The sequence below is a fragment of the uncultured Dysosmobacter sp. genome (genome assembly GCF_947631635.1).
Taxonomy (GTDB): domain Bacteria; phylum Bacillota; class Clostridia; order Oscillospirales; family Oscillospiraceae; genus Oscillibacter.
Genome location: NZ_CANRMB010000009.1, coordinates 1 through 55,382, shown reverse-complemented (window position 1 = coordinate 55,382; position 55,382 = coordinate 1). Strand labels below are relative to the sequence as shown.

Genomic DNA, 55,382 nt, shown 5'->3' with positions numbered 1-55,382 from the left:
GAACATGCTGATGGCGGCCAGGGATACATTATTGATAAAGTTCACCGAGGGCCCCAGGGCCGCGCTGGCCCGGTCCGCCTGATAGTACGCCTCAGAGGCCTCCCGGTTGTAGGTCTCAAACTGCCGGAGGTCCGCCTCCTCCACGCCATAGGTGCGGATGGCCCGCTGGCGGTCGATCCGCTCCTCCGCGAAGCCATTCAGCGCCCCCAGCTTTTTGGAGCGCCGGCGGAACAGCGGATGGACCCGCTTCATTTGAAAGCGGGTCAGCACGGCGGACAGCGGCACGGTCACGAAAAACACCAGCGTCAGCCGCGGTGAGATCAGCAGCAGCATCATAAAGGAGCCGGCCACGGTCAGCACGCTGGTTCCGATCTGCAGCAGGTCCGTGGAAATGGTAGCGTTCACGGTATCCACGTCATAGCAGATGCGGCTGATCAGGTCCCCTGCCGGATGGGTGTCGAAATACTCCACCGGCAGCTCGCTCATGCGGTCAAAGGCCGCCTTCCGCAAATCGTGGGACACCCCCTGTCCCACCCGGAGCAAGCGGGTGGCCACGATATAGTTCAGCAGGGCGGACAGGCCGTAGCACGCCAGCATCCCGCCGCAGTTGCGGAACACGCCGGGAAAGTCCACCTTCCCCGCCTCGACGCCCACCGCGTCCACCGCCCATCCGGACAGCAGCGGCGCCGCCAGAGCCAGCAGGTTGGTGACCACCAGCAGCACCGGCAGGACCGCCAGCTGTACCGCGTATGGCCGCAGGAACCGGGCCAGCCGCCGGAAAAGCTCTGTCCTCATGTGGCGGCACCTCCCATCTGCAGCTCCGCCATGCGGCGGTACCGTCCGCAGGACTCCATCAAATAGGCGTGGGTCCCCTGGGCGGTAATCACGCCGTCCTCCAGCACCAAAATTCGGTCCGCCTCCCACAGAGAGGCGATGCGCTCCGAGATCACCACCAGGGTCACACCGGGATGGTCCCTGCGGATAGCCTCGTGCAGGGCCGCGGCGGTGCGGTAATCCAGCGCGCTGTCCGCGCTGTCCAGCACCAGGATCTCCGGCTTTGCCGCCAGGGCCCGGGCGATCAGCAGGCGCTGCCGCTGGCCGCCGGAGAGGTTCGCGCCCCGGATGTCCAGCTGCGTGTCCAGGCCGTCGGGCAGCTCTTGGATAAAGTCCCACGCCTGGGCGGTCTTGGCCGCGGCGGTCACCTCCTCCCGGGACAGGCCCCGGAGGAAGGAGATATTTTCATAAACGCTGTCGTGCAGGAGCGCCTCGTTCTGGAACACCACGCCAAAGCGGCCCCGCAGGTCCTCCCGGGAGAGAGACGCCGCGTCTCTGCCGCCCACCCAGACCACGCCCTCACCGGCGTCATACAGCCGCAGGAGCAGGGAGACCAGCGTGGTCTTGCCGCTGCCGGTGGTGCCCAGGATCCCCAGCATCTCCCCTTTTTGCAGGGTAAAATCCGCGCCGGTCAGCTCCTTCTCCACCCCCAAATAGGAAAAAGACACCTGCTCCATCCCCAGCTCCGCCTCGGACACGGCGTCGGAGGGCCGCACGGTCTGGTCCGCGGGGGCCTGCAGGATCTCCTCGATCCGGCGGGCCGAGGCAATTCCCTTGCTGATCTTCACAAAGATCTTCGCCATGCCCAGGGTGGCATTCTGGATCAGGGTGAAATAGGAGAGGAACGCCACGATCTGCCCCGCGGCCATCTGCCCCTCCTGCACCCGCACCGCGCCGACGGCCACCACCAGCACCAGGCCGGTGTTCAGGAAAAAGCCTGTCAGGGGATTGGCCGCCGCCATGGTGCAGCCTGCGTCCTCCTCCGCACGGCGGGCGGAGGCGTTGGCCGTTTCAAACCGCGCCCGCTCCTGCTCCTGGCAGGCCAGCGCCTTAATGACCCGGACGCCTGAGGCGTTCTCCCGGATGATGCGCACCACGGCGTCCACCGCCGTTTGGGCCTTCGCGTAGCGGGGAATGCCCCGCCGGGTCACAGCCCAGATGGTGAAAAAGGTCAATACGCACACGGCCAGCTGGACCAGCGCTAGGACCGGCTCCTGCAGGAAGGTCAGCACCATGCCCCCCAGCACCAGCATGGGTGCCCGGATGCCGCCCCGCTGGATCTTGTCGAACATCTGGTGGACGTGATAGGTGTCGTTGGTCAGCCGGGACACCAGGGAGGACACGGAAAACCGGTCCATCTGGGCGCAGGACAGCCGTTCCACCCGGCTGTACAGGTCGTGCCGCAGCTCCCGGGTGATCTCCATGGAGGCCCAGGCAGCCATCCGGTTGGCCGTGATATTGCAGAAGGCGGCGGAGAACGCCAGCAGGGTCATCATGCCGCCGGTCCGCCAGATCGCGTCCATATCCCCCGCCGGAACATGGACGTCGATGATCCGGGCCAGCAGCAGCGGAAGGGCCAATTCCAAGATCGCAGCTGTGAACTTGATGGCAACGCCAGCCGTCACCCGGCGCACGAAGGGACGCAGATAGCCCAGTACGGTCCGCATGTTCCCCCCTCCTTTGCTCAAACGTTTGCATTGTTATATTTTATATAAAGAATACCAATCCCGCGGCCGCAAGTCAATCCGCAATTTGTTGTGGCCGGCAACGATAGTAAACTTCAGAAATAATGGCAGCAGAGGAGGCGCGTAGAGGCGGCGCAGGACAAGGATGACGACGCAGGCGGGCTGCCGCCTGTCAAGGTGAAAGACGCAGTCATGCACTGTCGAACTGTCGTCGGTATTTCTGAAGTTTGCTATCGTTTCCCGCTGTGTTACCACGCTGTTTTTCCTGGAAAAACACCTGTCACTTTCCGGAAAACAGCCGTGTTTTGTTTGTTTCTCATAGATTTTGTTTTTTGTTGTCTGCATTTATGTTGATTTTGACGTTACAAGGGTGGTTGACATTCTTCCTCTCAGCCGTTAAAATGAGAACAACTTTTAGCAAGACCCACTTTTGGAAAGGAGCTGGACACAATGACAGGTACCCGCATGAACGCCTATATGATGATGTCTCATTGTGCGTCCGCTTATGCAGACGCTTCCAGCTCCTGCGCTTCTTCTGCCTCTATGATGCAGTCTGCCTCCAACAATTCTATCATGATGATTCTGGGCGCCATCGTGATGGCGTCCATTATTATTTGCGGCCTGATTTCCCTGGCCATTCTGGGCATTTCCCTGGTATTGCTGGTTCTGGTACTGCTGGTATGCGGACGTTTTGATGCGCCAAAGGCGAGAAGGTTTGCTTAACTGTTTTGATACAGCAAAGCGGCTTCGCTGATGGCGGAGCCGCTTTTTTGTATAATATTTTAATCGCAAAAGGAGAAAACAAAGATGAAAAAGAAGTTTGTCAGTTTCATGATGGCCATGGTCATGGTCCTCAGCCTGGCCGCCTGCGGCGGCAAGGACAGCGACGCCCCCGCCCCCGAAAACAATGACGCCCCCCCCGCCACCGAAACCAACGACAGCGCCTCCGGCGCCGCCTTCAAGCTGGGCGGCACCGGCCCCCTGACCGGCGGCGCCGCCATCTACGGCAACGCGGCCAAGAACGGCGCCCAGATCGCTGTTGACGAGATCAACGCCATGGGCGGCATCCAGTTCGAACTGAAGTACGAGGACGACACCCACGACGCCGAGAAGGCCGTCAACGCCTACAACGCTCTGAAGGACTGGGGCATGCAGCTGTCTCTGGGCTCCGTCACCTCCAAGCCCTGCGAGGCCACTTCCGTGATGAACTTTGAGGACCGGATCTTCGCCCTGACTCCTTCCGCCTCCTCCACCGGCACCATCGAAGGCAAGGACAACATGTTCCAGATGTGCTTCATGGACCCCAACCAGGGCTCCGCTTCCGCCCAGTACATCGCCGATAAGGGCCTGGGCACCAAGATCGCCGTGATCTGGATGAGCGACGACCCCTACTCCAAGGGCATCCGCGACACCTTCACTGAGAAGGCCGCCGAGCTGGGCCTGGAGATCGTCTCCGACACCACCTTCGCCACCGGCAACGACACCGACTTCTCCGTCCAGCTGGCCGACGCCCAGAAGAACGGCGCTGACCTGGTGTTCCTGCCCATGTATTATCAGCCCGCTTCCCTGATCCTGGCCCAGGCCAACGCCGCCGGTTACGCCCCCAAGTGGTTCGGCGTGGACGGCATGGACGGCATCCTGACCATGGAGGGCTTTGATGCCTCCCTGGCCGAGGGCGTCATGCTGCTGACTCCCTTCAACGCCGACTCCACCGATGAAAAGACCGCCGCCTTTGTCGCCGAGTATCAGAAGCGTTTCAACGAGATCCCCAACCAGTTCGCCGCCGACGCCTATGACTGCGTCTACGCCTACAAGCAGGCTCTGGAAGCCGCCGGTGCCACCCCCGACATGAGCGCCGAGGAGCTGTGCGCCGCCATGATCGAGCAGTTCACCTCCATGACCTTCGACGGCCTGACCGGCGAGAGCATGACCTGGGACGCCACCGGCGCTGTCAGCAAGAGCCCCAAGGGCATGGTCATTGAGAACGGCGCTTACGTCGGTCTTGACTGATCCCCGTATCACACAAGCGATATAAGAGCTATCTGAAGTCATTCCGGCAGCGGACCGGAGAGGCCATTCCCGCCTCTCCGGCCCGCTCCGGATTACAGCGCGTATCTGAAAAGCACTGGCACAGGCCGGTATTTTTCAGATACGCACTGGACGTATCATCTCCTCAAAAGAAATATACAAGGGGTGTATCCATAATGACCTTTCTGAATTTCCTCATCAGCGGGATCAGTCTGGGCAGTATCTACGCCATCATCGCCCTGGGCTACACCATGGTGTACGGCATCGCCAAGATGCTGAACTTCGCCCATGGCGACGTCATCATGGTGGGTGCGTATATCTGCTTCTACGCAGTCTCCCGCTTCAGCCTGCCTCCCGTGGTGGGCGTGATCCTGGCCATGCTGGTCTGCACGGTGCTGGGTATCGTGGTGGAGCGTCTGGCCTACAAGCCCCTGCGGCAGGCTCCCTCCCTGGCGGTACTGATCACCGCCATCGGCGTCAGCTACTTCCTCCAGAACAGCGCCCTGCTGCTGTGGTCCTCCAACCCCAAGGTGTTCCCCGCTTTCTTCACCACCGAGAGCGTGGACGCGGCGGGAAAAACCGTGACCAAGAACGGCATCCAGCTGTTTGACGGCCGCCTGAACATCTCCTACGTGACCATCGTCACCATCGTGGTCTGCATCATCATCATGGTGGGCCTGACCCTGTTCACCGCCCACACCAAGATGGGCAAGGCCATGCGGGCCTGCTCCGAGGACAAGGGCGCCGCCCAGCTGATGGGCATCAATGTCAACGGCACCATCTCCATGACCTTCGCCATCGGCTCCGGCCTGGCGGCCATCGCGGGCGTGCTGCTTTGCTCCGCCTATCCCACCCTGGTGCCCACCACCGGCTCCATGCCCGGCATCAAGGCCTTTACCGCCGCTGTGTTCGGCGGCATCGGCTCCATTCCCGGCGCTCTGCTGGGCGGACTGATGCTGGGCGTGATCGAGATCTTCGCCAAGGCCTACATCTCCACACAGCTCAGCGATGCCGTGGTGTTCGCCGTGCTGATCGTGGTGCTGCTGGTGAAGCCCGCCGGACTGCTGGGCAAGCAGGTCCGTGAGAAAGTGTGAGGTGGTTTCTGTGAAAAAATTGAAGTTGAATCAGACCACCCGCCGGAATTATCTGACCTACGGGCTGGTCATCCTGGCCTATGCCATCCTCCAGATCATGAACGGCTCCCTCAGCTCCTCTTTAAAAGGTATGCTGGTCCCCATCTGCGCCTATGTGGTCATGGCCGTCTCCCTAAACCTGACAGTGGGCGTGCTGGGCGAACTGTCTCTGGGACACGCCGGCTTCATGAGCATGGGCGCCTTTACCGGCGTCACCGCCGCCGTCGCCCTTCAGGACCTCATTCCCGCCGCGCCGCTGCGCATGATCGTGGCCCTGATCGTGGGCGCCGCTTTCGCCGCCCTGGCGGGCTTCCTCATCGGCATCCCCGTCCTGCGGCTGAACGGCGACTATCTGGCCATCGTCACCCTGGCCTTCGGTGAGATCATCAAGAGCATCTTCAACAACCTCTATGTGGGCGTGGACTCCAGCGGCCTGCACATGAGCCTTCTCAGCGACAATACAAATTTGGAAGAGGGCGGCAAGCTGATCATCGGCGGCCCCATGGGCATCGGCGGCATCCAGAAGATCTCCACCTTCACCGCCGGCTTCCTGCTGGTGATGGTCACGCTGGTCGTCGTGTTCCATCTGGTGAACAGCCGGGCCGGACGGGCCATCATGGCCATCCGGGACAACCGCATCGCCGCGGAGAGCGTGGGCGTCAATATCACCAAGTATAAGATGATGGCCTTCGTCACCTCCTCCGCCCTGGCCGGCGCCGCAGGCGTGCTCTTCGCCATGAACTACTCCACCATCGTGGCCAACAAATTCGATTTCAACACCTCCATCCTGGTGCTGGTGTTCGTGGTGCTGGGCGGCCTGGGCAATATGCTGGGCTCCATCATCGCCGCCGCGGCCCTCACCATCCTGCCGGAGGCCCTGCGCCAGTTCTCCGACTACCGGATGCTGGTCTACGCCATCGTGCTGATCCTGGTGATGCTGGCCACCAACAATCCCACCCTCAAGGCATTCTTCGGCCGGTTCAAGCCCGGCAAACGCTCCGGAAAGGAGGCGGCCTGATATGTTTTCCAAGCTTGTTCCCGTTCCCTCCAGCGGCATGATCCCCGACCGTGACATCGGCAAACGCCCCATTCTGGAGTGCATCAACCTGGGCATCACCTTCGGCGGCCTGAAGGCGGTGGAGGACTTCAACCTCACCATCGGCCGCACGGAGATCGCCGGTCTGATCGGCCCCAACGGCGCCGGTAAGACCACAGTGTTCAACCTGCTGACCAAGGTCTATCAGCCCACCAAGGGCACCATCCTGCTGGACGGCCGCGATACACACGGCATGAACACCATGCAGGTGAACCGGGCCGGTATCGCCCGCACCTTCCAGAACATCCGCCTGTTCTCCAACCTGTCTGTGGAGGACAATGTCAAGATCGGCATGGACGCCCACATGCATTACAACATGTGGAGCGGCATCTTCCGTCTGCCCAAGTACTGGAAAGAGGAAAAGGTCGCCCACGAGCGTGCGCTGGAGCTGCTGAGCATCTTCAACATGGCCGATCTGGCCAATGTCAAGGCCGGTTCCCTGCCCTACGGCGCCCAGCGCCGCCTGGAGATCGTCCGCGCCCTGGCGACGAACCCCGCCCTCCTGCTGCTGGACGAACCCGCGGCCGGTATGAACCCCTCCGAGACCGCGGAGCTGATGGAGAACATCCGCAAGATCCGGGACACCTTCCAGATCGCCGTCCTGCTGATCGAGCATGACATGAATCTGGTCATGAATATCTGCGAAGGCATCTGCGTGCTGAACTTCGGCCGCGTCATCGCCAAGGGCAGCCCCGCCGACATCCAGTCCAACCCGGCGGTCATCGAGGCGTACCTCGGCAAACAGAAGGAGGCGTGAGTATGGAACCGATCTTAAAAGTTGACGATATCAACGTCTATTACGGCAGCATCCACGCCATCAAGGGCATCTCCTTCGAGGTCAACCAGGGGGAGATCGTCACCCTGATCGGCGCCAACGGCGCCGGTAAATCCACCACCCTGAACACCATCTCCGGCCTGCTGCACAGCAAGACCGGCTCCATCTCCTTCATGGGCGAGCCTCTCTCCAAGGTCCCCTGCCACAAGGTCGTCTCCAAGGGCCTGGCCCTGGTGCCGGAGGGCCGCCGTGTCTTTCTGCAGATGACCGTCCAGGAGAATCTGGAGATGGGCGCCTATACCCGCAGCGGCAAGGGCGTGGACGAGGATCTGGAAAAGGTCTACGCCCGGTTCCCCCGCCTGAAGGAGCGCTTCAAGCAGGTGGCCGGTACGCTGTCCGGCGGCGAGCAGCAGATGCTTGCCATGGGCCGTGCCCTCATGAGCCAGCCTAAGCTGCTGATGCTGGATGAGCCCTCCATGGGCCTGGCGCCCATTTTGGTGGAGCAGATCTTTGAGATCATCCAGAACCTGCACAAGGCCGGGACCACCATCCTGCTGGTGGAGCAGAATGCCCAGGCCGCCCTCTCCGTGGCGGACCGCGGCTATGTGCTGGAGACCGGCAAGATCGTCACCAGCGGCACCGGCAAGGAATTGCTGGCAAGCCCCGCTATCAAAAAGGCCTATCTGGGCGGTTGACATGATACTGTGAAAAAACGAGGAGAGCATCGCTCTCCTCGTTTTTTAATAGGCGCTGATCTCCATATTCTCGTCGTCCCTGCCCTTTTCAATGGCCCGGACCTCTACAAAGTATTTCAGCTGCGGATTGACCTCTACCTGTACCCGGTCCCCCACCTTGCGGCCCATCAGAGACTTGCCCACCGGGGACTCCTTGCTGATAAGTCCTTTCAGCGCGTCCTGCCGGAGCGTGGTAACGATCTGGATGGTCATTTCCTTTTTCACCATCTCATTGAAGATCGTCACCTTATCAAACAGGCCCACCACATCCTCCTGGGGCTTGACCTCGATGACCTTGGCGGTCCGGATCATCCGCTCCAGATACCGGATACGGCTCTCATTGCGGTTTTTGGCCTGTTTGGCACACTTATATTCAAAGTTTTCGCTGAGATCGCCGAATGCCCGGGCGGTCTGAACTTCCTCGATCAGCTGGGGCCGGAGCACCCGCACCCGGTGGTCGATCTCCTCCTGCATCTTCTTGATATCAACTTCTGTCAATTCATCATACATGGAAAACACCTCGCGTGTCTGAGTTGCTTCTATCATATCACAATTCGAGCGCCGGATACAATCTTTTTGCCCCATACTCCCTTTTATCTTAAGTGTTGCTAGGATATAACTTCGGCGATCTTACCAACCACAGATTGAAATTTAAAATTTGCCGTGCTATACTCCAGAGCAGCAAATCGGTATTCAAGGAGTTGTTGTAATGGAGATCAGATACATCACTAAAGATGATGATCCTCTTGAAATAAGCAAAATATATGAAAGTAGTTGGAAATACGCATATAAGGGCATGATTCCTCAAGATTACCTAGACAGTATTCCAACGGGACAATGGGCTAACAGTATCAATAAAGTCGGTCTGAACAGCCTTGTTCTAATAGAATGTGGGAGAATTATAGGTACCGTCAGTTTTTGTAAATCAAGATGGGAAAAGTATAGCGATTACGGAGAAGTTGTTTCCATATATTTTCTGCCCGACTACATTGGAAAAGGATATGGTAGGTTATTGCTTAACAAATGTATGGAGGAATTAAAGCAATGTGGATTTAATAAAGTGCTTTTATGGGTTTTGGCGGATAATCATAGGGCAAGAAAATTTTATGAAAAAAACGGATTTATTGATTCGGAAGTATTTATGGATGATAACATCGGCGGAAAAGAGATAAGAGAGGTTTTGTATTTTCTTGCTTAGACAACTTTTCATTTATAGGGGCCGTTATCCACGATGGTTAGCGGCTCCTTTAGGCATTTTGACAGGAAATTTGGAGAATAGAGCAGCCGCAACACCAAAGGTAAAAGGGAGACCTCATGACATCCATCCGGCAGCCCCTTTCCAGGTATTGCATTTGCAAAATAGTTACAAATCGGTTACAATCGTATCATCCTTGCAAGGGAAACACATAAAGGAGGCTATATTCATGTTCTGTTTCAGCAATTTGGATTGCAGCGCCTTGCTGCAGATGCTCTGCCAGACCTTCGGCCTGGGCTGCTGATTTTTACTTCGGAGAGCCCCGCGGAAGCGGGGCTCTCTATTTCTTCCGTTCCCGAATAAAAGGAGGTATATCATGAAACCATTCCGTGTATTTCTTCTGACAGCGGCCCTGACCGGGGCCCTTTTGACCCCTGCCGCTCAGGCCGCAGGTCTTACCCACACCGTCGCTCAGGGCGATACCATGTGGAAGCTGGCTGTCAAGTACCAGGTGGGCACCAGCGAAATCATCCACGCCAATCCGCAGATCAGCAATCCGGACCTGATTTATCCCGGTCAAGTCCTGAACATTCCCCAAACCGACAGCAAGGCCGCCAGCTTTGAAGCCGAGGTCGTCCGCTTGGTAAACGAAATCCGGCGGCAAAACGGTCTGAAGCCTCTGGCTGAAAACTGGGAGCTCTCCAGGGTTGCCCGGTATAAGTCCCAGGACATGCTGGATAAGCGCTATTTTTCCCACACCAGCCCCACATACGGCACCCCCTTCCAGATGATTAAGGCCTTCGGCCTGTCCTACCGCACCGCTGGTGAAAATATTGCCATGGGGTATTCCACTCCGCAGGCGGTCGTCAACGGATGGATGAATTCCAGCGGACACCGCGCCAATATCCTGAACGCCTCATATACGCAGATCGGCGTGGGCTATGTCGCCCAAGGCAATTACTGGACACAGATGTTCATCGGCTGATCCCCTGGAAAATCCGTCATCGTCTGTCTGCCCGGGTCATAAAAAAGCCAGTCCTGCCGCAGGGTTCTTTGCAGTGAAAGCGCATTTTCTCATTGGAGTCCTCATAGCTCCTACCCATTCCCGCAGCTGTTAAGGAAATTACAGGTCACACGATCCTTTTCCAAAGTTGGAACACCTCACGGCAGCACCGCGATGGAGTCTCTTTGCTGCGTTCAAAACAGTCATAAAACTGTTTCAAAAACCGCCCCTGTCCGCCTAAACCCAACCATGAGACCAGCGAAGCGGGTCGCAGTAGAAGCGAAGGAAAAGCACATCCGGCGTATGAAAAGGCCCTAAGGCCTTTTCAGCGCCTTAGAGCTTTTCTGAACTGCAATAAGCGGCCAAAATCAATTTCTCAATCAAATAGGCCGCATCCCCCTCCCCCCGACCGCGAGCCCAGCGGAGCGGGTCGCGGCCGGAAGCGAAGAAAAAGCACGTCCGGCGTATGAGAAAAGCCCTAAGGCTTTTTCCATCGCCTTAGGGCTTTTTCTGAGCTGGTGACCCGGCGGGGATTCGAACCCCGGACCCACTGCTTAAAAGGCACAGTAAAGCCCTTTGAAATCAATGTTCTTCGCCGTTTTTGACGTGCATCTGACTTGCACCTGTGAAAATTAGAGCCGCACCGGCGAGGCATGATCCTGCGCCATCTTACGCACGATATCCGGAGTACAATCCATCTTCTGAGCCTGGCGCATGATGCCCTCCTCGTCCAGTGCTGCAAGCTCGTCATAAAATGCCCGCAGACTTTGACTGAGGGGGTCTATATACTCCGGCGCATAGATGGCCTTCTGCTGTTCTATCCGCTCTTTCAAGGCTTCAATTCGATTGGTAAAGCTACTCATCATAAGTATTTATTCCTCTCAGTTCATAGGCAAGAAGTTCATCCAGGTCATCAAGATCACTTCCGCTGACAACATGGATAAAGGCGCTGCCGGTCTCCATGCACTCCTGCACACTCATTTCCCGTTCCTGACCGTCCAGAGTCTGGCACAAGAGCACCAGGGGGGCGGGTCCGCAGTTGGTTGATCCTGCGCTCTAGTTCTTTCAGTGTCATGTACCCTCCTCATCGGTCAGCAGCGCATTTGCAAGGCCGCACACGCCTTCCTGCGATGGGTCCTCCGGCTCTACTTGCAGCAGTTTCACCCCGTCCCGCTCACCCTTGATCGCCGCGATCAACGCATTATGCCCGGTCATGGTTATGACTGTGCCATCTGCATAATGACACCTGAACAGAGGATTTTCCTCTTTCAGCAGATTTACCCGGCGTTCCAAGTCCTGTATGTTCATCGTCTATGTTCCTCCAAATCCTTGATGACCTTCTCCAGCTCGTCCAGCTTGGCCTGTTGATCGTCAACACGAATAGCGCCCAGGCAGACGTTACATCCGTACAGAATAGCGTTGGCGGTCTTTGCGTCAATCTCTCCATTCAATAACATATTGGTGATCCGGTTGACTGCCCGCCGTACCTCGCGGCTGGTGGTCATTTTTAATCGTTTCTTCTGCATATCATCACCTAAACAGACGGGGCGTATGAGCTATTGCCCACACGCCCCTTGTGCCCTATCATCACGCGCCAGCGTTGACAGGCTGATAGTAGATTGCCTTTGCCTTGTTGTCCAGAACAAAAGCATCATAGCAGATACGGCCCTCTACCAGGCTGCCGGAAATGCCGGGCGGGTCCTGGTGTGCCCGGTAATCCTCCAGCTTCACAGGGGCCACAGTTGCGGAAGGATGGGCCAGCATGAAGCCGAAACCGGCAGGCAGACGCACAGCGGGAACCTTCACCACCTGAGCGCCGTCCAGATTGGCAATGACGCCCTTGAGCCGCATCTCCTGGCCCACATCGGAATCAAGGGTGATATCCGGGGACTTCTTCATCAGGGCATAGGTAGCGGGGGTCACCAGCAGCACGCGGCCAGTCTCGGGGACCTCCGCATCGTCCAGAGCACCGGAGGCTTTCAGAATCTCGTCATAGATGTTCTCCGCAGTCAGAGCCACGGCAGCGGCCTTTGTACCTGCCTTCGCCGCCATCACGCCGTAAACGTAGCTGTCCACTTCGGGGATGACAACCTCCCGATCCTGGCGGGCCAGAGCAGAAGCGGCGGCCACCTGCTGGGCGGTCTCGTCGTTGTCCAGCTTGTCAATGGCGAAGGTGAAAGAACGGTCCCTTGTCAGGGTCAACTCCTCCGTAACGGCGTCCAAGTCCTTGATAGGGCCGAAACGACTGCATTCGTCGGGGCGGGCGGTGCCGTTGCGGTCATAGTCGTTCATGGCGCTGGTGCTGACCTTGTAAACCTTGATCGTGTGTGCGCCGGTCCAGTCAAAGTCATTGTTGGTCAGGATGGACAGCTTAGATTCATTCTTGAACTGCTCGTCAACATGGGGCAGAAATTTGGTTACCAGATTGATAGCCATAAAATAAAATCACTCCTAAAATATTAAATCTTAGGCTTGAAGGCGCGGGCAATCTCTTCATCTCCGCTTTTATAGAAAGTGGGAGGATTTGCCGGGGGCGGTGCGCCATGCTCTGTGGTTCGTACAACAAAGTACTTGCCCAGCTTACCCATGACCGCCTTGAATTTATCAAAATCAGCGGTATCCAGAGCCTCCATCAGATCGTCTGCACATTCCGCTGCAACGTTGATCTCTTTCAGATAATCAGCGCATTTGTATTTTGATTCGCGGGCCTCCAAAGCCTTCTCGCGCTCTCTGAGCGCCGTTTCTCGTTCGTCCTCTTTCGGCTCTGCCTTTGCTCTCTCACGGGCCAACCGTTCAGAGACGATACGGTTTACTTCATCTTGTGTAAACATTTTTTCGCCCTGTCCCCCTTTGTCCTCCGGGGTGGGAGTGGTGGGCTGTTCGGTAGTTGTGGTCTTGGTTTCTTCGCTCATAGTGTACCTCCGTTTAACGCCGTGAGTTCGGCTTGATAGACTCCCTGATGACGGAGGCGGAAAGGAGAAAGGGCATGGCCGCAAGCCCGGAAAGACCTCCGCCGTCAGGGATAAGAAAAAGGCATGAGAACGATGTTGAAATCGTTTCCCATGCCTCAATCATTTGACGGCTAACCCCTGCGGGCGGTACTCATGCCTATTTCACTAGAACAATTGTACCATAGCTATCGGGGGTATGTCAAGCGGATTCGTTGGAATTACAACATTTTTTCGGCTTCCTAGTGGTCAAATACAGGTGCCTAAATGGGGGATGCCGCTCACTTTTGCGGGCTGTAATGCCGGGATTTATGGAGCGGATAGCCGCCGCGACAGCGGCAGCCTCCGGCTCTTCTTCGGGGATGTATGCTACGGTGATCTTCAAAAGGCACCTCCTCAATACTGGTACCGCCCCCGCTTCGTCCTACTGGGGGCGTAAGTGGGTAACTGTGAGTCCAAAAGAGCTCGGATCAGATCGTCTACCTTGCGCTTGTTCTTCTCTGTGAGTTGGTTGTAAGCCTTTATTATGTAGTAATCTTCATATCTTTCCATTCTTTGTCAAACTCCTCCTCGCATTGTTCAAGGACTCTGCCGAGTTGTTCATCGGTCAGCAGCAAGATACACTGTAGCGCCTCTTGCAGTAGCTCCTCCCTGGTCATTCCTTCAAAATTCATACTTGACGAACCTCCCCCGTTGTTGGTATGATGGAGGCGGAATTTAGGCCCGTCAGAACCTGTTCCGCCTTGCCGTCCTGGGTGTTGGTAGCGCCCTGGGCGGCTTTTTCTACACACTCTTGATTGGACAATTCAGGGTGTGCCCTGTGCAGCTTCCATGCTTGTAGCAACATAGCACACTCTTCCTCCGTCAGGCTCAAAACCTCCTCTTTGAGCCGATCCCTTAAATTCTTCTGGCAATCGCAGACTTCGCCGGGGTCCAGGTGCGCCCCACAGCGGGGACAGATCTTGTAGTAGCTCATGCTTCCGCCTCCTCCTGGCGCTTCTGGAAATCGCTAACGCACTCCAGCGCGGATTCCATGATGCTCTGATAAATCAGATACTTCATCAGGTTAGAGCACGCTTTGTGCTGCTCCTCACTTCCAGGGGCATACCGTTCAAACTGCTTGATAGCGGTGCTGTTGATCGACTTCAATTCATCCAGGCCCACCACCAGGGCCAGACTGATTGCGTCCACCTCCATCGGGGTCATGGTGAGGACCATGCTGCACTCCGCCTTGATGCCGGTGATATTGTTGGTGTTTTCCATGATTTTTCTCCTTTCAAATTCAAGAGGGACGTTACCCTCGTACAAAAAACGGTGTACACTTCGTCCCTTATCGTCCCTGCTATCAGTGACACATAGGGCTATATAGGACGTTAAGGGTCAGTAAGGGACGAAATATATATATTATTTTGTATAAGAGAAAGCGTCCCTACGCTGTGCCCAGGCTCGTTTGATAGCCTTGTGGATGCTGGTATTGCTCAATGCGGATTCCTCTCGCTCCATTCGACTTATGCCCACATGTCACAATCAGGCCGTCCTTCTCCTGTAGTTCTCGGATGAACGGGCCAGACAGCTTTTGCTTCAGATCAGCGGTTGAATAGAACGGCGGGAAGCCCAGGATTTTTGCCCCGACGCTCTTCACGTCCTCATAGCTCCAGAATCCGCCGCCGGGCCGATCTGTCACAAGCTGATTGAATACCTGCACAAGCGGCTCCTTCTCGTAAGGGATGCCTTTCTCCTTGCGCCTGACAATGGTGGTCAGGTCCTCGGCGGTCATGTCCTTGAAGCCGGTCCAATGGACGCCGCCCCGGTCGCCGATGGTGTAGCCGAGGCTTGGCCCCTTCGGTGCGTTGGAGCATTTTACATGGACCATGACACACTCGTCCTCGTTCTCAGGATTGCGGACAAGCTGCAAAATACTCCGCATGGAAGCCGGGATGTCCACGCTGCCCAGTGACCTGTTAACTGGGGACTTATCGCCGCTCTTACTCATGTGAGCGATGATGGCGCAGGAGCAGTTGTTGCGCTCACACATCTCAAACAATCTCGCCAGTTCTGGGCGGGTCTCGTTGCTACGGAACATATCGACCTTCGCTCCTAGAAACGCCTGGAAGGGGTCAAAAATGACCATTTTGGCGTTGATCTGCTTGATAGCCGCCTCTACCTCTGGGCTGTTGAAGGTCAGCCCGGCGGCATTGGTCAGGAAATGGCACTTGTCCAGGTCCCCGCCGTTGGCCTCGACGCGGCCACGGAGGACAGGCAGGTCATCCTCCACAGACAGTATCAGCACATCCCCAGGCGTGGCGATCTTGATTCCCAACAGCGGCTCTCCGGTGGTGATATGGGCGGCGATAGCGCACATGAAAGCAGTCTTGCCGCTGCCGTTGTCTCCCTGAATCAGCGTTCCCTTGCCCATCTGGAAGTAAGGTGCTATGGTCCATCGGGGCGGCTCATAGGGAACCTCTGACGCCTTTACCAGTGCGGCGGGTGCCGTCTTTGTCTTGCTCTCTCCCCGCTCATACCGTCCGACGCTGTTACAGATTGTCTTGATCTCGCTGTCAGAGAGCGGGGGACTGCACCTGGCCTTGTTGGCCTCCATGATGGCGGCTGTGGTCTCCTCCACCGTCAGTCCCTTCGCCCGCAGGGATGCCGCCAGCTTGAACATCTCCGTGTTGCGGTTCCCCTCTGCGACCTTATCCGGGGCCTCTGTGGCGGTCTTTGCGGTGCTGGGCTTGTCCTTCTGCTTGCCTTGCAGCATGAGCCTGTGAAGCCATTCAGGAAGCGGTGCAAGGGCTGTATTGCTAGGGGTGTGCTCTGCCTCCCATTCATATGTATGCCCGTTCTGGTGAACGCTGGGAGGCGCTATGACATAGCCGCCGTTCCCCCGATAGTCCAGACTTGGAGCAAAGCTGGTCCCCACGGTTAGGGCTGGGTCATCACACTTGAAGTAGTAGTGAACGCCACCGCCGCCGGTAAGACACATCCAGGTATCAGGCAGAGATCCATATCGCTGCTCCAGCTCTGCAAGTGTCTCGTCCCCATATTTCCCGGCGTCGTGGTCGATGTCCACATCCAGCACCACAAGACCACTGCCGGTGGCGATGCCGATATTGTAGAGGTAGGAGCCTGTCCACCATTTTGTGATCTGTTCCAGGTCCGCTGTTGCATCCTTGCAGCCGTGGACTGTAGCCGGGGATTTCTCCATCGGCCAGCAGGGAAATACGCGCAGCCCCATCGGGGAGGCATAGTATTTTGCGTGTTTCAAAAGCTTGTCGCCGGTCACCTTATCACGCTCCTGTCCCGAACAATTTGTTCATGTACTCCACCAGATCATCCCGACGGAAATACCAGCTCTGCCCCTGCTTGGCCCCTTTGAGGATGCCGTCCTTTGCCATTTTCGCTATGGTCTCTGGATTCCGCCTCAAAAGTAATCCGGCGTCGCAGACATCACACAGCACCGGAAGCTCGTCGATACTGTGAATCACTCTCCGGGGCTTGTTGATTCGTTGCGGCCTATACATGGTCTAGTCTCCTTTCTCGATGATGTCCTGTCCTAAGACTGCGGCCAGCTTGTCCGCCGTCTCCCTGCTGCAACTCTTGCCGGTCCGAACTGCCGTTACAGTCCCACGGGACACGCCCGCCTTTTCCGCCAGCTTGTTGCCGTTCAGATCGAGCCGGACCAGAGCCGCCGCAAAACGCTCTCGGTTGATTCTCATATGTTCACCTCGCTTTTACTTTTGACTGCATTTATCGTATCACAGTCAAAAGTAAAAGTCAATTCTAATTTACAGTCTTTTGCAAAAATTTTTTCTTGCGTTTTTGTTAATGTATGCTATACTCATAATGAGGTGATGCACATGACCACCGGACAACGCATAAAAGCAGCTAGGAAAAAGGCTGGTCTAACTCAACGAGAATTAGGGGCAAAATTAGGAGTTACTTACCAAACGCTTGCTCAATGGGAAAACGATTTACGAAATCCGAAGCAAGAGACTGTCCAACGCATTGCTGATGCTCTTAAATGTGACTTTTATTGGTTACTTTGGGGAGAAGAACTTTCAATAGAAGAGCGACATGCATACAACGTAATGCGCGTATTTGCTACGGAAGACTATCACATAGAAAAGGCGGCGAAATTAGCTGTATATTACGCAGAGCGTGAACACAAAAGTAAAGGATACTCTTTTTCTGCTCCTGAAGAGACACTGGTCACTCTTTTTAACAAGCTCAACGATGACGGCCAGCAGAAAGCCGTGGAGCGCGTCGAGGAGCTGACCGAGATACCCAAATACCAGCGCCAGGACCCGCCCACAGAGGCCCCGCCAGAGGGTACGGATACCGCCTCACCAGAAAGCCCGTCAGAGGGCACAGGAGAGCCGCCAGAGAGGGCAGAAGCACCGCTAAAGAGCGAAGAAATCGACTGGGGACCACCTAGAGGCGAAGAAGTATGGTAAAAAATTAAGCCCCAGGCCGAAGCCCAGGGCATTGACAATTCATCATGTGACGGTTATACTAAATATAGAAAGGGCGCTGCGGCAAGCGGTTAGCCCGGACTTGGATTTAGTAGTCTAATGCAAAGCACTAGAAACCGTCACCGGCCAGGGTGGCGGTTTCTGCCTTTTATACGAATCGTCACTGTATATCCGAAGATATGTAGTGTTATCGTAATTGGCATGGCCTCACCTCCTTTCGGAGGATGTGGCTAACCGCCCGCCGTCTTGTGCAGCGCTGAAAGATGATTCTTTCCTGCGCTCAATATATCATAGCTTTCGACAAAAAGCAAGGGAGGCGAATCCATTTGGCTAGGGCTAAGAAGCGGGCAGACGGGCGCTATTGCGCTCAAATCTATCTGGGCCGGGACGAGAACGGCAAGCGGCAGTATAAGAGCGTCTACGCCAAGTCCCCGGCAGAACTGAAGGAGAAGGAAACCGCCGTCCGGCTCCAGCTTGGCCGCGGCCTGGATGTGCTTTCCCAGCGGGACAGCTTCGACACCTGGGCGGATGACTGGCTCCGCTTGAAAGAGAAAGAGAACATCACCTGCCGCCAGATGGACAACTACCGCCGCGCCGTGAAGCTCTGGAAAGAGGAATTACAGGGCTTTGAGATCGGCCAGGTGCGGGCGGATGATATCGAACGGGTGCTGATTGCCCTGACAGATCAGGGGCTTTCACAGCGCACAATCAATCTGTACCGCTCTGCCATTCGCCAGATCATGCGGCGGGCCGTGGGCCGGGTCATCCCTGTCAATCCAGAGTCGCAAGTGGAGCTTTCCGCCGTTGGCCGCAAGGAGGAACAGCGCCGCGCCCTGACGGAAGAAGAACAGCAATGGATTTGGAACACACCACACCGGGCACAGCCTGTGGCGGTCATTATGATGCTGTCCGGCCTCCGCCGTGGAGAACTGGCCGCCCTGACCTGGAACGACGTGGACCTAAAGGAGCGGACCATCTCTGTCAACAAGGTCATTGAGTACGATTCCAACGGCGTTCCCAGCCTCCGGCACGTCACCAAATCCGACGCCGGTATGCGGACCGTGGATATCCCGCAGCGGCTTGTCGACTACATGGCGGCTCTGCCAAGAGACAACCTGCTTGTGATCCACAGCGCCAAAGGCGGCGTTATGACAGAATCCGCCTGGGCAAAGCTGTGGCGGTCCTATATGCGGGAACTGAACATCAAGTACGGCACCAGGACCCCCGCCGACCTGGAACGCATGAAGTCCAGCAAACCGGGGCCAAAGGTCTTTGATATGACCATCCCCAACATCACCATGCATTGGCTGCGGCATACCTTCTGCACGCTGATGTATCTAGCCGGGGTGGACGTGGTGCAAGCCTGTGCCCAAATGGGACACGCCGATGTCTCCACAACGCTGCGGATATACACCCACCTGGACGCCATCCACAAAAGAAAGTCCGTGGATAAGCTGGACGCCTATTTGGAAAAGAAAGCTTGACTTGCATTTTGACTTGCACACTTTGAAAAAGCCAGTACTTTTGAGGCCATATTCGGAGAACATATCTCAGGTTCCAGAAAAAGAAAAATCCTCACAGCCCTGTATTTTCAAGGCTTTGAGGATTTTTTCTCTGGTGACCCGGCGGGGATTCGAACCCCGGACCCACTGCTTAAAAGGCAGTTGCTCTGCCGGCTGAGCTACCGGATCATATATATACACCATCAATATGGTGAGATCAACTGGCTGGGACGGCTGGACTCGAACCAGCGGATGAGGGAGTCAAAGTCCCTTGCCTTACCACTTGGCGACGCCCCAATGTGGAAGGAAAATAGGGGATCGGGGTAACCCCGATCCCCTACTTTTGTCTGGGGTGGGAGATGGGACTCGAACCCACGACACCCGGAACCACAATCCGGTGCTCTAACCAACTGAGCTACACCCACCACATATAGAAAACAATACTGACGCTCGCTCCAAAAGGAGAGCTGGTACGCCAGAAGGGACTCGAACCCCTGGCCCACTGCTTAGAAGGCAGTTGCTCTATCCAGCTGAGCTACTGGCGCGAATTTCATTGGAGCAGGTGACGAGAATCGAACTCGCATCCCCAGCTTGGAAGGCTGGTGCCCTGACCATTGTGCTACACCTGCATTTGCCCTCCATGGAAAATGTCAGCTTGGATATATTACCATACTCCGGCATCTCTGTCAAGCTGTTTTCACGCAAATTTTTGCATTTTTATCGCCGGCACTGGGCCAAAAACCAGGCAAACAGCAGATCTCCATCTGCTGCGCCGCATTTTGCAAACCGTCCGCGCAGGCGCTCTGGATGCCACTGGACAGCCCAGACCGGCAGCGTCTGGTGGCAAAGCGCCTCAACCACGCCATCCCCAGTCCACTGGACTGCCCGCAGACCGCTTCCAAGCCGGTCCACCGCCTGGTGGTGGGCGCTGTTCACAACATTCTCTTCGCCATACAACACGGAAAACGGCGACGGCAGTGTGCGGACGCTGTGGAGCCGGTCCGTCCCCTCCACTGCACAGTGTCCCGGCAGGTCCTGGAAAAGGGTTCCTCCAAAGAATACGTTGATGGTCTGAAGCCCTCGGCAGATACCCAATACAGGCCTCCCCGCCGCTGTGAACCTGTCCAGCAAGTCCCACTCCGCCCGGTCCCTAACCGGGTCCAGGTCTCTGGACCCGCGATTTTCCTGTCCATACCGCCAAGGTTCCAGATCTCCCCCACCGGGCAGCAGCAGCCCATCACAGTCCTTCGGATCTCCGCCAAAGCACGCTGTCCCTCCTGCTGCTGCTATGGCTTCAGCATAATTCTCATATTGATTTTCACTGCCCCAGATGTAGATTTGTCCCTTCACAAGCCATTCCTCCTATCCCAACCATATTCTATGCAAAAATCTTATCCCGGTTCCATCCAGTTTTGCTCTTGCATCGGCCATGAAAGTATGGCATAATAGCTTCTGGTGACTGGATTGGGGACTCCGCATATCTTTGGAGCGGTATCGAAGTGGTCGTAACGAGCTTGACTCGAAATCAAGTTGTCCGCAAGGGCACGTGGGTTCGAATCCCACCCGCTCCGCCAGCTCAGAAAAAGCCCTAAGGCGATGAAAAGGCCTTAGGGCCTTTTCATACGCCGGACGTGCTTTTTCTTCGCTTCCGACCGCGATTCGCTCCGCTGGATTCGCGGTCGGGATGGACAGGGTTGCGTAAGAAAGCATTTTTCTTGCCTTGGTACACGTCGGAGCAAGCGTCATATCACTTGCTCCGACTTTTTTGCAAAAGTCCGAGCGCGCTCATTCCGCTGCTCCTCCTCTCCAAACCGAACCCGCTTACGCTGGGCTTCAGTTTGGTTTTTGACAAACCCTTTGGCTGAAAAAAATACTTTTCTCCCCTTGATACAGCTCAGGAAATCCCGATTTGGCACGAATCCTCTCTTTGCGGTGAGGATTCGTAACTGGACAGGGATTTTCTTTGTTTTCACCCATACCCCGCCTTGTCTGGCTCACGGGTGGAATCAGGGCGTAAACTTGCAGGTTTTGTCTCAACTGAGTTGTGCCTTTCGTCTTATGGGACGATTTCCAAAATTCCCATCCAGCCAAAGCTCCCCATCGGCCGGTGGGGAGCTTTCTCTCTAAAGCGGACGTTTTGCTTTGCGCCAGGCGGGGCATTCCGCCGCCGTGCACCGCATCCGCCAGCCCAGCATAATTCCAAGGCTGGCGCTGCCCAGCAGTACGGCCAGCAGGACCAGTACGGCGGAATAACTGCCCGTCGCATCGTAAATAAAGCCATAGGCCGGGACCAGCAGGATGGAGGCCAGCGGAGCACCCATGGAAACTTTTGCATAGATCTTTTCATAATCCATTTTCCCATAAAAGGTCAGCGTCAAAATCGGTGCGAGGACTGCGATGCTGGAGCTGGCGACGCCGTGCAGAAACGCGGATGCTGCGAAGACGGCAAAGCCTGTTCTGCTGAATAGAAATCCCGCGACGGCCAAAAGCCAGAGTGCAATGATCCCATAGCAAGTCTTGAGTCCGCCGATCCGGTCGCATACCAGGCCAATGGCAATGGAGCCTATGGCGCTGCCCAGCGAGGCGAGAGACATGGCGAGGCCCGCCTGCCCCAAAGAGTAGCCCAGCAGTCCGCCGTAAGTCGGGATGTGCTGGGTGAACACCGCCGCGCCGGTCATAGCGACCATAAAAAGCAGCAGCAGGACAAACGAGGCGGAATGCGTCGCGGTCTTTTCCGGGATCTCAACACCGCCTGTACCTCCCGCGGCAGAGGCCGTCTGCCCCACTCCCGGCTCAGCGGGGTCCTCTGCGGCGGGCCTGTCCCGCAGCAGCAGGAGCGCAGCGGCGGCCACAGCGAAAAACGCGGCCAGACCGGCGAAGAAATAGGCCCCGCGCCAGCCGCCGGTCTCAATCATTTTTGATATGACCGGCTGCAGTACGGCGGCAAACAGCCATACAAAGGCCATTTGGATTCCCAGGATCAGGCCGGTATTTTGAGGAAACCAGCGGTTGATCAAAATCGGTCCCAAGAGGCTCACCAGGATCGCCGCGCCCATGGCCTGTGGAATGGCGAGCAGATACCACCCGGACACATGGTCTAAAAGGCCGAAGCCCGCAAAGGACAAGCCTTGCAGGGCGGCGGCCGCCAGCGCCAGGAGCCGGACAGGACAGCGGTCGATCAGCCTTCCGGCCCAGGGCAGCCACAGAACCGTGACCACCGACATGATGCTGAAGTAAAGTGACAGCGTTCCCACACCCACGCCGAGTTCCTGGGAGACCGGTGCGATAAACAGGCTGGCTGTCATGTTGATGCCGCCGGCGGCAAAGCCGCGGATCAAAATGACGCCTGTCAGCACCCACAGGGCTTGTCGTCTCTTCATCACTGCGCGCTCTCTATGACATCCAGGATCTGCGCCATGCTCTGGGGTCCAAAATGGATGCTTTTCCCCTGGACGATCAGCGCCGGCACGCTCATAAGGCGGTACTTGCGCTGAAACTCATGGAAAAGTCCCACATCCACCATCTCCGCCTCGATCTGGGGATTCAGCATGGCAATGCGCTGGGCGGCGATCACCACCTCCGGGCAGAAGTGGCAGGAGAGGGAGACCGCAATCTGCACCTGAACCGGCTTTTGAATGGATGCGATCCGTGCCCTTAACGCGGCGTCCATCTCCTGGCCCGGGCCCCCATAGTGATAGATGGCAAAAATCAGGGAGTTGAACTCATGTCCGCCTGGGATGCCGCTGAATTTCACGCCGCTGTACTGTCCATCTCCGCCGCACAGCGCAAAGGCCGGCCATCGCTCAAAAGCCACTGGACAGGCCCGGTCATGCTTAGGGTAAGCCCGCAGGGACAGGTGCGGACTCTCTTCACACAGCTGGCCCAGCAGGTCCTTGAGTTCTTGTGTTTTGACATCGTCAGGTTCTCCGGCCATCACCAGCACGACGTCCCGTTCCAGCTTGCGGAAGACCGGGCGGATCTGGCTCCGCAGGGCTTCCGTTAAGACGCCCTGGGACGCGGCGGACGTCTCTTCCCGGAGATCCTTCCGGGCCTGCGCAGGGGCGATGCCCAGCTTTTCTTTTTTCCGGAGAATATACGTCCCCGCCTGTGTGGCCGCGATGGCGCCGTCGGCAGTAGCTGTCACCAGCTGGCGCAGCTCCTTGGGCCGGACATCTCCCGCGGCGTATACGCCGGGCAGGTTCGTTTCCAGCCGATCGTCTGTCTGGATATATCCGTCCCCGTCCAGCTCCACCTGCCCCTGGAACAGTTCGGAGGCGGGCTGGTAGCCCACGAATACGAAAATGCCGAACATCCCGTCCTCTTCAGGGACAGTGTAAGTGGTGATCTCCCCGGTCCTGTTGTTCCGCATCTCCGCGCCCTTCAGCGTCTCATCTCCATAGGCCCGGATCAGCTCGGTGTTGAACTTCACTTCGATCTTGGGGTGGGAAAGCACCTTTTGGGCAACGGCCTTTTCACAGCGGAAGGCGTCCTTTCTCACCAAAACCGTCACCTTTTTGGCAAAGCGGGTCAGGTAGAGGGCCTCCTCCGCCGCGCTGTTGCCGCCGCCGATGACAAAAACATCCTTGTCCTGGAAGAAGAAGCCGTCGCAGGTGGCGCAGTAGCCGACGCCTCGGCCCCGGAATTCCGCCTCTCCCTCAAATCCCAGTTTTCGCGGGGTCGCGCCAGTTGCTAAAATAATCGCATAGGCTTCAAATATGCCGGCGCTGGTCTCCACACGCTTTCGCTCCCCCGCCAATTGAACGCTGTGGACCGTGCAGCTCTGGAACTCTGCCCCAAAGGACCGGGCCTGTTCCAGCATCCGCTGCATCAGCTCCGGCCCGGACGCGTCCGGCACGCCTGGATAGTTGCCGATCTCGTTGGTGGTGGCCGCCTGCCCGCCCAGCGCGCCGTTCTCCAGGATCAGGGTGCGGAGCTGTGCCCGCCCCGCATAGATCCCTGCGGTCAGTCCCGCGCAGCCGCTGCCCAGAATGATCAGATCATAGATCTGCTGTTCCATATTCCTCTCTCCTTGTAGAAAAATTACCGCAAACCAGCGGAGTCCCGGCTGGTTTGCGGCAAATCGCCTGTTTTCAGATCTTGCCGATCAGATCCAGGCTGGGAGTCAGGGTTTCCGCGCCGGGTCTCCACTTGGCGGGGCACACCTGGTCGCCGTGTTCGGCCACAAACTGTGCCGCCTGCACCTTGCGCAGCAGCTCCTCCGCATCACGGCCGATGCTGTTGTCGTTGATCTCGCAGGCTTTGATCCGGCCCTCGGGATCGATGATGAAGGTCCCTCGCAGGGCCATGCCGTCCTCCTCGATCAACACCTCGAACATACTGGACAGCTTTCCGGTGGGGTCGGCCAGCATGGGGTATTGAATCTTGCGAATGGTATCCGACGCATCCGCCCAGGCCTTGTGGACGAAGTGCGTGTCGGTGGAGACGGAATACACTTCACAGCCGATCTCCTGAAAGGCCCCGTAGTGCTCCGCCAGGTCCCCCAGCTCCGTGGGACAGACAAAGGTGAAGTCCGCGGGATAAAACACGAATACCGACCAGTGGCCCTTGACGCTCTCCAGGGTGACCTCCCGGAACGCGCCGTTCTGATAGGCCTGAACCTTGAAATCCTCCAGCTTTTTTCCAACCAGCGGCATAAATACCCTCCTATAAATCGTTTTTGGTCATTTACGCTGGCCCTATTTTGCGTCTCAAATATGTTTTTATACAAAGCGTGAAGGCTGCACATACTTGCAGATGGAGCCAAACGAAATCAACAACAGGAGGCTGTTATGAACGATCTAAAGGGCAAAACCGCGCTGGTCACATCCGCCACAAAGGGCATTGGCCTGGCCTGTGCCCTGAAGCTGGCGGAACAGGGCGCGCAGGTCTTTATGGCGGTGCGCCGGGTTGCGGACACACAGTCCATCTGCAGCGCCCACCGGGCGGAGGGCTTGCGGATGATCCCCATCTATTTTGACGCGACTGAGACAGACAGCTATGCCGCCATGGTGGAGGCTGTTATCCAACAGGCCGGAAAAATCGATATCCTGGTGAACAATTTCGGGATCGGACAGCCCGGCGAGGACCTGGACCTGGTGAACGGCAGCGAAGCCGCTTTTTTCAGGATCCTGGAGCTGAATCTGGGCAGCGTCTACCGCATCTCCAAGCTGGTGGTCCCCCATATGTGCGCCGGCGGCGGCGGGAGCATCGTCAACATCTCCTCCATCGGCGGCCTGATCCCGGATGTCACCCGCATCGGCTACGGCGTCTCCAAGGCCGCCGTCAACAGCATCACCCAGCAGATCGCCTTGCAGTATGCCCGGAACAACATCCGCTGCAACGCCGTTCTGCCGGGTCTCACCGCCACGGACGCGGCGATTCAAAATATGCCGGAGGCGTTCGTGCGCTCCTTCCTCTCCCACGTCCCGCTGAACCGCATCGGAAGGCCGGAGGACATCGCGGACGCCGTGCTCTTCCTGGCCGGGGACGCCTCCTCCTATATCACGGGACACATTCTGGATGTGGCCGGAGGCTATGGGCTGGGTACGCCCCAGTACGCGGAATACACCGGACGGCAGGCGTCCGGCCCAGCAGCCCCATGAGTTCTCTCCCCTGCCGGTTCTGCGAAAACCGGCAACGCGCCGGGCCGCCGGTCCTCACATGGAGAAAAGCCGCCTGAAAACGTGTTTTCAGGCGGCTCTTCATATTTACATATGGGTTTTCAGCGTCTCCAGATTCTCCCGCATCAGCGACACATAGGTGGCGCCGTTATCCAGCTCCTCCCGGGAGACGTTATGGCAGGTGTGGAACCGGGCCGTCTCCACGCGGGCAGCCTCGGCGATACTGTCCGCCACCAAGTGATTGGAGAATTCGATATACCAGACTGTGGGAATATGGTCCCGCTCCACTTTGTCGGTCAAAAATGCGATGGTCGCCGCAGAGGGCTCCGTCTGGGTGCTGCACCCCGGAAAGGCCGCGTAGTAATCCAGATCATATGCCTCCGCAAAATACCGCAGGGGAAAGCGGTCTCCAAACACAATGGTCCTGTCGGGACGGCTCTGGAAAAAGGAGGTGAAATCCCGGTCCAGTCCGTCGATCTCCCCGGCATAGCGGCCGGCGTTCGCGCGGTATATCTCTGCATTCTCCGCGTCCAGCGCCGCCAGCGCCGCTCCAATGTCCTGTGTGATCTTGGCGGCATTTCGGGGGGAAGTCCACACATGCTCGTCCATGCCCACCACTTCACCAAGGCCGTGGTCATGGTCCTCATGGCCGTCGTGGTCATGTCCCAGCTCCGCCTGCATCCCCTCCACGGTCTCCTCCTCCAGCAGGTCCACACAGTCCACCATCCGCATCACGGTGCCGTGCGTTTCGATGTTCTCCAGGATCATATCCACCCACGTGTCCGACTCTCCGCCCAGGTACAGGAACAGGTCGCAGTTCTGGACCTTCAGGATGTCCGCCGGGGTGGGCTCGTAGGAGTGGCTCTCCGTGCCGGGAGGCAGCAGCAATTCCACCTCCGCCAAATCCCCAGCCGCGGCCCGGGCGAAGTCATAGGCCGGGAATACCGTGGCCACGATCCGCAGCTTTCCGTCCGCAGGCGCTTCCGCAGCCTCCTGCCCCCCGCATCCGGCCAGCAGCAGGGCACACAATAAAAACAGTGACAGCAACCTTTTCACAGGGCGATCCTCCAAATTGAGAATGATTTTCAGATGTACAATATAGCACGTCCCGGGCAAAAAAGCAATGCCCGTTTCATATCTCCCCCACAGGCGTTCTGAAAAAGAGACGTTTCCTTGATTTATGGAAAATCCTTTTGTAAAGTTACCTTGACAATCCCATTGGAATTTGCTATCTTATTCGTAAAGGAACCTTTACAAGTGGAGGGCAGTATTTTGAGAAACCGCGTCGAGCAGCTGCGCCGGGAGATGGGGTTGAACCAGGAGGCCTTCGCCAGAGCCATCCGGGTCTCCCGGCAGACGGTCAGTTCCATTGAAACCGGCAAATACAACCCCTCGCTGGAGCTGGCCTTTACCATCTCGGACTTCTTTGGCCTGCCCATTGAGGAAATTTTTATCCATGAAAGGAGCTCTTCTGATGAAAAAGCGTAATCTGTGGTGGGCGCTGGGCCTGATGGCTGCGGGCCTTGTGTGTTTTGTCGCCGCTCTGCTGTGGGAGACGCGGCTGTCCAGCCTGTTCTGCGGCTTTGGCGGCGGCCTGGTTTTCAATTCGCTGATCCAGCTGTGGCGGTATGCCAAATGGACACGCCCTGAAAACGCGCCGCTCTACCAGGAGAGGCTGGAACAGGAGCAGATCGACCTGCGGGACGAGCGCAAGGTCATGCTTCGGGACCGCTCCGGCCGCTATGCCTATCTGTTGGGACTGGTTCTCTGCTGTTTTTCGATCCTGGCATTTTCTGTCCTGAACATTTTGGAGATCCAAGTGAGCGGCCTTGCCATCGTCCTGTTTTTGACTGCTTACCTGATCGTGCAATATGCCGCTGGTATTTGGTTCTACCGCCGGCTGAGCAGGCGGTATTGAGGTGCAGAGGAAGGAAACCGCCTTTTGCGCGAGCCCCTCAGCCCCCCGGCGGTTGTCCGGGGAACTCGTTTTTCCGGGATGTGGTGCGCCCCTTCTGGAAACGATACAGAAAAGAGCGGTACCCGATCTCGGGTACCGCTCTTTTTTATGATGCTGTGCTGCACAGATAAGCGTCAGGCAGGGGCTCAGCCCTCGGCCAGCTTCTTGTATCTGGCGTAACGATCAGCGCAGAACGCCTGGGCCGCCTCGAACAGCTCCTTGGCAGTCTCGGGGAAGGTTCTGGTCAGAGAGGCGAACCGGGTCTCGCCCATCATGAAGTCCAGCAGCTGGCCGTTGGGCTCCTTGCTGGTCAGGATGAAGGGATTCTTACCCTCGTCCTTCAACTCGGGCACATAGCGCCACAGGGGCCAATAGCCGCACTCGCTGGCCTGCTTCTCCTCCAGCTGGACCTGGCCCATGCCCTTGGAGATACCGTGGTTGATGCAGGGTGCGTAAGCGATGATGAGGGAGGGACCATGATGCGCCTCGGCTTCCTTCAAAGCCGTGATGAGGTGCTGCTCGTTGGCGCCCATGGCAACCTGGGCAACATAGACGTTGCCGTACGTCATGGCGATGGCGCCCAGATCCTTCTTGCCGGTCTTCTTACCGGCGTTGGCGAACTGCGCCACAGCGCCCAGCTGGGTGGCCTTGGAAGCCTGGCCGCCGGTGTTGGAGTACACCTCGGTATCGACCACCAGAATGTTCACGTCAGCGCCAGAAGCCAGGACATGGTCTAGACCGCCGAATCCGATATCGTAAGCCCAGCCGTCGCCGCCGTACATCCAGACGCTCTTCTTGGGCAGAACATCCTTGTTGGCCTTCATGAAGGCGATGTCATCGGAGGTCTCAGTGGTGGCGTCCAGAGCGGCCACGACCGCCTCGGACAGAGCGCGGGTCTTATCGCTGTTATCGCCCTCGGCCAGCCAGGCCTCGATGGCGTTCTTCAGTGCGACGTCGGAGGTGGCAGCCATCACAGCCTCGGCGTGGGTGGCCATTTGACGGCGCATCTGGTCGATGGACAGCTTCATACCCAGCGCATACTCGGCGTTATCTTCGAACAGGGAGTTGGAGTTGGCGGGGCCATGGCCCTTCTCGTTGGCCGCGTAGGGGAAGGAAGGCGTGGAGGAGCCTACGACGTAAGAGCAGCCGGTGGCGGAGGTAACGAACATCCGATCGCCGAACAGCTGGGACATGAGCTTCATGTAGGGAGCCTCGCCGCAGCCGGCGCAGGCGCCGCTGAACTCGTACAGAGGACGCTCGAACTGAGAGCCGCGGACGGTGAACTTGTCCATGGGGTTGGTCTTGGTGGACAAGGTCAGCGCATGGTCCCAGTTCTCCTGCTCGGGCATCTGTGTCTCCAGCAGCTCCATGACCAGAGCCTTATCCTTGGCAGGGCAGGCGTTGGCACAGGCGCCGCAGCCCTGGCAGTCCAGAGGATCGACCTGCATGCGGAAGGTCAGGCCCTCAAAGCCCTTGCCCTTGGCTTCCTTGGTGACGAAGGAGGCGGGCTTCGCAGCCTCTTCCTCCGCGTTCAGCAGGAAGGGACGGATGGCGGCGTGAGGGCAGACCAGAGCGCACTTGTTGCAGCCGATGCAGTTCTCAGGGAGCCACTGGGGCACCTTCACAGCGATGCCGCGCTTTTCGTACTTTGAGGTCTCAGAGGGGGTGACGCCGTCGGCGTAAGGCATGAACACGCTCACGGGTATGGTATCGCCGGCCTGCTTGTTGACGGGGATCTGGATCTCACGGATGTAGTGAGGCAGATTGGCGTCGGGAGCCTGGGTGTCGTCAGCCAAGGTCTTCCAGGACGCGGGAACATCGATCTTCACGGCGGCGTCAACACCCCTGTCAACGGCGGCGCTGTTCATGTCAACGATCTTCTGGCCCTTCTTGGAGTAGGACTTGACGATAGCGGCCTTCATGTACGCCACGGCGTCAGCGATGGGCATGATGCCGGAGAGCTTGAAGAAGGCAGCCTGCAGCACGGTGTTAGTGCGGTTGCCCAAGCCCAGCTCCATGGCGATAGTGGTGGCGTCGATGGTGTAGAAGTTGATCTCACGCTCGGCGATCTGGCGCTTCACACGGTTGGGCAGGTTCTCCTCCAGCTCAGCGCCGCTCCAGCTGGTGTTCAGCAGGAAGGTGCCGTGGGGCTTGATTTCGGAGACGATGTCGAAGTCCTTGATGTAAGAGGGCTTGTGGCAGGCCACGAAGTCAGCCATGGTGACATAGTAGGTGCTGTGGATGGGCTCATGGCCGAAGCGCAGGTGGGACTTGGTGACGCCGCCGGACTTCTTGGAGTCATACTCGAAGTAAGCCTGGGCGTACTGGTCGGTGTTGTCGCCGATGATCTTGATGGAGTTCTTGTTGGCGCCCACGGTGCCGTCAGAGCCCAGACCCCAGAACTTGCAGGAGATGATGGACTTGCCGGCGGTGACAATGTTCTCGCCAACGGGCAGGGACAGGTGGGTGACGTCATCGTTGATGCCGACGGTGAAGTGGTTCTTCTTCTCACCCTTCATGTTGTCGAACACGGCCTTCATCTGGGCGGGAGTAGTATCCTTGGAGCCCAGGCCGTAGCGGCCGCACAGGGTCTCGATGTTGGTGCGCTTGCCTTCCCACAGGGCGTCGCACACGTCCAGGTACAGAGGCTCGCCAGGAGCGCCGGGCTCCTTGGTGCGGTCCAGAACGGTCAGGCACTTGCAGGAAGCGGGGATCTTCTCCAGCAGACGCTCCATGGAGAAGGGACGGAACAGGTGGACCTGGATGAAGCCGACCTTCTCACCGCGCTCCATCAGATAATCAACGACCTCGGTCAGTGTCTCGCAGACGGAGCCCATGGCTACCACGACGCGCTCAGCATCGGGGGCGCCGTAGTAGTTGAACAGCTGATAGTTGCGACCGGTGACCTCGTTGATCTTGCCCATGCACTCCTCGACGATGGCGGGCAGCGTATCATAGGCGGTGTTGCAGGCCTCGCGGGACTGGAAGAAGGTGTCGGGGTTCTGCAGGGTGTGGCGCAGGGTGGGATGCTCAGTGCTCAGCGCGTGATCCTTGAATCTCTGAACGGCGTCCCAATCCAGCATCTTGCCCAGGTCCTCATAGTCCAGCACCTCGATCTTCTGGATCTCGTGAGAGGTCCGGAAGCCGTCGAAGAAATGCTGGAAGGGGATGGAACCCTTGATGGCGGACAGGTGCGCAACGGCGCCCAGGTCCATGCTCTCCTGCACGCTGGAGGATGCCAGCTGCGCCCAGCCGGTCTGACGGCAGGCCATGACGTCGGAGTGATCACCGAAGATGGACAGGGAGTGGGTGGCCACGGTACGGGCGGAGACATGCATAACGCCGGGCAGCTGAGAGCCGGCGATCCGGTACATGGGAGGGATCATCAGCAGCAGGCCCTGGGAAGCGGTGTAGGTGCTGGTCAGGGAGCCGGTCTCCAGAGAGCCGTGCATCGCGCCGGCCGCGCCGGATTCCGCCTGCATCTCGACCAGCTTCACGGGCTGACCGAACAGATTCTTCTTGCCGTTGGCAGCCCACGCATCCACGTGGTCAGCCATGGGGCTGGACGGGGTGATGGGGTAAATGGTAGCTACCTCGGTAAACGCGTAAGACACGTATGCGGCAGCCTCATTACCGTCCATCGTTTTGAACACTTTGTTCTTTGCCATAAACTTAATTCCTCCTATATTATTTAGTCTAAGCAAAACGAGTTCAGATGGAGTATCTTCTCAGGGATTTCCTCAGGTTTCTCCCCCCCAGATGGGGGAAAATTTGCGCAATATCGCTTTTGCAAATGCTCGTTGCATGTATTTAGTATAGCCCGTGGGCCGGGAGCTTGTCAATTAAACTACAAACAACAAGCATATAGAAATCTGCCGGTTTCCTTTGGTGATTTTTTTAAAAACTTTGTGCCATAATTCTCTATTTTTCGCCCAGGTCCGTCATTACTTACAGTTTTTTCACCGTCTTTTCGTCATTCCGCTTAATGCCGTTCCCTGTCTGCCAACTGTTTCCTCCATGCTCTTTCATGCAAAATGACCGCTCCGGGGATCCGGAAAAAGGGGATCTCTTTCCGTCCGCTTTCAGTCCGGCGGCAGAGTCCACACATGCTGAAGGGCCGGGGAGCGATGCTCCCCGGCCTTTTTTCATTTGGAACGCTTCAGGACCTCCAGAACAAAGTCCCACACCCGCCGGACGGAGCTGACGCGCATCCGCTCCCGGGGCGTGTGGATCTCCAGCAGGTCCGGCCCGATGGACACGCAGTCCAGATCCGGCAGTTTGCCGCACAGCAGGCCGCACTCCACACCGGCATGGATGGCCTCGATCTTGGGTTCCCGGCCGTACTGCTCCCGGAACACCTCTGCCATCCGCTCCCGCAGGGCGGAGTCCCGGCGGTACTCCCAGGCGGGGTAGTCTCCGGCGATATCTACAGTGCCGCCCAGCTGGCCCGCCAGGCAGCGGAGCCGGTCATGGAGCATCTCCTTCTGGCTGGCCACAGAGCTGCGGACGCAGAACGCCGCCGTCAGGGCTTCTCTGCCGGTCTCCAAAATTCCCAGATTCAGTGAGGTCTGCACCAGTCCGGGAATGTCCTGGCTCATCGCCTGAACACCGTTAGGCGCGCAGGCCAGCAGGCACAGCGCCCGCCGGGTGGAGTCCGCGTCCATGGGTGTTTCCCCTGCCATGGTCTCCTCCACAGTGACAGTCAGTGCCGGATCCGCGGCGCGGTACTCCGCCTGGATGAGGCCTGCCAGACGCTCCGCCGCCCCGCCGGCCGTTGCTGCGTCCGCCGTGGAGACGACCGCCTCAGCCGCCGTGGGGATGGCGTTGTCCTTCAGCCCGCCGGTGCAGGAGACCAGCCGCAGCTCCGCAGCCTCCGCCATGGCCCGCAGGATACGGCCCAGCAAAAGGTCCGCGTTGCCCCGGCCCTTATGGATCTCCGCGCCGGAGTGTCCCCCGGTCAGCCCGGATATCCGGACCCGCAGCGCGGTCCCCGCAAAGGGCGACCGCGTCACCGGCAGGCGGCAGGTGGTCACACTGCCTCCCGCGCAGCTGACCGTGAAGATCCCCTCCTCCTCGGAGTCCAGATTCAGCAGCTGCCGCCCGCGCAGGGACGATACATCCAGCGCCGCCGCGCCCAGCATGCCGATCTCCTCCTCGGTGGTCAGCACCACCTCCAGCCGGGGGTGGGGGATCGTGGGATCGTCCAGAATCGCCAGGGCCATGGCCACGGCGATGCCGTCGTCGCCGCCCAGGGTCGTATCCTTTGCGCTGACAAAATCGCCGTCCACCGCCAGGTCCAGGCCCTCCCGCTCCATGTCCTTGGCACAGCCGGGCGTCTTTTCGCACACCATGTCCAGGTGGCCCTGGAGAATGATGGGCGCCGCGTTTTCATAGCCGGGCGCAGCCTCCTGGATGATGATGACATTGTTGGCCGCATCCTGGTGATATTCCAGCCCCCGGGCTTTGGCAAATCCCACGCACCAGTCGCTGATGGCCTTGGTGTTGCGGGAGCCGTGGGGGATGGCGCACAGCTCTTCAAAAAACCGGAATACGCTTTGTGGTTCCAAATGCTCCAATACAGCCATGTTGTCCGCTCCTTTTCCGTGATATCCAGAGTATACCGCACCACACAGGGTCCATGCAACCCCTTCAGCGGTTCAGGCCCAGGAAAAGGCATAGACCCGCAAAAAACGCCAGTTCCGCTCTGTTTTTGACAGTATATAATACTAAATCTCTAATATATTGGCATATCGGATAGCGGAGTTCCGGCATTCCCGCTCCTATCATCGAAGGGAAAAGGACCGCTGCGGCCAGCAGCAGCAACGCCAGCGGCAGCAGCCCCGCCATCAAAAATCCCCGGCGGCAAAGCCGGACCCGGATGCGGATATCCCGCCAGAGGGAGATTGCCGCGGGCAGGAGCGCACCGGCGGCCAAGGCCGCCAGCAGCTGGACCGTCATCCCATAGAGGAAACTGGGCCAGACCAGATAATGCGCCGCCTTGTGCGTCTGGAGCCATGGGACCAGCTTCCATTGCAGAAGCCGCTCTGCCAACACCAAAGCGGCACAGGCCGCCGCACAGATGACGTATTTTTTCTGATACCGGGCATAGCTGTCCACAGCGGGCCGGGGACCGCAGATTAGCCCGTTCACATCCGTCCCCAGCGCCTCTGCCAGGGCTTTCAGCGTCTCGATGTCCGGCTGGGTCCTGGCGGTCTCCCAATTGGACACCGCCTGCCGCGTCACATGGAGCCGCTCCGCCAGCGCCTCCTGTGTCACCCCCGCCTGCTTCCGCAGGCGTTTGAGATTCTTTGCAACAGCGTTCATTGGATCACCCTCCTTGCTCAAGTATCCCCCATGGCAGTCCAAAAGTCACGCAATAAACCATTGCAAAGGGAGAAACCGGCACGCCTGACAGCGTGCCGGTCCCGATTTACAGATCCTCCTCCCGCTGGACCGCCGTGCCGCCCAGGCCAAAGTCTTTCTCCACGGTGGCGGTATCCCGCCGGAGCATGGTCTCCATCACCCGGATATCGCTGTCCACATCCAGCACGTCGGCCTTATACAGCTCGTCCAGCTGGTGTTCAAACCCCTTGATGATCGAATCCATGGTGGACTCGATGCGGCTCTTGGCCTGCCGCAGGTTCTCCCCCTCCACACCGGCGGCCTCAAACTGGGCATAGGAGTCCAGCAGCTTTTGGGTGGTGGGCAGGTAGTAGTTCAGGAAGGTGTCGATCTTTCCCCGCTTTTTGGGATCCTCCTCCACCGCCCGGAAAATCTTGGCCGTGATCTCCTCCAGCCGGTCGATCTTGGCGGAGAGAATGGGGTCCGCGATCTCGTCGTTGACCCGGCGGATGTTCCGCAGGATGCCGGAATAGCCCTCCTCCGCCTCCTTGGGCGTGGGGGCGGCCTGGGCCTCCTGCTGTCTGCGCTTCCACTCCGCGTCGGCCTGACCGCTGCGGAACAGGTAGCCCAGTTCCACGTTCAGATACGCTTTGCCGCCGAAGTACCCCTTTTCGATCATCTTCTGGAGGTCCTTCTCCACACGGCGCTCCGGGTAACCCAGGGTGCGGGCCAGCTCCTCCACCGGCATGGCCTCCCGGTCTCCCATGACCGCCAGGTACTTGGCGTAGCGTTTCAGCTGGCGGTCCATGGAAATCCCGCTGAAAAACATGGCCCCGCCGCCCACGGCGATGGCCAGTCCCGCCAGAAAATCCTCCAGCCAGATGCCCAGCCAGTCGTAGGAATACGGGAGCATTCCCAGCGGTTCCGCCGCCGCGATGATGCCCACTGCCGCCACGATGGCGCCCACGATCTTCAGGACCCTTGCGTTGGACTTCTTCGTGGTCGGGGACTTTGTAACTTTGCCAACGGCCTTTTTGGCCTTGCCCGCCTGGGCGCTGTGCTCTTTGACCACAGGCTCTGCCCGCAGAGGCGGCGGAGCCTCCTGCCGCTGCTTTTCGTCGCTGCCAAACAGCTTGGCAAACAGCAGAAACAGCGCCACGGGCCAGATCCCCAGGGCAAACAAAATCACGATCAGCGCCCAGGAGCCAATGTCATTGTCCTTCTTTTTCCGCCCACTGCCCGCCATGGCTTACTCCCCCTTCTTTTTCAGCTTCCGCTTGCGGCCTTTTTCGTCCATGATATAGGTGTTGTCCAGCTGGCCCTTGAGATTGCCCAGCACGGAATCGATATAGGCCCGGCGCAGGACCGCCTGCTCCGCTTTTTCCGCCTCCGTCAGCCCTTCGGCAGTTTTGGCCTTTCGGGCCAGTTCGTTGATGCGGTCAATGGATCTCTGATCCATAGCTCCCCCTCCTCACACATACCGTTTCAGCACGATGGATGTGCGGCCCTTCCGGGTGACGCCGCCCACCTCTGTCAATTCAAATTTTCCAAAGCCCCGGGCGGAGACCGTGTCCCCCGCCGCAAGAAGCTTATCCGGCTTCGTGCACTCCCGCCAGTTCACCTGGACCCGGCCCGAGGTGATGAGGTCCGCCGCCTTGCCCCGGGCCATTTTAAAGCCCGTGGACGCCACGGCGTCCAGCCGCAGGGAGGACACGGTATCCCGCACCTCCTGGCATCGCACCTCCGGCATATGGATGCTGCGGGGCTCGATGGCGGTGACGGTCAGCTTGGCCCGTCCGGCGGAATCCCAGCTTTGGAGCAGAAAATCCGCCACCGTGTCCAGCACCATCAGGTCCGCGCTGCCGGGAGCCACCAGGATATCCCCCACCTTCTCCCGAACGATGCCCATGCCCATGAGACTGCCCAAAAAATCCCGGTGGGTCAGCTTTTCCGCCTCCCGGAAGGACGCCCGCAGGCAGCGGATGGGGCTCTGGCTCTCCGCGTCGTCCGGGTCCATCCAGTCCGGCAGGAAGAGGAACAGATTCCGTTCCGCGCCGCTGTAGCCGCCAAGTCGTGCGTACCCGCTCTCCGGGATCCCCGCCAGCCGCAGCAGGTCTAATGTCATCATCTGCTGCTGGGGGCTTAAAAAGTCTGTGCAGGCCGGCACATTGCGGTTTCCGGCCTGCTCCGCCCGATCCAAAACCTTTGCCAGCAGCAGGCGGTCCTCGCCTACGGCCCCCGTCCGGTCCAGCAGCTTCGACTTATCCATGGCGCAGCTCCTGGGTGCGGACCAGGGCGGCATAGGCGCCGTCCTTTGCCATCAGCTCCTCATGACTGCCCAGCTCCGCGATGCGGCCATCCTCCACCACGGCGATGCGGTCGGCATTGCGGACCGTGGACAGCCGGTGGGCGATGATGATGGTGGTGCGGCCCTGGGAGAGCTTTTCAAAGGTCTCCTGGAGCTTTGCCTCCGTCACGCTGTCCAGCGCGGAGGTGGCCTCGTCCAGGATCAGCACCGGGGGATTTTTCAGGAAGATGCGGGCAATAGAGATGCGCTGCTTCTGCCCGCCGGAGAGCAGGGTGCCCCGCTCTCCCACATAGGTGTTGAAGCCCTCCGGCATGGCGACGATATCGTCATAGATCTCCGCCAGCTTCGCCGCCTGGGCCACCTCCTCCTCGGTGGCGCCGGGACGGCCATAGCGGATGTTCTCCAAAATGCTGGCGGCGAACAGGAACACGTCCTGCTGCACCACGCCCACGTTCTGCCGCAGGGATTCCTGGGTCACCTTGCGGACATCCTCCCCGTCGATGCGGATGGCGCCGCTGGTGACATCGTAGAAACGGGGGATCAGCTGGCAGAGGGTGGACTTTCCGCCGCCGGAGGGACCCACCACCGCCACGGTCTCCCCTGGCCGGATGTGGAGGTCCACCTCGTGGAGCACCGCCAGATCATCCTGATAGGCAAAGCTGACGTGGTCCACGTCGATGCGCCCCTCCACCCGCTGGAGGATCTTGGCGTCCGGGGCGTCCTGCATGGCAGGCTCCGTCCGCATCAGCTCGATGAAGCGGCCCAGGCCGGCGGTGCCGTTGGCAAACAGCTCCGCGAAGGTGGAGAGCTTGCGGATGGGGTTGACGAAGGTGGTGATATACAGACTGAAGGTGATGAGGTCCACGGTATCCATCTGCCCCTCCATGATGAAGAAGCCGCCTGCGGCGATGACCGCCACGGACAGGATGCACAGGAAAAACTCCATGGTGGCGTTGAATCGGCCCATGGCCTTGTGGAACTGGCGCTTGGAGGTCTTGAAGCTGTCGTTGGAGTGCTCGAACTTTTTCAGCTCCGTCTCCTCGTTGGCAAAGGCCTTGGCCGTGCGGATGCCGGACAGGCCGGATTCGATGTCGGCGTTGATGGTGGCGGTCTTCTGCTTCACCCTGGCCGACGCCTCGCTCATGGAGCGGCGGCAGGACCAGACCACCAGGAAGAAAATGGGCAGGATGACGGCGATGACCAGCGCCAGCCGCCACTGGATGCTGAACATGACGGCCAAGGCGCCCACGATGGTGACACCGGAGATGAAGACGTCCTCCGGGCCGTGGTGGGCCAGCTCCGTGATGTCGAACAGGTCCGCCGTCAGGCGGCTCATCAGCTGGCCGGTGCGGTTGCGGTCAAAATAGTCGAAGGACAGCTCCTGCATGTGGCGGAACAGGTCCCGGCGGATGTCCGCCTCCACCAGAATGCCGAAGGTGTGGCCCCAGTAGCAGATGACATAGGTCAGCACCGCCCGCAGGGCAAAGGCCGCAAGCACCACCAGCATCACGGCGAAAAAGGTCCGGTAGGCGCTCTGGGGCAGCAGCTGGTACATGCACCACCGGGATACCGCCGGGAACGCCAGGTCGATGACGGAGATCATCAGGGCACAGCACAGGTCCATGATGAACAGCTTCCGGTGGGGCTTGAAATAGGACAGGAAGATCTGCAGGGATGTTTTTTGCTGGAATTCTCGGGTCGTCATATGGATGCTCCTTGTCTGTTTACATATCAATACAAGTACATATGATATCACGGTTTTCCGTTCCGCGCAATGAAATCTCACGCTTTTGCGCTTCACATTGTGTAGGATTACAATAGATATTGGACAGTTGAATAAAAAGGATGAAGGATAGAGCCTCATCTGTTAAAGTTGAGTTACCATACACCAACTTGACGAGAGGAGGTCATATCCTTCATGAGCAAAAGTATAACACAGGACATGGCATATAAGCAATCCCTGATGAAGTATACAGAAAAATACGGCGTCAGCCGCACCAGCCGGAAGTACAACAAAAGCCGATCCTACATCTACTTCTGGAAGAAACGCTGGGACGGAAGTGTGGAGTCCCTGGCCTGCCACTCCCGGCGGCCTCACAGTCATCCCAACCAGCACACAGAAGCGGAACTGAAGCTGATCCGGGATATGCGCCGCAGAAATCCAACACTGGGTATGAACGAACTCTGGCATCGTCTGCGGCTGCGAGGCTATACCCGCCGTCCGGAGAGCCTGTTCCGCGTTATGCGGAAGCTGGGTATGTTCTCGCAGGAAAAGGAGAAAAAGGCATACATCCCCAAGCCCTACCAGCAGATGACCTATCCCGGCCAGCGGGTCCAGGTAGACGTGAAGGTAGTCCCACGACGCTGCATTACCGACCCAGAGCTATGGCTTTTCCAGTATACCGCCATTGACGAATTTACCCGTCTGCGTTTCCTGGCGGCCTATCCGGAGCAGTCCACCTACTCCTCCGCCGATTTCCTGAAAAAGCTGGTGAAATGGTATAACAGAAAGGGCATCCGGGTGGAATGCGTCCAGACGGACAATGGTTTTGAATTCACCAACCGGTTTTCCAATAGCAGGAAAGACTTGCCCACTCTATTTGAGAGGACCGCCGCTGATCTGGGAATCCGGCAGAGCTGGGCCATCTGGAGATGGTGGGAACCATCGTCCACTAGCTGACCCGAAATCTCACGGAGGAGCAGATCCGCACCGCCGGATTCGACACCTACTTTGTGGACCACACCACCGGCGTGTATCCCCAGTTCGCCTCCGGCTACCCCTGGTCCGCCTCCACCATGCAGGTCACCGGCGACGTCATCGCCGACCTGACGGAGGACCTAGCGGCGGAGCAGAAGGCCCGCCTCACCTACGACAACATCCTGCGCCTGTCCGACGACCCGGACGTGAACGACGCCATCCGGTTCCTGGGGGCCCGGGAGACCGTCCATTTCCAGCGCTTCGGCGAAGCAAACCGGGAAGTATCAAGCAAATTTATATCCATTTTTCTGCTTTTTGGTATTTTCACAGCAGAACTTCAGAAAATTGCTGATTTCAACAGGCCTGCTGGCATAATAGCCCTGATAGCAGTCGCCTCCAAGGGAAGCAATCAGGTCGTACTGTGCTTTCGTTTCTATGCCTTCTACACAGGTGCAGGTGCCGCTTTTTTTGGCGGTGATAAGAACACCTTCCATCATATGAAGGTAATTCTTATCCGTAAATATCTTTGATACGAAAAGGCGGTCTATCTTTATCTCATCGACAGGAAGCTGCAGCGGCAATATCAGGGAGGACGAGCCTGTTCCATAATCATCAATGGCGATATCTATGCCAAGGGAGTGGAAGAATTCCAACTCCCCTGCCAGATAGCTGATGTCAAGCCTGTGACAACGCTCCGTAAGCTCCAGACACAGATTTTGGGGCGGACAACCCGTCTCCTCCAGGATATTTATGATGTCATCGCGGAAACCCCTGTAATTCAGCTGAGTATCGGCAACGTTCACATTGAGCTTAAAATTCGGGTCGGCCTGCCACAGCGGGCGGGTTTCCTCAATAGCCTGACGCAGAATCCAGCTGCCCACCTTTATGAAAGACGGATCGTTTTCCAGCCAGAAGATAAAACGGTCAGGAGACACCACGCCATAAGGCTCCTTTTTCCACCGCAGCAGCGCTTCCGCGCCGGTCACCTTGCCTGTGGCGAAAGAGATGATCGGCTGATAACACAGGTAGAAATTCTCACAGTTCTCTACGGCGCTGCGGTGGATTTCCCGATGGATCTGCATATTTTCCACGTTAATGATCTGGCCGATAGCCTCGTGAAATACCAGCTCGCCGCGATAAGCCTTCAGCGACTGCTCCATAGCATAGGTAAGACTGCTGCGCACGATATACTCGCTGTATGAATGGCAGCCGTCCAGCAGCACCGCGCCGCCGCAGAGCCGCAAAGGAATCTGTATATTGCTGATTTTGATATTTTTTTCTGCGATTGTCTGCACATGGCGGAAGATACTTCGGGCTTCGTCCTCGCCTGTATGATGCAGATACAGGATAAATTTTGCTCCTTCCATGCGGAATACCTGTCCATTGCCCTCGACAAGTTCCAAAAGCTCCATTCCGAAAAGCCGGAGCACCTTGTTTCCGCCCTCCTGACCATACATCATGTTGATATGATGGAAATTCTCAATGCCGATGCTGAGCAGGCAGGCGCAGGTGCTCTCCTGAAGGAGGCTATAGATGCTCTTGGAAAATTTTGCATCGGTATGAAGATTGGTGACAGGATCCACATCGACCTCAACACCGTGATTGATGATGGTTCCGGCAAATAAATCCGGTGTGTTTTCGTCTCCCTTCAGTACCACGCCGCGGCAGGTGCATACCACATACTCGCCCAGATAGTTTTTGACCCTGTACTCCAGATCGTGGAACATGGCTTTCCCTGAAAAGACAGCTTCAATACTTTCATGATATGCCTTACGATCCTGTGGGTGTATGTAGGTTTCCCATATCTGCTGCGCGTTGAACATGTACTCGCCCGGCAGGTTAAAATAACGCACTGCTGCCGGAGACCACCGGGATACGCCCGTGTGCATGTTGCAGAGGAAAATATAGCTGCTTTCAGAAGTAGCGGAAAATGCGCTAAAGGCTCTGGTTGTCAGCCCGCTGGTATCAAGCTTTGAAGGAAGCTCCGCGCTGTCCGCATCCGATGCCTGCATCGAAGGCATGTCTTTTTTCTCGGATTCAGGATGATAAACAGGACCATACTTGATTTTGTTTCGGTCTTTGTCGCGGTACATGATTGAATCTGCTCTCTCCACCGCTTCATCCACAGTCTCGCTGGCAGCCTTCCACTTGGCATATCCAAAGGAAATATAAGGAAAACGCCTGTCGCCCTCACGGCACTTTTCCATTTCGGCAACAAAGTCCTTATTCAACTGTTCTATGGGGCATTCCGCGGAATCAAGAATTACACAGAACTCATCGCCTCCGGTTCTGTAACACTTTCCGTATCGTCCGTAGATGTTCCGAATGATACCGCCGATCGTCTGAAGGCAGGAATCCCCGTAGATATGGCCGTATTTATCATTGACCGATTTGAAAAAATCAATATCGAACAGCTGAATAACCGCGGATTCATGGAGCCTGGTCAGCTTGCCATTGTAGCTGGCGCGGTTGAGCAGCGAGGTCGTTTCGTCCATACGCTGCATCATGCCGCAATAGAATATGTAAAACAGCGTTACTACGGTGGCAACCGTAAGCCATGCCACCTTTACACTCTTGTCATACTGATTAACGGCGACGCCAAAGAGCAGCAGAGCCAGCATCAAAGGCAACATAATTTTATTTCTGTTCTGATACTTGCGGCATACACGATAACCACTGTGCAGCACATAAATTGCAGCGCCCAGATAAGTCAAAAGATAAATCCAATAAAAGGGACCGTGGCAGAAAACATCATCCTCGCTTACATAGACGATAAATCCGGTGGTAAAGGCAGATAAAACCTCAAGACCTGTGTGAACGGCCAAAACAGCGTAAGACCATTTGGATATCCAGGATTTGTCAGAAGAAGGCTGATTCAATATTTCCGCGCACATCAGCGGGACAAAAGGCGTAAGGGAAAGCTCCAGAATCTTGGTCCCGAAGTGCAGCCATCGAAACTGCCGATCATGCAGGGTGAACGCACTGCCGAGCCATTCCGCGGAGATGGACACGATGATGCTGAAAAAGAGAACCAGAAACATTCTGCGTTTATTCCGCGGAAGTAAATCGTTGGCATTCGCCATAATCATGAGATATATCATTAAAAGAATAACTTCCAGAACGATTACACTGTAAAAAATCGACATGGGGGGTATTGTCCTCCTTGTTTTGCGTTCCGAGAAATTATAGCACCTGTTCGTGCAAAATGCAATATTATGTGTTAAAATTTTGCTTAATGAATGTGTAGGATTACAATAGATATTGGACAGATGAATAAAAAGGATGAAGGATAGAGCCTCATCGGTTAAAGTTGAGTTACCACACACCAACTTGACGAGTGGAGGCCATATCCTTCATGAGCAAATGACCTATCCCGGCCAGCGGATTCAGGTGGATGTGAAAGTCGTCCCTCGACGCTGCATTGCTGACCCAGAACTGCGGCTTTTCCAATATACTGCCATTGACGAATTTACCCGGCTGCGCTTCCTGGCGTCCTATCCAGAACAGTCCACCTATTCCTCCGCCGATTTCCTGAAAAAGCTGGTGAAATGGTACGCAAGAAGGGGCATCCGGGTGGAATGCGTCCAGACGGACAATGGTTTTGAATTCACCAACCGGTTTTCCAACAGCAGGAAGGACTTGCCCACTCTATTTGAGAGGACCGCCGCTGATCTGGGGATCTGCCACAAGCTGATCCGTCCCTATACGCCCCGGCACAACGGTAAAGTGGAGCGCAGCCACCGGGAGGACCAGAAACGCTTCTATTCCTGCCATTCCTTCTTCTCCCTGGAAGACTTTGCAAAGCAGCTTGCCGTTTATAACCGCCGCTCCAACAACTTCCCTATGAGGCCTCTCCGTTGGCTTTCTCCCCTTGACTTTGCTGTCCAATATGTTTGACAATCCTACAATCTCACGCTTTTGCGCTTCACATTGCCAAGCTTTTCCCATCGCTTTTCTCCGGCCTCCCGCATGTCGAAGGTGCAAAAAATATCCCCGGATGATGGTCCATCCGGGGATATTGCGGTCATTGATTCTGTAAGAACTCGCCCTTCATATAGCCAGGCGTCGCTGCGCCCCCCACGTCGGAGAAGGTGATCTTGTACCAGCCGTCTCCCGCGCTCTCCACGATCTGGATGTCCGCGCCGTTGGGGACGGAGGCCAGGATATCATAGTTGGTGCCTGGGCCGGAGCGCACCCGCACGCCGTTGCCGCCGTTGACCACCGTCGCGGCCCCCGCCTTCAAGGTGCCGGAGGATGTGTTCGGGGCAGTGGTGGGAGTGGTGGACGGCGGGGCTGCGGTGCCGGAGACATTGCAGCGGACGATGCAGGTCCCCTTCTTGCTGCCGTCGGACACCACGATGTTCACCGTGCCCCTGGAAATGGCCGTGACCTTGCCGTTCTGGTCCACGGAGGCAACGCCCTCGTCCTCACTGGCCCAGGTATAGGTGCCGCTGCCGCCGCTGACCTGGATGGTATGGGTCTCTCCCGCGGTCTTCAGTGTGAAGTCCGTGGTGCTGAGCGTCAGGCCGCCCGGCAGCTTGGAGAGCTTCTCATAATCCGTTTGGGCCGCAGGCTGGGTGGTTGTGGGCTGGTCTTCTGTGTCAGAGGGCTCTGTGGTGTCATCCGGTCCCTCCGGCATCACGCCGTTGGGTTCCTCGTTGGGCTCCGTTTCGTCCGTCTGGTTCGGGACATCCGGCTTGACAGGTGTGATGTCCTCTGTCGGCGGCGTGTTCTCCTCCTGCCCGCCTTTCAGCTTCTGGGCCAGCTCGTCGCCGTACAGCAGGTATACCAGCAGCGCTGCCATGATCAGGATCAAAACGATCAGGGTGGGCGTGATCAGGCTGTACTGCCGCCCGTGGGATACGCGCCGGCCGCTCCGGCGGTTCTTCTCGCCCTCCATCAGGGCCGCTTCCTCTTCGCAAAAGGGACAGTCTTTATATGTATCGGAGTACTTCTCTCCGCAGACCGGACAGCGTTTCATCGCCATGACAGATCCTCCCGCATGTTATGAATTACAATTTACATAATATCGGCTTTTTCCACAGCCGTCAAGACCAGGCCGTCGAATTTTCAGGAAATTCACACTTTTCCTTGCTTTTATCCCGGTTCACTTTTATAATTGGGTGGAAAAGGCAAAATTGACCGCAGGACAGCGAGCATGGGAGGTTTCTGGGATATGAGCACCATTTTGATCGGCATCGCCGGCGGCACCGGCTCCGGCAAAACGACTCTGACGCGGCATTTGAAGGAGCATTTCGGCCCGGAGGTCACGGTTATCGGCCATGACAGCTATTACAAGCGGCAGGAGGGCAAGACCTACGAGGAGCGGGCCCAGGTGAACTACGACCACCCCAGCGCCTTTGACACGGACCTGCTGATCGAGCATCTGAAGGAGCTGAAGGCGGGCCGCGCCATCCAGTGCCCCGTGTACTCCTATTCGGACCACAACCGCACCGATGAGACGGTGGAGATCTTTCCCACCAAGGTCATCATCGTGGAGGGCATCCTGATCTTCCAGAACCCCACCCTGCGGGACATGTTCGACATCAAGATCTTTGTGGAGACCGACGCCGACGAGCGCATCCTCCGCCGCGCCCTGCGGGACGTGGAGGAGCGGGGCCGGACCCTCCAATCCGTGGTGACGCAGTACCTCACCACCGTCAAGCCCATGCATGAGCAGTATGTGGAGCCCTCCCGGAAGTACGCGGACATCGTGGTGCTGGAGGGCGGCCACAACCTGGTGGCCCTGGAGATGATCATGCAGCGCATCCAGACCCACATCGACGGGGAGTGAGGGCATCATGCGGATCAAGCCCGGCATGATGAAAAAGATCGTGCCTGTTCTGGAGCGGCACGGGTATCACCTGTATGGACAAAGCGGCGGCGTCTATGATTTTTGCACGGAATACGGGAGCCGCTTTATCCGCTTCGATACCCCGGTCGGCCACTCACGCCGGGGCGCGCGGCTGGGGGGAGATTTTACAATAAGTCGCCCGTTCGTCCATTTGGAGCTCTCCCATCTATCCGGCCTGTGCCGGTTCCAGCACGCGGACTATGCCACTCAGGCGGAGCTGGACGCCTACCTGGAAGAGATCGCCCTGGCGCTGGAGGAAAAGATTCTTCCCTATCTGGACGCATCTGTCATCGGACTGGCCTCCATCCGGGAGACCGACAAATGGGTGCTCTGCCATGCGCTGGCCCAGCACACAGAAGAGCGGGCCGCCGCCTGTGCCCGGGAGCGTCACATCCCCCTGGAGCCCACCCGGCAGGCCCAGGAAATGCTGGAGGCGGAACTCCTGACGCTCTGTCCCAGCGATCCCGCGCTGCGGGGCGCCGCCTTTCTGGAACAACAGGAGGACCTGCTGGACCTGACTGCGCTGGCGGGAGAATTGAAGCGCCTGGTCCTGCGCGAAATCCCCGGGCACGGAGACGCCCACTGGGACTGGCGTCCGCCACAGGATCAAGACCTTCCCGACTGGTATCCCCGCATCCCAACGTACCTGCTGATCAGCCGGGAGAGCGGCCGGAGCTATGATCCCCTGGCCTGGGTCCTCCGCTATTGGTTTTACGCCCAGGAGACCAATGACGCTCTTCCCCTTACGAACCCACGATATTAGTTTTTGCTGAAACACAGAAGAGACCGCCGTCCGGCGGTCTCTTTTTCATATCTCACACAGGATCACCGGCGTCCCATGGTCCTCCAGAAGCCTTTGAACAGCTTCCAGAGCCAGGAACACCGTGGCGGTATTCTCCATCGGGTGGACGCCCACGGTCCTGCCCGCAAGGTCCCGGTCCAGCACCACGGTGACGGTGCGGCTCTCGTCGTTCAGGGCCGCCAGCGGCGTCACGTGGCCCGGCTCCAGGTGCAGAAGGCGGCCCAGCTCCTGGGGGCTTGCAAAGCTCAGCGGACGGCTGGAAAGGCTGTGCCGCAGGGCCTTCAGATCCGCCGTCTTGTGCCCCGCCATGGAGACCAGATAGTAGTTTCGCCTCTTGTCATCCCGCAGGAAGAGGTTTTTCAGCACCCGGTCCTGTCCCGGCAGGCCCAGGGACTCCATCTCCTCCATGGTGTACACCGCCGGATGCTCCACTGCCTCGTACGGAATGCCCCGGCTGTCCAGCAGGGCATACAGCTCCTTCTTTGCCAGCACGGCTCACACTCCGGCAAAGCCAAAGGCCACGCCCACCACGGCGGAAATACCGATAAAGACGATGGGGTGCCAGTTTTTCACCGGCTTCACCCAGTTGGTCAGAACCAGCAGCACCGCCGCCAGAGCCAGCCCACGCCAGTTCAGCAGGGAGTCCCCCGCGATGCGGAAGGCATTCACGATGCCCTCCCCCGCCGCGGGCTTCACCGACTCTATGGAGGTCAGCACCTCCAGGACCACCGCCACACAGGCGGCTCCGATCAGGCCGGTGGAGGCGGGCCGCAGGCCGTAAAAGGCCTGGTTCACATACTTGTTGTCCCGGAATTTCTTCAGCATCATGGCCACGATCAAAATCACGATGATGGAGGGCGTCACCTCGCCGATGGTGGCAATAAATGCCCCGGGGATACCGCTCACGGTATAGCCCACATAGGTGGCCATGTTGATGCCGATGGGGCCGGGGGTGGACTCCGACACCGCCAGCATGTTCATCAGATCGCCGTAGGTGTACCAGCCGGTGGTCTCTCCGATATTTTTCAGAAAGGGCAGCGTCGCCATGCCGCCGCCGATGGCAAAGAGGCCGGTCTTGAAAAACTCCCAGAACAGTTTCAGATATACCATCATTTGCCCCGCACCTCCAGATTTTTCAAAACGATGCCGGCCAGGGCGGCGGTGATCACGAACCACACCGGCGAGATGCTCAAAAACACGCCGCCCGCCAGCACCAGCAGGAAGATGGCGGCGGTCCGCCGATCCACCACGGATTTTTTCAGCAGCTTCACCACGGCGTTGAAGATCAGTACGCAGACGCACACCTGAATGCCCGCGAAGGCGTTTTTCACCCAGGCCAGGTGGGAGAAATTGGTGATCAGTCCGGCCAGGATGGAGATGATGACCAGGGAGGGGAACACCACCCCCAGCGTCGCCACAATGCCGCCCAGCCAGCCCCGGTATTTCTGCCCGATGAAGGTGGCGGTGTTGACGGCAATGATGCCCGGCGTACACTGGCCGATGGCATAGTAGTCCATCAGCTCCTCCTCCGTGGCCCAGTGCTTGCTGTCCACCACCTCCCGCTGGAGGATGGGCAGCATCGCCATGCCGCCGCCAAAGGTCATGGCCCCCATTTTGGCAAAGGTCCAAAACAGCTCCCAAAGTTCTTTCAAAGCACTCACTCCCATCTGCTTATTCCACGTATCCATAGAGGCCCCGGACAGAGACCTCGCCTGAGCGGACCGTCTCTTCCGCGCCGTCCGGATGGCGCACGATCAGGCCGAACTCCCCGTCAATGCCGATGGCGTCCACGGTCTTTCGCCCAGCCGGACCGATGATCTGCACGGTCTTTCCCAGATTCACACAGTCCCGCCGGTAGGCGGCAAGGTATCCCGACAGGTCCCCGGCCTTCAGCGCGGCGTACAGCCTGTCCAGCTCTTCGATCAGGGCCGCCGCCAGGGCGGGGCGGGACACCGGGCATCCCAGCTCCATGGCGAGGGAGGTCGCCATTTCAGCCACCTCCGGCGGGAAGTCCGCCGGGGTCTGCAAAACATTGACGCCGATGCCCAGCACCAGATTCTGCACCCGTCCCGTCTCCGCCTCCAGGGCCAGCTCCGTCAGGATGCCGCAGAGCTTCCGGTTTCCCAGCACCGGGTCGTTGGGCCACTTCAGGCCCGGCCGGATGCTGCAGACCCGCTCCACTGCCCGGCACACCGCCACGCCCGCCAGAGCCGTCACCGGCGCCAGCCGCTCCGGCGGCAGATCCGGCCGGAGCAGGGCCGTGAGATAGATCCCCTTGTCCTTGGGGGACTGGAAGGAGCGGTCCATGCGCCCCCGCCCCGCCGTCTGGCAGTTGGCCACCACCACGGTGCCGTCCGGCGCGCCGGACAGGGCGATCTGCTTGGCATAGGTGTTGGTGGAGTCCAGTTCGTCAAAGCAGCGCAGCGCTCCGCCCACAACGGCGGTCTCCCCCAGAAAGTTCCGGATCTCCGGCTCTGTCAGAGCGTCCGGCGCGGCGGTCAGGCGGTATCCCAGACCCGTCCGCGCCTCGATGCCGTAGCCGTCCCGCCGCAGGGCGTCCACCGCCTTCCAAATGGCGGTGCGGCTCAGCCCCAGCTGCCGGCTCAGCTCCTCCCCGGAGAGGAACCGGCCCTCCCTGGCCCGCAGCAGTTTCAAAACAGTCTCACGGCTCATATGTCCTTCCTCCCTTACTGCAATCGTCAAACAGTGTATCACGTTTCACTGGAAAAGTAAACCGCCCGGCCAGACTGGCCGGGCAGCTTGTTCCGTCTATCGATCAGGCCCGCTTGCCGACGGTCTGCTTGATGACCGCCAGGGCGGCCAGCATCAAAACGACGCCGATGGGCAGGCCCAGGATGCCGGGAGCACCGAAGTGCACCAGCGCGCCGGAGATCAGATAGGTGACGCCGGAGATCACCGCACAGGTGATGGCGTAGGGCAGCTGGGTGGACACATGGTTCACATGGTCGCACTGGGCGCCCGCGGAGGCCATGATGGTGGTGTCGGAGATGGGGGAGCAGTGGTCGCCGCACACGGCGCCGGCCATGCAGGCGGAGATGCAGACGATGGCCATGGGGTTATCCATGGAGAACACGTTCTGCACGATGGGGATCAGGATACCGAAGGTGCCCCAGCTGGTGCCGGTGGCAAAGGCCAGCAGGCAGCCGATGGCAAACACGATGACCGGCAGCAGCACCTGCACGCCGCCGGCGGTGGTGCGGACAAAGTCCCGGACAAAGTACTTGGCGCCCAGGGAATCGGTCATGCCCTTCAGGCTCCAGGCGAAGGTCAGGATCAGAATGGCGGGCACCATGGCCTTGAAGCCCTCGGGGATGCAGCCCATCATCTCCTTGAAGGACATGGAGCGGCGGATCAGGAAGTAGATAAAGGCGAACACCAGGGCAAAGGCGGAGCCCAGCATCAGGCCAACGGAGGCGTCGGAATTGGAGAAGGCGGTGATGAAGTCCTCGCCGGAGAAGAACCCGCCGGAGTAGATCATGCCGATGACGCAGAACACCACCAGCACCACCACGGGCAGGACCAGGTCCAGCACGGAGCCCTTGCTCTCGTCCACTTCCTCCTCGGCGGAGGCATAGGGATTGGAGCCGGAGAACAGGTCGCCCTTCTCCATAGCGTTCTTCTCAAACCTGGCCATGGGGCCGTACTCGACCTTCATCAGCACCATGCCCACCATCATCACGATGGTCAGCAGGGCGTAGTAGTTATAGGGGATGGCCCGCAGGAACAGGTTGAAGCCCTGTCCGTCCTCAGCGAAGGCCGCCACGGCGGCCGCCCAGGAGCTGATGGGGGCGATGATGCAGATGGGGGCGGCGGTGGCGTCGATGATGTAGGCCAGCTTTGCCCGGGAGATGTTGTGCTTGTCGGAGATGGGCCGCATGACGCTGCCCACGGTGAGGCAGTTGAAATAGTCGTCGATGAAGATCAGCACGCCCAGCAGGATGGAGGCCAGCTGCGCGCCCACCCGGCTCTTGATGTGGACCTTGGCCCAGCGGCCGAAGGCGGCTGAGCCGCCGGCCTTGTTCATCAGGCAGACCATGGTGCCCAGGATCACCAGGAAGATCAGGATGCCCATGTTGTAGCTGTCCGTGACGGAGGCCACGATGCCGTCGTTGAACACATGGAGGATGGTGCCCTCAAAGGCGAAATTGGAATACAGCAGTCCGCCCACCAAAATACCGATGAACAGGGAGCTGTACACCTCCTTGGTGATCAGCGCCAGGGCAATGGCGATGATGGGAGGCAGCAGGGACCAGGCGGTGTTGAAAAAACCGCTGGGAGACTCCACATAGCCGGTGCCGCCGCAGCTCTCGCAGGGAACGGCCTCGGCGTCATCCGAGAGGACCACGCCCACCGCGCCGCAGTCAGGGCACTCGATCATCTTGGTGCCGGTCTCCTCCGTGGGGTCTGCGGCAAACGCCGTGACGGTCATGGCGCCGCAGAGGACCAGCAGGACTGCCAGCAGGGGCAGCAGCCGTCGCTTCAGATTTCTCATAGTTTCTCTCTCCTAAACAAAAATGAAGTCATGACAGCGGTCATGACTTCATACCCTTGCTCCCCATGTATGAATCCACGACAGCGCTCCGTCCCTTTCGAGACGACAGTCCGTGGGATGTTCTCCCACGGCCCGGCTCCGGTCCCCACAGGCGGAGAGCCAAAACCTCGGCAAATGCCCCTTTCCGCCTTCCCCGGACCTGTCCGTATGGGAGGGACTACTCTTGACATCCGCGCCTCTATCATGCTTGGCCTATTCATTATATAAGAGTTTCCAGAAAAGTCAACTGAAATTTCTTTATTTTTGCGGTTTTCTACAAAATTTTCCGTCCCACAAAAAAAGAGCGCCGCAGAAGCGGCGCTCTTGCAGGGAGGACATGTGCTCAATACCGGCCCAGGGAGGCGGCGGTGTCCGCGTTGGCGGACTTGCCGAAGTGGAAGTCGTTGCCGGGCAGGATGGCGTTGAGGACGATGCCGGCGATAGCGGCGATGGCCAGAGAGGTCAGGGTGATGGAGGCGCCGCCCACCTGGAAGGTCAGGCCGCCGGTGAAGCCCAGGCCGCACACCAGAATGACGGCGGCGATGATGAGGTTCCGGCTGTTGGTGAAGTCCACCTGGTTCTCCACCACGTTCCGTACGCCGATGGCGGAGATCATGCCGTACAGGATGAAGCTGACGCCGCCGATGATGGCCGCGGGGATGGTATTGACGATATAGGCAAAGGCGGGACTGAAGGACAGGATAAAGGCGTAGACCGCGGCCAGGCGGATGACCCGGGGGTCATGGACCCGGGAGAGGACCAATACGCCGGTGTTCTCGCCGTAAGTGGTGTTGGCGGGGCCGCCGAACAATCCCGCCAAAGCGGTGGCAATCCCGTCGCCCATCAGGGTCCGGTGCAGGCCGGGGTCCTCGATGAAGTTCTCGCCCACGGTGGCGGAGATGGCGGACATATCGCCGATGTGCTCCATCATGGAGGCAATGGCGATGGGGGCCATCACCAGGATGGCGGAGATATCAAACTTGGCAACACTGCCGGAGAAGTCCGTGAAGAAGGGCTGAAGGCCGAGAACCGGATTGGCGCCTGCGAACAGGGTGGTATCCGCCAGGCCGGAAAAGTCCACCATACCGGCGGCCAGCGCCACAATGTAGGGAATCACCACGCCCAGCAGGATGGGGATGATCTTAATCATGCCCTTGCCCCAGATGTTGGCTACCACGATGACTGCGATGGACACCAGGGCCAGCCACCAGCAGGTGGAGGCATTGTTGACAGCGGAGGGGGCCAGGTTCAGGCCGATGAGGATGATGATGGGGCCGGTGACCACGGGAGGCAGGAAGTGCATCACCCGGTGGACGCCCACGGCCTTAATGATGGCGGCCAGCACCACATACAAAAGGCCCGCCACCACGATGCCGCCGCAGGCGTATTGGAGCTTTTCAGCGGGCTCCATGGCGGCGTAGATGCCGCTGTCCATGGCGCCCATAGCGGCAAAGCCGCCCAGGAAGGCAAAGGAGGACCCCAGGAACGCGGGGACCTTCATCTTGGTGCAGACGTGGAAGAACAGGGTGCCGATGCCGGCGAAGAACAGGGTGGTCTGGATGGACAGGGGCAGGCCGTAGGTATTCACCAGAATAGGCACCAGCACAGTGGCGCCGAACATGGCAAACATGTGCTGCAGGCCCAGGACCAGCATCTTGGGCACGCCCAGGCTCCGGGCGTCCCGGATGGGTTCCTGCCCAATGGGGGAAGCTTTTTCTTTCATGTGTTTTCTCCTCTCATTTTTTCTGACACAGGCAAAAAAAATACCGGCACCCTGGCCGGTTCAAAAATGGAAACGAAAATAAGAAAAAGAAGAGACCTCCGCCGTTCCCGCGTTCTTCGCCAATCCCAGCATCAAGATCTCCCCTTTCGCTATTTTGATTTATTATACAAAACCAGTCGCCCCATTGCAAGCATGAGTTTTCATGACACATGGATAAAAAATCGGGCGGAAACTGTCAAAAATGACGGCGAACGCTGTCCGCCGTCATCTCAGGAGCGCTTCCATCTGGGACTCCCCATAGACCGGGATGCCATTTGCGGTCAGCAGCTCCGCCGTCACGCCGTCTCCTGCCGTCAGTGTTCCGGAGAAGGTGCCGTCGTAGATCTGTCCATGGCCGCAGGAGGGGCTGCGCTCCTTCAGCACCGCCGCCTCGCAGCCAAGAAGTTTACATAATCTCAGCGTCTCCTCCGCTCCCCGGCGGTACTGGGCCGTCACGTCGCCCGCCCCTGTCACCACCCGGTCTCCCCGCCGCTCGGCGGGCGGACGGGGTGTTGCCAGGCCGCCCAGCTGCTCCGAACAGACGGGCACCAGCGTGTGCCGCGCCGCCAATTCCGGCAGCAGCGGATGTGCTTTGGACGCGCCGTCATACCGGCAGCAGACCCCCAGAAGGCAGGCCGAAACCAACAGTCTCATCTCCCCCGTCCCCCCTGGAGCGCCTGGTGTTCCCGAAGCAGCTCCGTATAGAGCGTCAAGGCGTTCCAATTGCGGTTGTGGGGCGTCAGCACCGCTTTCAGGCAGTCCGGCCCCGCCCCCGCTTTGGACAGGACCGGCAGCAGCGCATCCAGCTGGGGCTCCAGATCACACAGGACGATCATCCGTCCCCCCAAAGTCCCGCCGGCATAGGGCTGGATCGGACCGGACCTGGTATCCAGTCCCGCCAGGGCCGCCAGAGGCTTGTTGTAATCCGTCCGGGCCACCGGCACCAATTCCACCTCAAAGGGCGCCACGGCGCTCTCCAGCGCCAGAATCTGCAAGAGGGAATCAAACCCGAACAGCAGCAGTTTTCCGCTCATCAAAATGCCTCCTTTTATGCCAAGACCTTTTCATACGCCCAGATGTCCATTGCCTGTCCGGCCCGCAGAAAGGCTCCGGCCCGGACAGCGGTCCGCCGGAAGCCCAGTTTCTCCAGAATGCGAATACTGGCGGCGTTCTCCGCCGACAGGGGCCGCAGCGTCACCGCCTCACCGTTCCCCTGCTTCCTTTGGCGGTGCCTGCCATGTACCCCCCTGCAAACACCGCCACTCCAGCCCCGATCAGCTCCGGCGGCGCCTCCTCCGCCAGCGCGGGCAGGATAAATACGAAACAGCAGAGCAGGGCGAGGATCGCCGTGCCCATGATATTTCCGCGGGTCAGATGCGTTTTCATAGCAGCCGTCTCCCGTCCAGCACCGCCAGCACCAGCTTCTCCCCCTCATACCGCAGCTTCAGGGAGAAAAACGGTGTGTCGGTGTCCAAAAGCCGGAGGAAGATCTTGTCCCCCTCCCACAGGGGCAGGGACAGCAGGTCCGCTTTTTTGATCCAGGCCAGCTCCCCCTCGCCGCACTCGATGGGCGTGCCCGTCCAGCTCGCAGCGGTGAAGAGGTGCATGTACTCCGTGGGGTATTGGTCGGAGACAAACGTCACCAGGCCCCGGTAGCGGTAGTCCGTCAGCGTCAGGCCCGTCTCCTCCCGGGTCTCCCGCAGGATGCAGTCCTCGGGGCTCTCCCCCTCCTCAAACTTGCCGCCTACGCCGATCCACTTGTCGTGGTTCATGTCATGCGCTTTTTTCACCCGGTGGAGCATCAAATATTCGTCTCCCCGCTCCAGGTAGCACAGGGTGGAGTTTATCATGGGGCATCTCTCCTTTTTTTTATTATACCTGTATTCGTCCAAAAAGAAAAGCCCCTTGTGGCGGGTTCCCTTTTACCTTATGTGTTGCTGGAAAATGGCTTTGGCGATTTCACCAACTACAGTTTGAAATTCAAAATTGACCGTGGTATAATGGAAACGACAAATCATAATTGGAAATGGAGTCGGGGGCGAGCTTCTATGAAAAACAAAAAGGCTAGTATAGCAATCAAAACTATTTGCGGTATAATTGCGGCTTTTATGCTCGTAGTAATACTTGATTTGAAATGCAATATTATAAAACGACAAATAGACCAAACCGTCCCTGTGGAAATATACAATAGAGATGGTGTAAAAACGGGTGATACCACGATTACAATCAATGGAACATATTATCCGCATTTATTTAAGAGAGATGTCTATTTTGGCGAATTTTCACTACCAGAACTGCCTGAAACGAAGAAAGCAGGAACAAATGCGGAGATTCAATGGATAAAAAGGCGCGGCTATAGAGAGGAGCCAAGGATTATTTATTACGGAGATACGGTATATGAAAATTTGGGTTCTACATTTATAGACATTAACAGAGAAATGGATGAAATAGTATGGTGGACGGTTGAGGGAACGCTTGCGACTTCCTATGAAGCATACAGTAATTCTATCCATTTCAAAAAATAAATCAATTCCTGTTTGTAAGGCCGTTATCCATTGTGGATAACGGCCCATTTGGCTATTTTGACAGGAAATTCAAAAAAAATAAAGCAATAGCAACACCAAAGGTAAAAGGGAGGTGGCGGGTGCCCTTGCGGGAAATGGAAAAACATGCAAAGGGCCGTCCCGCTGGGACGGCCCTTTTGCCTTAGTCTCTCACCCGCACCGCTTTCAGCGCCTGAATAACTGCCATGGAGCCAAAGGACAGCCCCACAACAGCCCCCAGCAGGTCCGCGGGCAGCGCCGTCACCTGGAACAGCGGCGCCAGGGCCGGGACCAGCAGCACCGCCGCCAGCAGGCACGCTCCGGCGGCAAAGGCCCCCAGCAGCCAGCGGTTGTTCCAGAACCGCTTTGTCAGCAGCACGGGCCGCTGGGACTTACAGCTGAACCCGTGGAACAGCCGGGAAAGGCACAGCGTGGCAAAAGCCATGGTGCTGCCCGCCGCCGGGTGCCGTCAAGAGTTATGCGCAAAATAGTTTGCAGACTCTGGCTGAATGAAGTCAGCCGGCAATAGAGACGTCTTC

58 protein-coding genes, 6 tRNA genes, 2 pseudogenes and 1 riboswitch (1 of these 67 running past the window's edge) are annotated in these 55,382 nt (G+C 58.2%); of the genes and pseudogenes, 20 read left to right on the top strand and 46 right to left on the bottom strand.

The features are described from left to right. Positions 1–795, bottom strand: the 5' portion of a protein-coding gene (locus Q0Z71_RS06665; protein ID WP_298019845.1) for an ABC transporter ATP-binding protein. It extends 939 nt beyond the left edge of the window; 795 of the gene's 1,734 nt are visible here — the first part of the coding sequence; its start codon is at positions 793–795; the stop codon falls past the left edge of the window. Further along, the gene (locus Q0Z71_RS06660) at positions 792–2,501 is read right to left on the bottom strand and encodes an ABC transporter ATP-binding protein (protein ID WP_298019843.1); all 1,710 of its coding nucleotides are present in this window, start codon (positions 2,499–2,501) and stop codon (positions 792–794) included. The genes Q0Z71_RS06665 and Q0Z71_RS06660 overlap by 4 nt, the downstream gene beginning before the upstream one ends. Positions 2,502–2,969: 468 nt before the next feature. Between Q0Z71_RS06660 and Q0Z71_RS06655 the strand changes: the two genes are divergently transcribed. From Q0Z71_RS06655 to Q0Z71_RS06630, 6 genes are all read left to right on the top strand, one after another. Continuing rightward, a complete protein-coding gene (locus Q0Z71_RS06655) occupies positions 2,970–3,242 on the top strand; it encodes a hypothetical protein (protein ID WP_298019841.1) in 273 nt (90 codons plus the stop codon). An 84-nt stretch (positions 3,243–3,326) separates the two neighbouring features. Beyond that, complete coding sequence (locus Q0Z71_RS06650) at positions 3,327–4,529, top strand: ABC transporter substrate-binding protein (protein WP_298019839.1); 1,203 nt, start codon at positions 3,327–3,329, stop codon at positions 4,527–4,529. A gap of 194 nt (positions 4,530–4,723) precedes the next feature. Beyond that, positions 4,724–5,641 carry a branched-chain amino acid ABC transporter permease gene (locus Q0Z71_RS06645; protein ID WP_298019837.1) on the top strand — a complete coding sequence of 306 codons (918 nt, stop codon included), beginning with the start codon at positions 4,724–4,726 and terminating at the stop codon, positions 5,639–5,641. 10 nt (positions 5,642–5,651) lie between these two features. Beyond that, positions 5,652–6,698, top strand: coding sequence for a branched-chain amino acid ABC transporter permease (locus tag Q0Z71_RS06640; protein WP_298019834.1), 1,047 nt, complete (start codon positions 5,652–5,654; stop codon positions 6,696–6,698). 37 nt (positions 6,699–6,735) lie between these two features. Further along, entirely contained in the window at positions 6,736–7,533 is a 798-nt protein-coding gene (locus Q0Z71_RS06635) for an ABC transporter ATP-binding protein (protein ID WP_298019964.1), read from the top strand. An 11-nt stretch (positions 7,534–7,544) separates the two neighbouring features. After that, a complete protein-coding gene (locus tag Q0Z71_RS06630) occupies positions 7,545–8,246 on the top strand; it encodes an ABC transporter ATP-binding protein (protein ID WP_298019961.1) in 702 nt (233 codons plus the stop codon). Between the two features lie 45 nt (positions 8,247–8,291). Here Q0Z71_RS06630 and greA read toward each other — a convergent pair whose 3' ends face one another. Beyond that, the gene (greA, locus tag Q0Z71_RS06625) at positions 8,292–8,795 is read right to left on the bottom strand and encodes a transcription elongation factor GreA (RefSeq protein WP_298019832.1); all 504 of its coding nucleotides are present in this window, start codon (positions 8,793–8,795) and stop codon (positions 8,292–8,294) included. A gap of 199 nt (positions 8,796–8,994) precedes the next feature. Here greA and Q0Z71_RS06620 point away from each other — a divergent pair, with 199 nt between their 5' ends. Next, on the top strand, positions 8,995–9,483 hold the full coding sequence (locus tag Q0Z71_RS06620) for a GNAT family N-acetyltransferase (protein WP_298019830.1): 489 nt from the start codon (positions 8,995–8,997) through the stop codon (positions 9,481–9,483). Between the two features lie 373 nt (positions 9,484–9,856). Continuing rightward, on the top strand, positions 9,857–10,465 hold the full coding sequence (gene safA / locus Q0Z71_RS06615; RefSeq protein ID WP_298019828.1) for a SafA/ExsA family spore coat assembly protein: 609 nt from the start codon (positions 9,857–9,859) through the stop codon (positions 10,463–10,465). A 650-nt stretch (positions 10,466–11,115) separates the two neighbouring features. Here the strand turns inward: safA and Q0Z71_RS06610 are convergent. The 11 genes from Q0Z71_RS06610 to Q0Z71_RS06560 form a co-directional block, all read right to left on the bottom strand. Next, on the bottom strand, positions 11,116–11,349 hold the full coding sequence (locus tag Q0Z71_RS06610) for a hypothetical protein (RefSeq protein ID WP_298019826.1): 234 nt from the start codon (positions 11,347–11,349) through the stop codon (positions 11,116–11,118). 205 nt (positions 11,350–11,554) lie between these two features. Further along, a complete protein-coding gene (locus tag Q0Z71_RS06605; RefSeq protein ID WP_298019824.1) occupies positions 11,555–11,791 on the bottom strand; it encodes a hypothetical protein in 237 nt (78 codons plus the stop codon). Continuing rightward, a complete protein-coding gene (locus tag Q0Z71_RS06600; RefSeq protein ID WP_298019822.1) occupies positions 11,788–12,009 on the bottom strand; it encodes a hypothetical protein in 222 nt (73 codons plus the stop codon). Before Q0Z71_RS06600 ends, Q0Z71_RS06605 begins: the two co-directional genes overlap by 4 nt. Positions 12,010–12,070: 61 nt before the next feature. Continuing rightward, positions 12,071–12,919: a hypothetical protein gene (locus Q0Z71_RS06595; RefSeq protein WP_298019820.1), complete on the bottom strand. Its 849-nt coding sequence runs from the start codon at positions 12,917–12,919 to the stop codon at positions 12,071–12,073. Positions 12,920–12,942: 23 nt separating this feature from the next. After that, positions 12,943–13,395 carry a hypothetical protein gene (locus Q0Z71_RS06590; protein WP_298019818.1) on the bottom strand — a complete coding sequence of 151 codons (453 nt, stop codon included), beginning with the start codon at positions 13,393–13,395 and terminating at the stop codon, positions 12,943–12,945. Between the two features lie 560 nt (positions 13,396–13,955). Then, entirely contained in the window at positions 13,956–14,105 is a 150-nt protein-coding gene (locus tag Q0Z71_RS06585; protein WP_298019816.1) for a hypothetical protein, read from the bottom strand. Beyond that, on the bottom strand, positions 14,102–14,407 hold the full coding sequence (locus tag Q0Z71_RS06580; RefSeq protein WP_298019814.1) for a hypothetical protein: 306 nt from the start codon (positions 14,405–14,407) through the stop codon (positions 14,102–14,104). The genes Q0Z71_RS06585 and Q0Z71_RS06580 overlap by 4 nt, the downstream gene beginning before the upstream one ends. After that, positions 14,404–14,694: a hypothetical protein gene (locus tag Q0Z71_RS06575; protein WP_298019812.1), complete on the bottom strand. Its 291-nt coding sequence runs from the start codon at positions 14,692–14,694 to the stop codon at positions 14,404–14,406. The genes Q0Z71_RS06580 and Q0Z71_RS06575 overlap by 4 nt, the downstream gene beginning before the upstream one ends. 166 nt (positions 14,695–14,860) lie before the next feature. Further along, on the bottom strand, positions 14,861–16,714 hold the full coding sequence (locus tag Q0Z71_RS06570) for a bifunctional DNA primase/polymerase (RefSeq protein ID WP_298019810.1): 1,854 nt from the start codon (positions 16,712–16,714) through the stop codon (positions 14,861–14,863). A gap of 4 nt (positions 16,715–16,718) precedes the next feature. Next, a complete protein-coding gene (locus Q0Z71_RS06565; RefSeq protein WP_298019808.1) occupies positions 16,719–16,952 on the bottom strand; it encodes a helix-turn-helix domain-containing protein in 234 nt (77 codons plus the stop codon). A gap of 3 nt (positions 16,953–16,955) precedes the next feature. Further along, a complete protein-coding gene (locus tag Q0Z71_RS06560) occupies positions 16,956–17,147 on the bottom strand; it encodes a helix-turn-helix transcriptional regulator (protein ID WP_298019806.1) in 192 nt (63 codons plus the stop codon). A gap of 141 nt (positions 17,148–17,288) precedes the next feature. On the opposite strand from Q0Z71_RS06560, the gene Q0Z71_RS06555 reads away from it, so the two are divergent. Further along, positions 17,289–17,885, top strand: coding sequence for a helix-turn-helix domain-containing protein (locus Q0Z71_RS06555; protein ID WP_298019804.1), 597 nt, complete (start codon positions 17,289–17,291; stop codon positions 17,883–17,885). A gap of 344 nt (positions 17,886–18,229) precedes the next feature. Continuing rightward, entirely contained in the window at positions 18,230–19,387 is a 1,158-nt protein-coding gene (locus Q0Z71_RS06550) for a tyrosine-type recombinase/integrase (RefSeq protein ID WP_298019802.1), read from the top strand. Between the two features lie 131 nt (positions 19,388–19,518). On the opposite strand, the gene Q0Z71_RS06545 is transcribed toward Q0Z71_RS06550, so the two are convergent. The 6 genes from Q0Z71_RS06545 to Q0Z71_RS06520 form a co-directional block, all read right to left on the bottom strand. Then, positions 19,519–19,594 (bottom strand) — tRNA-Lys (locus Q0Z71_RS06545). Between the two features lie 33 nt (positions 19,595–19,627). Then, positions 19,628–19,702, bottom strand: a tRNA-Gln gene (locus Q0Z71_RS06540). A gap of 51 nt (positions 19,703–19,753) precedes the next feature. Further along, a tRNA-His gene (locus Q0Z71_RS06535) sits at positions 19,754–19,830 on the bottom strand. 43 nt (positions 19,831–19,873) lie between these two features. Beyond that, a tRNA-Arg gene (locus Q0Z71_RS06530) sits at positions 19,874–19,950 on the bottom strand. 9 nt (positions 19,951–19,959) lie between these two features. After that, positions 19,960–20,034, bottom strand: a tRNA-Gly gene (locus tag Q0Z71_RS06525). An 88-nt stretch (positions 20,035–20,122) separates the two neighbouring features. Next, positions 20,123–20,755, bottom strand: coding sequence for a gamma-glutamyl-gamma-aminobutyrate hydrolase family protein (locus tag Q0Z71_RS06520; RefSeq protein ID WP_298019800.1), 633 nt, complete (start codon positions 20,753–20,755; stop codon positions 20,123–20,125). Positions 20,756–20,890: 135 nt separating this feature from the next. On the opposite strand from Q0Z71_RS06520, the gene Q0Z71_RS06515 reads away from it, so the two are divergent. Then, positions 20,891–20,979, top strand: a tRNA-Ser gene (locus Q0Z71_RS06515). A 168-nt stretch (positions 20,980–21,147) separates the two neighbouring features. Here the strand turns inward: Q0Z71_RS06515 and Q0Z71_RS06510 are convergent. From Q0Z71_RS06510 to ahpC, 4 genes are all read right to left on the bottom strand, one after another. Beyond that, complete coding sequence (locus Q0Z71_RS06510; RefSeq protein WP_298019798.1) at positions 21,148–21,378, bottom strand: hypothetical protein; 231 nt, start codon at positions 21,376–21,378, stop codon at positions 21,148–21,150. Positions 21,379–21,528: 150 nt separating this feature from the next. Beyond that, positions 21,529–22,785: an MFS transporter gene (locus Q0Z71_RS06505; protein ID WP_298019796.1), complete on the bottom strand. Its 1,257-nt coding sequence runs from the start codon at positions 22,783–22,785 to the stop codon at positions 21,529–21,531. Beyond that, positions 22,785–24,422 carry a thioredoxin-disulfide reductase gene (gene trxB, locus Q0Z71_RS06500; RefSeq protein ID WP_298019793.1) on the bottom strand — a complete coding sequence of 546 codons (1,638 nt, stop codon included), beginning with the start codon at positions 24,420–24,422 and terminating at the stop codon, positions 22,785–22,787. Before trxB ends, Q0Z71_RS06505 begins: the two co-directional genes overlap by 1 nt. A 73-nt stretch (positions 24,423–24,495) precedes the next feature. After that, on the bottom strand, positions 24,496–25,059 hold the full coding sequence (gene ahpC / locus Q0Z71_RS06495; protein WP_298019791.1) for an alkyl hydroperoxide reductase subunit C: 564 nt from the start codon (positions 25,057–25,059) through the stop codon (positions 24,496–24,498). A 135-nt stretch (positions 25,060–25,194) separates the two neighbouring features. Between ahpC and Q0Z71_RS06490 the strand changes: the two genes are divergently transcribed. After that, the gene (locus Q0Z71_RS06490; protein ID WP_298019789.1) at positions 25,195–26,007 is read left to right on the top strand and encodes an SDR family NAD(P)-dependent oxidoreductase; all 813 of its coding nucleotides are present in this window, start codon (positions 25,195–25,197) and stop codon (positions 26,005–26,007) included. Positions 26,008–26,112: 105 nt separating this feature from the next. On the opposite strand, the gene Q0Z71_RS06485 is transcribed toward Q0Z71_RS06490, so the two are convergent. Further along, entirely contained in the window at positions 26,113–27,081 is a 969-nt protein-coding gene (locus tag Q0Z71_RS06485; protein WP_298019787.1) for a metal ABC transporter substrate-binding protein, read from the bottom strand. 216 nt (positions 27,082–27,297) lie between these two features. On the opposite strand from Q0Z71_RS06485, the gene Q0Z71_RS06480 reads away from it, so the two are divergent. Continuing rightward, positions 27,298–27,513 carry a helix-turn-helix transcriptional regulator gene (locus tag Q0Z71_RS06480; protein WP_298019785.1) on the top strand — a complete coding sequence of 72 codons (216 nt, stop codon included), beginning with the start codon at positions 27,298–27,300 and terminating at the stop codon, positions 27,511–27,513. After that, positions 27,500–27,943: a hypothetical protein gene (locus tag Q0Z71_RS06475; RefSeq protein ID WP_298019783.1), complete on the top strand. Its 444-nt coding sequence runs from the start codon at positions 27,500–27,502 to the stop codon at positions 27,941–27,943. The genes Q0Z71_RS06480 and Q0Z71_RS06475 overlap by 14 nt, the downstream gene beginning before the upstream one ends. A 185-nt stretch (positions 27,944–28,128) precedes the next feature. Here the strand turns inward: Q0Z71_RS06475 and nifJ are convergent, their stop codons facing one another. From nifJ to Q0Z71_RS06440, 7 genes are all read right to left on the bottom strand, one after another. Next, positions 28,129–31,650 carry a pyruvate:ferredoxin (flavodoxin) oxidoreductase gene (nifJ, locus tag Q0Z71_RS06470; RefSeq protein ID WP_298019781.1) on the bottom strand — a complete coding sequence of 1,174 codons (3,522 nt, stop codon included), beginning with the start codon at positions 31,648–31,650 and terminating at the stop codon, positions 28,129–28,131. A 477-nt stretch (positions 31,651–32,127) separates the two neighbouring features. After that, on the bottom strand, positions 32,128–33,567 hold the full coding sequence (locus tag Q0Z71_RS06465; protein ID WP_298019779.1) for an aminoacyl-histidine dipeptidase: 1,440 nt from the start codon (positions 33,565–33,567) through the stop codon (positions 32,128–32,130). 64 nt (positions 33,568–33,631) lie between these two features. Then, positions 33,632–34,306: a helix-turn-helix domain-containing protein gene (locus Q0Z71_RS06460; protein ID WP_298019777.1), complete on the bottom strand. Its 675-nt coding sequence runs from the start codon at positions 34,304–34,306 to the stop codon at positions 33,632–33,634. A 106-nt stretch (positions 34,307–34,412) separates the two neighbouring features. Then, entirely contained in the window at positions 34,413–35,570 is a 1,158-nt protein-coding gene (locus Q0Z71_RS06455) for a 5-bromo-4-chloroindolyl phosphate hydrolysis family protein (RefSeq protein WP_298019774.1), read from the bottom strand. A 3-nt stretch (positions 35,571–35,573) separates the two neighbouring features. Continuing rightward, on the bottom strand, positions 35,574–35,783 hold the full coding sequence (locus tag Q0Z71_RS06450; RefSeq protein ID WP_298019771.1) for a DUF896 domain-containing protein: 210 nt from the start codon (positions 35,781–35,783) through the stop codon (positions 35,574–35,576). A 12-nt stretch (positions 35,784–35,795) separates the two neighbouring features. Then, complete coding sequence (locus tag Q0Z71_RS06445; protein WP_298019769.1) at positions 35,796–36,593, bottom strand: RNA-binding protein; 798 nt, start codon at positions 36,591–36,593, stop codon at positions 35,796–35,798. Beyond that, on the bottom strand, positions 36,586–38,337 hold the full coding sequence (locus Q0Z71_RS06440) for an ABC transporter ATP-binding protein (RefSeq protein ID WP_298019767.1): 1,752 nt from the start codon (positions 38,335–38,337) through the stop codon (positions 36,586–36,588). The genes Q0Z71_RS06445 and Q0Z71_RS06440 overlap by 8 nt, the downstream gene beginning before the upstream one ends. 213 nt (positions 38,338–38,550) lie before the next feature. Between Q0Z71_RS06440 and Q0Z71_RS17100 the strand changes: the two are divergent. Together Q0Z71_RS17100 and Q0Z71_RS06430 are read left to right on the top strand one after the other, a co-directional pair. Next, positions 38,551–39,213 (top strand): annotated as a pseudogene (locus Q0Z71_RS17100) (DDE-type integrase/transposase/recombinase); the annotation flags it as partial. 36 nt (positions 39,214–39,249) lie between these two features. Then, positions 39,250–39,602, top strand: a pseudogene (locus Q0Z71_RS06430) (manganese catalase family protein); the annotation flags it as partial. Between the two features lie 12 nt (positions 39,603–39,614). On the opposite strand, the gene Q0Z71_RS06425 reads toward Q0Z71_RS06430, so the two are convergent. Next, the gene (locus Q0Z71_RS06425) at positions 39,615–42,476 is read right to left on the bottom strand and encodes an EAL domain-containing protein (RefSeq protein ID WP_298019766.1); all 2,862 of its coding nucleotides are present in this window, start codon (positions 42,474–42,476) and stop codon (positions 39,615–39,617) included. 217 nt (positions 42,477–42,693) lie between these two features. Between Q0Z71_RS06425 and Q0Z71_RS06420 the strand changes: the two genes are divergently transcribed. Beyond that, on the top strand, positions 42,694–43,227 hold the full coding sequence (locus Q0Z71_RS06420) for a DDE-type integrase/transposase/recombinase (RefSeq protein WP_298019764.1): 534 nt from the start codon (positions 42,694–42,696) through the stop codon (positions 43,225–43,227). A 127-nt stretch (positions 43,228–43,354) separates the two neighbouring features. Here Q0Z71_RS06420 and Q0Z71_RS06415 read toward each other — a convergent pair whose 3' ends face one another. Then, positions 43,355–44,317: an SH3 domain-containing protein gene (locus tag Q0Z71_RS06415; protein WP_298019762.1), complete on the bottom strand. Its 963-nt coding sequence runs from the start codon at positions 44,315–44,317 to the stop codon at positions 43,355–43,357. Positions 44,318–44,506: 189 nt separating this feature from the next. On the opposite strand from Q0Z71_RS06415, the gene udk reads away from it, so the two are divergent. Both udk and Q0Z71_RS06405 read left to right on the top strand, forming a co-directional pair. Continuing rightward, positions 44,507–45,124 (top strand): uridine kinase, encoded by a 618-nt coding sequence (gene udk / locus Q0Z71_RS06410; protein WP_298019760.1) that lies wholly within the window; start codon positions 44,507–44,509, stop codon positions 45,122–45,124. A gap of 7 nt (positions 45,125–45,131) precedes the next feature. After that, the gene (locus tag Q0Z71_RS06405; RefSeq protein WP_298019758.1) at positions 45,132–45,947 is read left to right on the top strand and encodes a hypothetical protein; all 816 of its coding nucleotides are present in this window, start codon (positions 45,132–45,134) and stop codon (positions 45,945–45,947) included. Positions 45,948–45,992: 45 nt separating this feature from the next. Here the strand turns inward: Q0Z71_RS06405 and Q0Z71_RS06400 are convergent, their stop codons facing one another. From Q0Z71_RS06400 to Q0Z71_RS06350, 11 genes are all read right to left on the bottom strand, one after another. Then, entirely contained in the window at positions 45,993–46,478 is a 486-nt protein-coding gene (locus Q0Z71_RS06400) for a prolyl-tRNA synthetase associated domain-containing protein (RefSeq protein WP_298019756.1), read from the bottom strand. 3 nt (positions 46,479–46,481) lie between these two features. Continuing rightward, positions 46,482–47,096, bottom strand: coding sequence for a chromate transporter (locus tag Q0Z71_RS06395; RefSeq protein ID WP_298019958.1), 615 nt, complete (start codon positions 47,094–47,096; stop codon positions 46,482–46,484). Next, on the bottom strand, positions 47,096–47,638 hold the full coding sequence (locus Q0Z71_RS06390) for a chromate transporter (protein WP_298019754.1): 543 nt from the start codon (positions 47,636–47,638) through the stop codon (positions 47,096–47,098). The genes Q0Z71_RS06395 and Q0Z71_RS06390 overlap by 1 nt, the downstream gene beginning before the upstream one ends. A 19-nt stretch (positions 47,639–47,657) precedes the next feature. Further along, the gene (locus Q0Z71_RS06385) at positions 47,658–48,659 is read right to left on the bottom strand and encodes a biotin--[acetyl-CoA-carboxylase] ligase (RefSeq protein ID WP_298019752.1); all 1,002 of its coding nucleotides are present in this window, start codon (positions 48,657–48,659) and stop codon (positions 47,658–47,660) included. 103 nt (positions 48,660–48,762) lie between these two features. Continuing rightward, complete coding sequence (locus Q0Z71_RS06380; protein ID WP_298019750.1) at positions 48,763–50,499, bottom strand: Na+/H+ antiporter NhaC family protein; 1,737 nt, start codon at positions 50,497–50,499, stop codon at positions 48,763–48,765. A 73-nt stretch (positions 50,500–50,572) separates the two neighbouring features. Next, positions 50,573–50,748, bottom strand: a riboswitch (Lysine riboswitch). Between the two features lie 133 nt (positions 50,749–50,881). Beyond that, complete coding sequence (locus Q0Z71_RS06375) at positions 50,882–52,261, bottom strand: uracil-xanthine permease family protein (protein ID WP_298019748.1); 1,380 nt, start codon at positions 52,259–52,261, stop codon at positions 50,882–50,884. 264 nt (positions 52,262–52,525) lie between these two features. After that, positions 52,526–52,954: a DUF523 domain-containing protein gene (locus Q0Z71_RS06370; RefSeq protein ID WP_298019746.1), complete on the bottom strand. Its 429-nt coding sequence runs from the start codon at positions 52,952–52,954 to the stop codon at positions 52,526–52,528. Continuing rightward, positions 52,951–53,334, bottom strand: coding sequence for a DUF3783 domain-containing protein (locus Q0Z71_RS06365; RefSeq protein WP_298019744.1), 384 nt, complete (start codon positions 53,332–53,334; stop codon positions 52,951–52,953). The genes Q0Z71_RS06370 and Q0Z71_RS06365 overlap by 4 nt, the downstream gene beginning before the upstream one ends. A 14-nt stretch (positions 53,335–53,348) precedes the next feature. After that, on the bottom strand, positions 53,349–53,498 hold the full coding sequence (locus Q0Z71_RS06360; protein ID WP_298019742.1) for a hypothetical protein: 150 nt from the start codon (positions 53,496–53,498) through the stop codon (positions 53,349–53,351). After that, a complete protein-coding gene (locus Q0Z71_RS06355; protein WP_298019740.1) occupies positions 53,495–53,686 on the bottom strand; it encodes a hypothetical protein in 192 nt (63 codons plus the stop codon). Before Q0Z71_RS06355 ends, Q0Z71_RS06360 begins: the two co-directional genes overlap by 4 nt. After that, positions 53,683–54,150 (bottom strand): 8-oxo-dGTP diphosphatase, encoded by a 468-nt coding sequence (locus Q0Z71_RS06350; RefSeq protein WP_298019738.1) that lies wholly within the window; start codon positions 54,148–54,150, stop codon positions 53,683–53,685. Before Q0Z71_RS06350 ends, Q0Z71_RS06355 begins: the two co-directional genes overlap by 4 nt. A 57-nt stretch (positions 54,151–54,207) precedes the next feature. On the opposite strand from Q0Z71_RS06350, the gene Q0Z71_RS06345 reads away from it, so the two are divergent. Then, a complete protein-coding gene (locus Q0Z71_RS06345) occupies positions 54,208–54,825 on the top strand; it encodes a hypothetical protein (protein WP_298019736.1) in 618 nt (205 codons plus the stop codon). Between the two features lie 181 nt (positions 54,826–55,006). Here Q0Z71_RS06345 and Q0Z71_RS06340 read toward each other — a convergent pair whose 3' ends face one another. Further along, positions 55,007–55,288: a cation-translocating P-type ATPase C-terminal domain-containing protein gene (locus Q0Z71_RS06340; RefSeq protein WP_298019734.1), complete on the bottom strand. Its 282-nt coding sequence runs from the start codon at positions 55,286–55,288 to the stop codon at positions 55,007–55,009. Between the last annotated feature and the right edge of the window lie 94 nt (positions 55,289–55,382).

Bases quoted from the DNA above. Each gene is read 5' to 3' on its own strand.
- Q0Z71_RS06555 (WP_298019804.1), top strand. From the start codon at position 17,289: ATGACCACCGGACAACGCATAAAAGCAGCTAGGAAAAAGGCTGGTCTA.
- Q0Z71_RS06635 (WP_298019964.1), top strand. From the start codon at position 6,736: ATGATCCCCGACCGTGACATCGGCAAACGCCCCATTCTGGAGTGCATC.
- Q0Z71_RS06655 (WP_298019841.1), top strand. From the start codon at position 2,970: ATGACAGGTACCCGCATGAACGCCTATATGATGATGTCTCATTGTGCG.
- Q0Z71_RS06375 (WP_298019748.1), bottom strand. From the start codon at position 52,261: ATGAAAGAAAAAGCTTCCCCCATTGGGCAGGAACCCATCCGGGACGCC.
- Q0Z71_RS06490 (WP_298019789.1), top strand. From the start codon at position 25,195: ATGAACGATCTAAAGGGCAAAACCGCGCTGGTCACATCCGCCACAAAG.
- Q0Z71_RS06460 (WP_298019777.1), bottom strand. From the start codon at position 34,306: ATGAACGCTGTTGCAAAGAATCTCAAACGCCTGCGGAAGCAGGCGGGG.
- Q0Z71_RS06465 (WP_298019779.1), bottom strand. From the start codon at position 33,567: ATGGCTGTATTGGAGCATTTGGAACCACAAAGCGTATTCCGGTTTTTT.
- Q0Z71_RS06350 (WP_298019738.1), bottom strand. From the start codon at position 54,150: ATGATAAACTCCACCCTGTGCTACCTGGAGCGGGGAGACGAATATTTG.
- udk (WP_298019760.1), top strand. From the start codon at position 44,507: ATGAGCACCATTTTGATCGGCATCGCCGGCGGCACCGGCTCCGGCAAA.
- Q0Z71_RS06620 (WP_298019830.1), top strand. From the start codon at position 8,995: ATGGAGATCAGATACATCACTAAAGATGATGATCCTCTTGAAATAAGC.
- Q0Z71_RS06445 (WP_298019769.1), bottom strand. From the start codon at position 36,593: ATGGATAAGTCGAAGCTGCTGGACCGGACGGGGGCCGTAGGCGAGGAC.
- Q0Z71_RS06450 (WP_298019771.1), bottom strand. From the start codon at position 35,783: ATGGATCAGAGATCCATTGACCGCATCAACGAACTGGCCCGAAAGGCC.
- Q0Z71_RS06610 (WP_298019826.1), bottom strand. From the start codon at position 11,349: ATGATGAGTAGCTTTACCAATCGAATTGAAGCCTTGAAAGAGCGGATA.
- Q0Z71_RS06455 (WP_298019774.1), bottom strand. From the start codon at position 35,570: ATGGCGGGCAGTGGGCGGAAAAAGAAGGACAATGACATTGGCTCCTGG.
- Q0Z71_RS06395 (WP_298019958.1), bottom strand. From the start codon at position 47,096: ATGGTATATCTGAAACTGTTCTGGGAGTTTTTCAAGACCGGCCTCTTT.
- Q0Z71_RS06340 (WP_298019734.1), bottom strand. From the start codon at position 55,288: ATGGCTTTTGCCACGCTGTGCCTTTCCCGGCTGTTCCACGGGTTCAGC.
- Q0Z71_RS06650 (WP_298019839.1), top strand. From the start codon at position 3,327: ATGAAAAAGAAGTTTGTCAGTTTCATGATGGCCATGGTCATGGTCCTC.
- nifJ (WP_298019781.1), bottom strand. From the start codon at position 31,650: ATGGCAAAGAACAAAGTGTTCAAAACGATGGACGGTAATGAGGCTGCC.
- Q0Z71_RS06425 (WP_298019766.1), bottom strand. From the start codon at position 42,476: ATGTCGATTTTTTACAGTGTAATCGTTCTGGAAGTTATTCTTTTAATG.
- Q0Z71_RS06575 (WP_298019812.1), bottom strand. From the start codon at position 14,694: ATGGAAAACACCAACAATATCACCGGCATCAAGGCGGAGTGCAGCATG.
- Q0Z71_RS06355 (WP_298019740.1), bottom strand. From the start codon at position 53,686: ATGAAAACGCATCTGACCCGCGGAAATATCATGGGCACGGCGATCCTC.
- ahpC (WP_298019791.1), bottom strand. From the start codon at position 25,059: ATGCCGCTGGTTGGAAAAAAGCTGGAGGATTTCAAGGTTCAGGCCTAT.
- Q0Z71_RS06580 (WP_298019814.1), bottom strand. From the start codon at position 14,407: ATGAGCTACTACAAGATCTGTCCCCGCTGTGGGGCGCACCTGGACCCC.
- Q0Z71_RS06585 (WP_298019816.1), bottom strand. From the start codon at position 14,105: ATGAATTTTGAAGGAATGACCAGGGAGGAGCTACTGCAAGAGGCGCTA.
- Q0Z71_RS06370 (WP_298019746.1), bottom strand. From the start codon at position 52,954: ATGAGACTGTTGGTTTCGGCCTGCCTTCTGGGGGTCTGCTGCCGGTAT.
- safA (WP_298019828.1), top strand. From the start codon at position 9,857: ATGAAACCATTCCGTGTATTTCTTCTGACAGCGGCCCTGACCGGGGCC.
- Q0Z71_RS06565 (WP_298019808.1), bottom strand. From the start codon at position 16,952: ATGTATAGGCCGCAACGAATCAACAAGCCCCGGAGAGTGATTCACAGT.
- Q0Z71_RS06475 (WP_298019783.1), top strand. From the start codon at position 27,500: ATGAAAAAGCGTAATCTGTGGTGGGCGCTGGGCCTGATGGCTGCGGGC.
- Q0Z71_RS06365 (WP_298019744.1), bottom strand. From the start codon at position 53,334: ATGAGCGGAAAACTGCTGCTGTTCGGGTTTGATTCCCTCTTGCAGATT.
- Q0Z71_RS06405 (WP_298019758.1), top strand. From the start codon at position 45,132: ATGCGGATCAAGCCCGGCATGATGAAAAAGATCGTGCCTGTTCTGGAG.
- Q0Z71_RS06440 (WP_298019767.1), bottom strand. From the start codon at position 38,337: ATGACGACCCGAGAATTCCAGCAAAAAACATCCCTGCAGATCTTCCTG.
- Q0Z71_RS06605 (WP_298019824.1), bottom strand. From the start codon at position 11,791: ATGAACATACAGGACTTGGAACGCCGGGTAAATCTGCTGAAAGAGGAA.
- Q0Z71_RS06600 (WP_298019822.1), bottom strand. From the start codon at position 12,009: ATGCAGAAGAAACGATTAAAAATGACCACCAGCCGCGAGGTACGGCGG.
- Q0Z71_RS06590 (WP_298019818.1), bottom strand. From the start codon at position 13,395: ATGAGCGAAGAAACCAAGACCACAACTACCGAACAGCCCACCACTCCC.
- Q0Z71_RS06505 (WP_298019796.1), bottom strand. From the start codon at position 22,785: ATGAAGAGACGACAAGCCCTGTGGGTGCTGACAGGCGTCATTTTGATC.
- Q0Z71_RS06385 (WP_298019752.1), bottom strand. From the start codon at position 48,659: ATGAGCCGTGAGACTGTTTTGAAACTGCTGCGGGCCAGGGAGGGCCGG.
- Q0Z71_RS06645 (WP_298019837.1), top strand. From the start codon at position 4,724: ATGACCTTTCTGAATTTCCTCATCAGCGGGATCAGTCTGGGCAGTATC.
- trxB (WP_298019793.1), bottom strand. From the start codon at position 24,422: ATGGAACAGCAGATCTATGATCTGATCATTCTGGGCAGCGGCTGCGCG.
- Q0Z71_RS06560 (WP_298019806.1), bottom strand. From the start codon at position 17,147: ATGAGAATCAACCGAGAGCGTTTTGCGGCGGCTCTGGTCCGGCTCGAT.
- greA (WP_298019832.1), bottom strand. From the start codon at position 8,795: ATGTATGATGAATTGACAGAAGTTGATATCAAGAAGATGCAGGAGGAG.
- Q0Z71_RS06595 (WP_298019820.1), bottom strand. From the start codon at position 12,919: ATGGCTATCAATCTGGTAACCAAATTTCTGCCCCATGTTGACGAGCAG.
- Q0Z71_RS06420 (WP_298019764.1), top strand. From the start codon at position 42,694: ATGACCTATCCCGGCCAGCGGATTCAGGTGGATGTGAAAGTCGTCCCT.
- Q0Z71_RS06660 (WP_298019843.1), bottom strand. From the start codon at position 2,501: ATGCGGACCGTACTGGGCTATCTGCGTCCCTTCGTGCGCCGGGTGACG.
- Q0Z71_RS06415 (WP_298019762.1), bottom strand. From the start codon at position 44,317: ATGGCGATGAAACGCTGTCCGGTCTGCGGAGAGAAGTACTCCGATACA.
- Q0Z71_RS06380 (WP_298019750.1), bottom strand. From the start codon at position 50,499: ATGAGAAATCTGAAGCGACGGCTGCTGCCCCTGCTGGCAGTCCTGCTG.